This window comes from Bradyrhizobium sp. ISRA464, from assembly GCF_029910095.1.
Classification (GTDB): domain Bacteria; phylum Pseudomonadota; class Alphaproteobacteria; order Rhizobiales; family Xanthobacteraceae; genus Bradyrhizobium.
On the sequence record NZ_CP094526.1, the window covers coordinates 7,757,551 to 7,813,516 of the forward strand.

Here is a 55,966-nt window from a genome sequence, read left to right on the forward strand (position 1 = left end):
GCCTGATGGGGCAGACGCTCGGCTTCATTTCCTTCGGCCGGGTCGCGCGCGCGGTGGCCAAACGCGCCGCCCCGTTCGGCTTGCGGATGATGGCCTACGACCCGTTCATCCAGGAAACGCTGATGTATGACCACGGCGTGATACCGGCGACGCTGTCGGAGGTATTGTCACAATCGGATTTCGTCTCGATGCACGCCCCGGCGCGGCCCGAGGTGCACCACATGCTGACCGAGAAGCATTTCCGCCAGATGAAAAAATCGGCAATCTTCATCAACACCGGGCGCGGCGCCACCGTCGACGAGGAGTCGCTGATCAAGGCGTTGCAGGAGGGCTGGATCGCTCATGCCGCGCTCGACGTGCTGGAAAAGGAGCCGCCGTCACCCAACAACCCGATGCTCGGGATGGACAATGTTACCTTGACCGCCCATGTCGCCTCGGCCTCGGCACGTTTTGACGAGGCGCGCAAGCGCCGGGTGGGCTACGAATTGTCACTAGTGCTGCAAGGCATGTGGCCGGTAAGCTGCGTCAATCCGTCGGTGCTGCAGAACACCGCGCTGCGCCGCTGGCAGCCTGTCAGCATGGATCGCGGTCCGAACAGCTAGGCGGCGTCGAAGCGCCGTCGCGCGACCAGCCATCCCGCATTCGAATGTGGGATGGTGCGGCCTCGCGCGAGGACGCACCGGGACGAACAAGAACCTTCACTGGCGGCCAACGCCGGGAAGGAAAACAAAAGAACAAGGAGAGAAACGACATGAAGACCGAGATTACGCGCCGCGACGCCTTGGCGCTGGGGGTTTCCGCGGCGGCACTGGTCGCGACCGGCGCGTCGGCGCAAGATGCGTCGAAAGTAAAGGCTGCTGACGCGGCGGCGCCGTCGCTGCCGATCGAGAAGGGCGCGTCCTTGCGGATGCTGCGGCCGGTGCGCTTCGTCCAAGCCGACGAAGACGTGTTCCGTGCCAACGCCAAGAAGTTCACCGACAAGACCGGCGTCGAGGTCAAGGTCGACTTCGTCGGCTGGGAGGACATCAACCAGCAGACCGCCGTGACATCGAATTCCGGCGCCGGCCCCGACATGATCATCGGCTTCGGCGACGCGCCGCACATCTATATCGACAAGCTGGTCGAGCTGACCGACGTCGCCGACTATCTCGACAAGCGTTATGGCGGCTGGCTGGCGCTGGCGCGGCGCTACGGCATGCGTTCCAAGTCCAAGAGCTGGATCGGGCTGCCGTTTGGCGCCTCGGGCGGTCCCCTCGTCTACCGCAAGTCGCTGGTCAATGCCGCCGGCTTCGACAAGGTGCCGGAGGACCATGCCGGCTTCCTCGAGCTCTGCAAGAAGCTGAAGGCGGCAGGCAAGCCCGCGGGCTTCGCGCTCGGCAACGCGGTCGGCGACGGCAACGGCTTCGCCAACTGGCTGTTGTGGTCGCACAACGCCGCGCTGCTGAATGAGGAAGGCAACATCATCATCAACAGCAAGGAGACCGTGGCCGCGCTGAAATATCTGAAGGAGCTCTATCCGACCTTCATTGCCGGCACGCCGTCGTGGAACGACGTTTCCAACAACCGCGCCTACTCATCGCAAGAGATCGGCCTGACCGCAAACGGCGTCTCGCTGTATTTCTCGCTGAAGAACGATCCCGCGACCAAGGCGATCGCCGACGACACCCAGCATCAGTTCCTGATCAAGGGGCTGGCCCCGACCTCGCCGATGTCGGGCCTGACCCTGAATGCGATGGTGTTCAAGCACAGCAAGTATCCCAACGCGGCGAAGGCATTCCTGCAGTTTATGCTCGAGCACGAACAGTACGAGCCGTGGCTCAACGCCAACTCCGGCTACTGGTCGCAGCCGCTGGCGGCCTACGCCGACGCCGCGGTGTGGTCGAGCGACCCCAAGGTCGCGATCTTCAAGGACACGATGAAGAGCCCCTATTACAACGGTTACAAGGGGCCGATTTCGACCGCCACCGGCGCCGTCAACGCCGACTACGTGCTGGTGCAGATGTGCGCATCGGTCGCAACCGACGCGGCGACGCCGGAGGCCGCGGCGGCGGAAGCCGAGCGGCGCGCCAAGCGGTATTTCCGCCGCTGAGCTGACGCACATCTGGATCAACCGTCATTGCGGGCAAAGCGAAGCAATCCATAGCGCCGTAAAGGAGGAATGGATTGCTTCGTCGCTTCGCTCCTCGCAATGACGACAGCGGACGAGCATTCAATGTCTGTAACGACTCTGCCATCGCGAGGAATGGCGCTGCGCCAGCCGAACTGGCTCATGCGTCTGTTCGATTACAAGCCGTTCCTGGTCGTGGTGTGCCTCACGCCCGCGATCGGCCTGCTCGCGGTGTTCCTGACCTACCCGCTGGGCCTCGGCATCTGGCTCGCCTTCACCGACACCACGATCGGCCGCAGCGGCGTCTATGTGGGGCTGGAGAACTTCCAGTACCTGCTCAGCGATCCCCTGTGGTGGAGCGCGGTGTTCTACAGCATCTTCTACACCGCGGTCGCGACCTTCGGAAAGTTCGCGCTCGGCTTCTGGCTGGCGCTGCTGCTCAACAACCATTTCCCGTTCAAGAGCCTGATCCGCGCCATTGTGCTGCTGCCGTGGATCGTGCCGACCGTGCTGTCGGCGCTGGCCTTCTGGTGGATCTACGATCCGCAGTTCTCGATCATCTCCTATCTGCTGGTCGACGTGCTGCATTGGCGCACCACGAATGTCGACTTTCTCGGCTCGCCCTGGCCGGCGCGCTTCTCGCTAATCGTGGCCAATATCTGGCGCGGCATCCCGTTCGTCGCGATCTCGCTGCTGGCGGGATTGCAGACCATCTCGCCTTCGCTTTACGAAGCCGCGATGCTCGACGGCGCCACCGCCTGGCAGCGCTTCCGCTACATCACCTTCCCGATGATGATGCCGATCCTGGCGATCGTGATGACGTTCTCGATCATCTTCACCTTCACCGATTTCCAGCTCGTCTACGCCATCACCCGCGGCGGCCCGGTCAATTCGACCCACCTGCTCGCGACGCTGGCGTTCCAGCGCGGCATCGCCGGCGGCGAGCTCGGCGAGGGCGCGGCGATCGCGGTCTCGATGATCCCGTTCCTCGTGTTCGCGACGCTGTTCAGCTACTTCGGCCTCGCACGCCGCAAATGGCAGCAGGGAGAAGCCAATGACTGACGTAGCAGCCCAATCGAGCAACGTCGGCAGCGCCACGCCCGATACGATGGCGTGGGATTCCCGCGCGCGCCGCGTGGTGATGATCTACCTGCCGCTCGCCTGTTTCATCGTGATCCTGCTGTTCCCGTTCTACTGGATGGCGATCACCTCGTTCAAACCGAACGCGGAGCTCTTGAACTACAAGGAGCACAACCCGTTCTGGATCACTTCGCCGACGCTCGCGCATATCAAGCACCTGCTGTTCGAGACCGACTATCCGCGCTGGCTAAAGACGACGATGCTGGTCGCGATCGGTTCGACCTTCCTGTCGCTGTTCGCCTCGACCCTGGCGGCCTATGCGATCGAGCGGCTGCGTTTCCGCGGCAGCCCCTATGTCGGCCTCGGCATCTACCTCGCCTATCTGGTGCCGCCGTCGATCCTGTTCATTCCGCTCGCCACCGTGATCGTGCAGTTCGGCCTGTTCGATTCACCGATGGCGCTGATCCTGGTCTATCCGACCTTCCTGGTTCCGTTCTGCACCTGGCTCCTGATCGGCTATTTCAAGTCGATCCCTTACGAGCTCGAGGAGTGCGCGCTGGTCGACGGCGCGACGCGGCTGCAGATCTTGCGCCGGATCACGCTGCCGCTCGCGGTGCCCGGCCTGATCTCGGCCGGTATCTTCTCCTTCACGCTGTCCTGGAACGAGTTCATCTATGCGCTCGCCTTCATCCAGAGCGGCGCCAACAAGACGGTGCCGGTCGCGATCGTCACCGAGCTCATCACCGGCGACGTCTACCAGTGGGGCGCGCTGATGGCAGGCTCGCTGCTCGGCTCGCTGCCGGTGGCGCTGTTCTACTCGCTGTTCGTCGACTACTACGTGTCGTCTCTGACCGGCGCGGTGAAGGAATAGGCCTCTCCGGACGCGCTGCATCGACTCGCCCCACTCCATCCCCGTCATGCCCGCGCAACGGCTTTGCCGTTGTCGCTGGAGGAGCGCGGAACGCGCGTCTCGAAGCATGCGCGGCCCGGGACTGCCGGCCATGTAGGCCTTGAGGTCGGCAAGCTCGGTCGAGAGCATCGACGCCTCCGTCACGCTGCGGCGCCCTTGTTGCGCTCGGTAATCAGCACCTCGAACCCCTCGAACTTGGGATGGCCGAGATAGAGGCTGCCGCCGGTCTCGTTGCCGGCGCGGGAATGGGCGCGGCGGAACGCCTCCGACCTGGTCCAGGCCTCGAACGCCGCCTTGTCGGCCCACACCGTATGGGTCGCGTAGAGTGTGTGGTCCTCGGCCTCAGGGCCCTTCACCAGATGAAACTCGATGAAGCCCGGCAGATCGCCGAGATAGGATTCCCGCGTATTCCAGACCGTTTCGAACGCTTCCTCCGAGCCCTTCTTCACCTGAAACCGGTTCATTGCGATGAACATGAAAGAGTCTCCTGTTTGGGGCCGATGCCTTGTTGCGATCCTGCCCGTTGATCTCGTTGATAACATGGACGAGCCAAGGCCGCGCTGGGGGCACCAGCGCGGCCGAGTTCCTGAGGAGCGCGCAGCGCGTCTCGAAGGATGCACGGCCCCGATGTGGCCGCGCGGAAACAGCGGGGCCGTCGCCCTTCGAGACGGCCGCTGAGTTTATCGTCGGGCCGCGCTTCGCGCGGACCCGTTGGCGGCCTCCTCAGGGTGCGTGGCGGGTGACCGCCGCTTACGGCTTCTTCGTCCGATAATCCCCGAACGTCGTGTCGCGCTGGTCGAGCTGGGCTTTCACGCTGCCGCCGTCGCGGCGGAATGAGGACATGTACGCCTTGCTCGCTTCCGTCGTGAAGGCCAGCGCCTGGATCTCGGTGCCGGCGCGCATCGCGGCGCGGGCGCCCATGATCTCCATCGCGCGGTGCACTGAGCGCTTGTTGAGCTGCTGCAGCTCGATCGGCACCTTCGCGGCACGCTCGGCGAAATCGAGTGTCTTCGCCTCCAGCTCGGCAAGCGGAAACGAGCGCGTCGCAAAGCCCCATTCGGCCGCCTCGCGACCGGACATCGCGTCGCCGGTCAGCATCAACTCCATGGCGCGGCGCATGCCGACCAGCCAGGGTTGATACTGCATGTCGGGCGGGCTCATCAGCCGCACCGGCGGATAGCCGATCTGGGCATCGTCGGCGACGTAGACGACATCGCAGGCGGTGGCGAGCTCGGTGCCGCCGGCGAGGCAATAGCCGTGCACCTGCGCGATCACGGGTTTTGCGAGGTCCCAGATCGAGAACCAGCCCTCGACCACGTGGCGCGACCATTGGCCGGGACCGGATGCCGAATGATAGGGCTGGTCGACACGATTGTCGGCCGACAGGTCGTAGCCTGCGGAGAAGCAGGGCCCTGCGCCGCGCACGATCGAGATGGAAATATCCGGATCGTGGTCGGCCTGTTCCAGCACCTCGAAGATCTCGCTGCGCAGTTGGTTGTTCAGTGCGTTGCGCTTCTCCGGGCGGTTCAGCGTGATGCGCCGGACGCGCGGGCGCGGATCGTCGACGATGATGTGCTGGTAGCTCATGGTTCCTCCCGATCTCCGGCTTTATTGCCTTTGGCAATTTCATGCCCGAGATCGGGAAGGATGTCATCGGCGTCTGGCGCAGGTCACCCCTGGCGTTTTCAAGCGAAGTGGAGTCCGGCTCGCGTGAAGAAAACGCGGCAAAGTAACTGGGCTGGAGCCCGACAAGGGCTCTAGCCCGCCGGCACCATCACGACGCCCTTGTGCTTCGGCCAGCGCAGCCGCCAGGCGAAGTTGACGTCTCTGATCTCACCGGGCTTGGCCTCGAACGCCCATTCCAGCACGCCGCGCTTGTCGCGCAGATTGGTGGTGGTCGCGGGCGTGCTCGAAGGCAACATCTCGACCACGATCTCGTCGGTCTCGCTGACCGGCAATTGATCGACGACCGCGACCTTGATCGGGAAATCGTGGCTGTTGCGCACCGTGGTCTTGAACGCGCGCTCGTCGGTCTTCGACGTCGTCACGATCAGCCCGGCGGAGCCCTCGTTGCGTTTCACCACCGTGCGCTCGATCTTGACCTTGTCGTCGGCGCCGAAGCCGAGCCGTACCGTCTCGTCCTTCGCCGTCGCCGCCATCCGGCCGTGGCCGACGAAGATGCCGTCGCGGTAGATCGACACCCGCCCCGGCAGCAGCGGCGCGTCGTCCCCCTGCACGAAGCTCGCCTCCAGGAAGGCCGTGGGATCGATCACCGGGGCGGCGCGGATCGCGAGGTCCGGCGCGATCGTCGCTGTCGAGATGCGCAGGCTTTTCGCCCCCTCATTGGCGGCGACGCTGACGCGCCCGGGAATCCTGAAGGTGGCCTGGAAGGCGCCGACCTCGGCGGTCGCCTCTCGCTCCTCGGCGTGCTTGCGAAGCGAAGCCTCGCCCTGCTCGGCCTCCGGTGCCGGCGCGAGCGCCGAACGCTGCATGCTATCTAATGCCTTGGCTGCCGCCATCGGCCGCGGCGGCTGCGGATATTGCACGATCAGCGAATTGAGGTCGGGCGCATTGCCGCCGCGCGCGACGCGGACGGTGGAGACGCCGAGCGCGACGTTCGACCAGTCCTCGCCGGTCGATTGCGTGATCTCGGCGCGGCGCACCAGCTCCATGGCCGGCTTGCGATCCTTCGCGCCGGTGTCGAGGCGGGCGTCATAGAGCGGGGTCCAGCGGGCGTTGGGCACCGAATAGGTCACGCGCAGCGTCGCCTTGGTCGCGGCCGTGGAGGCAACGTCGATCCGCACCTCGCGCTTGCTCGGCGGCTTGGCGGCGCGGTCGGCCTCGAGCCGCGCGATCTCGCGGTCGATATCGCGCTGCTTGCGCCTGGCGTCACGGATCGCGCTGTCCGCGGTTGCGACCTCGTCCGCGACGGCGGCGAATGCGGCGCGCCATTCGCTCACCGGTCGTGCCTCGCCCTTCTCGCCGAGACCTGCCGGCGAGGCCTCGGCAAAGCGGGTAGCGAACTTGCGCCGCGCCTCGGCTGCCGCAATGCTTCCCTGCAGATCGGCGCGTTCGTCCTTCAACGCTTCGATGCGCTTGTCGATCTCCGGCAGGTTTGCCGGCTCGACCTTACGCGGCTCTCGCGTGTCGACCGCGCCGATCGAAAGCTTTGCGCCCGCCTCACCTTCCACCCGCAGCGAGGACGGATCGAGCAACAACGGGAAATCCTTCGCGACCAGGGTATTGTCACCCGCAGGCAGGTCCAGCGTGATGACGCGGGTGACGCTCGCACCGTCGGGATAGACGGTGACGGCGTCGACATTCGACGTCGCGTCGAGATCGGCCGCGTGCAGCGGCCCGGCGACCAGGGCAGTGACCAGCACCAGGCTGGTGGTCACGAGGCAGTTCGCAATCAATCGCATGATATCCCTCCGAGAAACATCGCGTCGCGCGCAAGACAAGAAGGTGCGCTCAAATCAAGAGAGCACCGTTGCTCGTGGTGAGACGCGGCGAAGAAGGGACTGGTTCGATTGAGGTTTCGGTGCGGCACGATAGCGGCGCCGTGACGGCTGCCACGTGGCGCGGCGGTATCGGCACGATAGGCCGTACCCCTCCACCGTCGCTCCACGTGTGCGGAGGGATGGATTGCTTCGCGGAGCCTGTCATCGGGCGCGCATTCGCGCGACCCGTTGGCTCGCAATGACGATGAGGAGAGAGTCCAGCACAAAAAAGCACGGCGCCCTGGGGCGCCGTGCTGCCGGTCTTCCTGGCAATCAGCCCAGACCTCAGCTGTAGATCTCGAACAGGCCGGCGCCGCCCTGGCCGCCGCCGATGCACATGGTCACGACGCCCCACTTGGCCTTGCGGCGACGGCCTTCCTGCAGCAGGTGGCCGGTGAGACGCGCGCCGGTCATACCGAAGGGATGGCCGATCGCGATCGAGCCACCATTAACGTTGTACTTGTCCGGATCGATGCCGAGCTTGTCGCGCGAGTAGAGGCACTGGCTGGCGAAGGCCTCGTTGAGCTCCCAGAGATCGATGTCGTCGATCTTCAGGCCGTGGCGCTTCAACAACTTCGGCACGGCGTAGATCGGGCCGATGCCCATCTCGTCGGGCTCGCAGCCGGCCGAAGCCCAGGCGACGAAACGGCCCATCGGGTTGAGGCCGCGCTTTTCTGCATCCTTGGCTTCCATCAGCACCACCGCGGCGGCGCCGTCGGAGAGCTGACTGGCATTGCCGGCGGTGATGTACTTGCCCGGGCCCTTCACCGGCTCGAGTTTTGCCAGGCCTTCCAGCGTGGTGTCGGGACGGTTGCACTCGTCGCGATCCACGACGTAGTCGACGATCGACTCGGCCTTGGTCACCTTGTCGACCACCTTCATCCTGGTCTTCATCGGGACGATCTCGTCCTTGAACTTGTTGGCCTGCTGCGCGGCCGCCATGCGGCGCTGCGACTCCAGCGAATATTCATCCTGGTATTCACGGCTGACCTTGTAACGCTCGGCGACGATGTCGGCGGTGTCGATCATCGCCATGAAGATGTCGGGCGCGGTCTTGAGCAGATCCGGATCGATCGATTCCTTCGGCGAGCCGCCGCCGGGAATCGAGATGCTCTCGACGCCGCCGGCGACGATGCAGTCCGAGCCGTCGGAGCGGATCGAGTTGGCGGCCATCGCGATGGTCTGCAGGCCCGACGAACAGAAGCGGTTCACCGAGACGCCGGCGGTCGACTTCGGCAAGCCGGCGAGCAGCGCCGCCTGGCGGCCGATGTTCGGCGCGCCATGCGCGCAATTACCGAGATAGCAGTCCTCGACATACTCCTTGTCGACGCCGGCGCGATCGACGGCGTGCTTGATCGCGTGCGCGGCGAGCGACATCGGCGGGGTGATGTTGAATCCGCCACGGCCGGACTTCGCCAGGCCGGTGCGCGCATAGGAAACGATTACGGCTTCACGCATAGTTTTCTCCCTTCGAGATGACCGTCATTGTGGCGCGTCGTGGCCCGTTCGTACACATATTTTGACCGTTGCGACAGAAATACCAGAGGCCGCGCGAACACAAACGCCGCCTCCGGGGCCGGAGACGGCGTTCTGTTCCGCAGATCGGAATATTGCTGTGCTGGTCCGAAGTCTCCGTTCGTCATGCCCGGGCTTGGCGCGGGCATAAAAGAGAGACCCTTAGAAGCTGAGCACCTTGGCCTGCTTCACCTGCGGCAGAGCATGTACCTTGGCGAGCACCTCCGCCGGCACCGCGCCGTCGATCTCGACCAGCGCGATGGCGTCGCCGCCCTGCTTGACGCGGCCGAGATGGAAGGTCGCGATGTTGATCTTGGCATCGCCAAGCAGGCTCGCGAAGGCGCCGATGAAGCCCGGCTTGTCCTCGTTGGTCACGTAGATCATCGACTTGCCAAACTCGGCGTCGACGCGAATGCCCTTGATGTCGACCAGGCGCGGCTTGCCATCATGATAGACAGTGCCCGAGACCGAACGTTCCTGCCGCTCCGTCGTCACCGTCACGGTAATCAGGCTCTCGTAGTCGCTCTGGGCCGCACGCGTCACCTCGTCCACCACCATGCCGCGCTCCTTGGCGACGATAGGTGCCGAGACGACGTTGACCTCGCCCAGCATCGGCCGCAGCAGGCCGGACAGCACCGCCGAGGTGATCGCCTTGATCTTCATCTCGGCGACATGGCCCTCATAGGTGATCTGGGTCTTGAGGATGCCGCTCTCGGTGAGCTGGCCGGCGAACGAGCCGAGCTTCTCGGCGAGCTCGATGAACGGCCTCAACTTCGGCGCCTCTTCCGCCGTAATCGAGGGGAAGTTGACGGCGTTCGAGATTGCGCCCGTCAGCAGATAATCCGACATCTGCTCTGCGACCTGCAGCGCGACGTTCTCCTGCGCTTCGGTGGTGGAGGCACCGAGATGCGGGGTGCAGATCACGTTGGGGTGGCCGAACAGCACGTTGGTGGTCGCCGGCTCCTCGACGAACACGTCGAAGGCGGCGCCCGCGACATGCTTGGAGTTGAGCGCATCGACCAGCGCCTGCTCGTCGACCAGGCCGCCGCGCGCGCAGTTGATGATGCGGACGCCCTTCTTCATCTTGGCGATCGCGGCCGCGTCGATGATGTTGCGCGTCTTGTCGGTCAGCGGCGTGTGCAGGGTGATGAAATCGGCGCGCTTCAACAGATCGTCGAGCTCGACCTTCTCGACGCCGATATCCTTGGCGCGCTCCGGCGACAGGAACGGGTCGAATGCGACCACCTTCATGCGCAGGCCGAGCGCGCGGTCGGCGACGATCGAGCCGATATTGCCGCAGCCGACCACGCCCAGCGTCTTGGCGGTGATCTCGACGCCCATGAAGCGGTTCTTCTCCCACTTGCCGGCCTGGGTCGAGGCGTCGGCCTGCGGGATTTCGCGCGCCAGCGCCAGCATCAGCGTGATGGCGTGCTCGGCGGTCGTGATCGAATTGCCGAACGGCGTGTTCATCACGATGATGCCCTTGGCGGTCGCCGCCGGAATCTCGACATTGTCGACGCCGATGCCGGCGCGGCCGATCACCTTCAGCCTCTTCGCCTTCTCGATGATCTTGGCGGTCGCCTTGGTGGCCGAGCGGATCGCAAGGCCGTCATAATTGCCGATGATCTCGGCAAGCTTCTCCTTGTCCTTGCCGAGGTTGGGCTGGAAATCGACGTCGACGCCGCGATCCTTGAAGATCTGCACGGCGGCGGGAGACAGCGCGTCGGAAATGAGAACTTTGGGTTTGGACATTTGAATTGTTCCTTTGCCCTGCAACGGGCGGGTCTCTTGGACCGATGTGGTGAAGTCTCTGATCACTTCTCCCTCTCCCCGTCCTTACGGGGAGAGGGTTGGGGTGAGGGGCAACCACCGGCGAGGAACAAGCCGAAAGGGCCCCTCACCCGGATTTCACCGGACGATGCGACACATCGCCGGGAGCAATCCGACCTCTCCCCGTAAGAACGGGGAGAGGTGACAAGAGAAAGCTCAAGCAGCCTTGGGCAACGCGGCCTTAGTCTCGGCGAAGGCCCAGTCGATCCACTGCGTGAGCAGCTCGACGTCCTTGGCTTCAACGGTGGCGCCGCACCAGATCCGCAGGCCCGCCGGCGCGTCGCGATAATACGCGAAGTCGAACCCGGCGTTCTCCTTCTCCACCAGCGCGACCAGCTTCTTGCAGAAGTCGGCTTGCGCCTCGGCGGGAAGCGAGGTGATCGCGGGATCAGTGAACTTCAGGCACACCGAGGTGTTGGAGCGGATCGCGGGATCCTTCGCCAGGAAATCGATCCACGGCGTCTTCGCCTTCCAGTCGGCGAGCACCTTGGTGTTGGCGTCGGCGCGCGCGATCAGCGCCTTCAGGCCGCCGATCGACTTCGCCCAGTTCAGCGCGTCGAGATAATCCTCGACGCAGAGCATCGACGGCGTGTTGATGGTCTCGCCCTCGAAGATGCCCTGGTTGAGCTTGCCGCCCTTGGTCAGGCGGAAGATCTTGGGCAGCGGCCAGGCCGGCTTGTAGGTCTCGAGCCGCTCGACCGCGCGCGGCGAGAGGATCAGCATGCCGTGCGCCGCCTCGCCGCCGAGCGCCTTCTGCCAGGAGAAGGTCACGACATCGAGCTTGGCGAAATCGAGCGGCTGCGCGAAGGCGGCCGAGGTCGCGTCGCAGATGGTGAGGCCTTCGCGGGTCGCGCTGATCCAGTTGGCATCAGGCACGCGCACGCCCGAGGTGGTGCCGTTCCAGGTGAAGACGACGTCGGACTTCGGATCGACCTTGGAGAGATCGGGGATGTCGCCGTAAGCCGCATTCAGCTTGGTGACGTCCTTCAGCTTCAATTCCTTGACGATGTCGCTGACCCAGCCCTCGCCGAAGGATTCCCAGGCGAGCGTGGTGACGGGCCGCGCACCGAGCAGCGACCACAGCGCCATCTCGACCGCACCGGTGTCGGATGCCGGCACGATGCCGATCTTGTAATCGGCAGGCACTTCAAGCACTTCGCGCGTCAGTTCGATCGCGAGCTTGAGCCGCGCCTTACCGATCTTCGCGCGATGCGAGCGGCCGAGGGCGGCGTCCTTGAGATTGTCGGGGTTCCAGCCGGGGCGCTTGGCACAGGGGCCGGAGGAGAAATGCGGCACATGGGGCCGCGAAGCGGGCTTCGCTGCAGTCATAATCTACCCTTCCAGATAGCTGCCTCTCGGTGGGGAGAGGTTTCCCGCCGCCGGAGATAGTGGAAAGGTCCCAAAACGTCAAGAAACTTCAGACGGTCCGGACGAAAGACCGGAATCACGGCTGATTGATGGGGCCTCGTCGACCCTCGGCGCCGTCTCCGTCCGACCCGTGAAACCACGGGGATCGGCAGCTTCCTGGCCGAATAGCAGAGCGAGAACGAACGCAGGCACGAACCAGCGGGCATAACGCCGCTCTGGATGACGGAATATATTGTGTGTGCTCGCACCACTATCCCGGGTCATTGCGAGGAGCGATAGCGACGAAGCAATCCATCGCTCAGCATACGCAGAACCATGGATTGCTTCGCTTCGCTCGCAATGACGAGGCTGTATGCTTTCGCATCGGCATCTCAAAAGCGAATCGTCATGCCGACATGGCTGCGTGCGAATCCAAGCCGCTCGTAGAAGCGTTGCGCATCGACGCGCGTGTGATGCGTCAAAAGCTCGACGAGCATGCAGCCTTTCGCGCGCGCTTCCGCGACCGCCCACTGCACAAGCTGCTCGCCGATGCCGCGGCTGCGGCAATGCTTTGCAACGCGCACGTCCTCGAGCAGGCCGCGCGAGCCGCCCTGCGAGCTGACGCCCGGCAGAACAGCCAATTGCAGGCAGCCGACGACGGTCCCGTCGCCGTCGACGGCGACGACGAGCTGCAAATTGGGATCACGATCGACCCGCTCGAACGCCTGGTAGTAGCTTTGCGGTAGCGGATCCTCGATCCGCTCGCGCGCGCTGCCGAGCGGATCGTCCGCCAGCATGCCGACGATGGCGGCGAGATCCTCGCGGCGGGCACGGCGGATGGTGACTGATGATGGTGCGGTCATTGTCGTTCGTTCCGTTTCAACTCAGCGCGCCGGCGGCAGGCCGAGCACGTGCTCGGCGTCCGCGATCCAGCGGTTGATCACCGCATAGCGGTCGAGATCAAGGCCGCCTTCATGCGCAACGCGCGTGTAGGCGAGCAGCGAGACGTCGGCCAGCGAGAACGCGTCGCCGACGAGAAATCGGGTACCGCCGAGATGCCGCTCCAAGTGATCGAGCGCCACATAGCCGCGCTTCACCAGGTTCGGATCGAGGTCCGCGACAGCCTTGCCGAGATACACGATATGAAAGCGACAGACGGCCACATAGGGCTCGTGAGTGTTCTGCTCCCAGAACATCCACGCATCCATCTGCGCCGCGCGATAGGCATCTGCGGGGATCAGATCGCTGCCGCGCGCGAGATAACGGATGATCGCGTTGGACTGGGCCAGCGTGCGGCCGTCGTCCAGCTCCACCGTGGGCACCTGCCCCCAACCGTTCAGCTTGAGGAATTCCTCCGTCCGGCTGCCGCCCTTCATGGTATCGATCTCGATCCATGTGTAAGGCAGCGCCAGTTTGTCGCACACCCATTTCACCTTCAGGCAATTGCCCGAATTGGCGTCGCCGTAGATTTTCATCTGGTTGCGCTCCCTCGGCCCGATCCGCGGCGGCAAACACGACCCGTTTGTCGGAAAATCAGGCCCGAACAACAAGCAAGCGCGACGAGGATTCATCGCGCTTCAAGGAGAGATATCGGAACAGCGACACCGATCGCTGTCAAGCCGCGCCGGCGCGCCTCAGAACTTGTAGCCGACGCCGACGCGCACCGTGTTGATGTTGGTGTCGACGGTGGACGTGATGCGGGCGTATTCCCACTCCGCGCGCATGAAGAGACCGGCCATCAGGTTCACGTCAACGCCAAGGCCGCCGCTGTAGCCGTACACCAGGTGATTGTGCAGCACATCCGATGCGCTCAGGGTCGCGAGCGATGTGAACGACCCCGCCGTTCCCGTGGTGCTGACGGCGTCGAAGACGGTGACAGAACGCGAGATGTTGGCGTTGCCCAGCGCGACGCCGCCGAACATGTAGGGCAGGAAGCAACCCCAGGCATAGCCGGCACGGGCGCGGAAGGTGGCAAGGTCCGTGATCGCGATTGCGGCCGACGAATCGACGCGCACGTCATGGAACATACTGTCCGACAACTTCGTGCCGCTGACCAGTTCCTTGGTCGCGGTCGAAGTGCCGCCGAAATTGTTGGCGTGCATGTAGCTCATCTCGGCTCCGACGACGACATCATCGAATTGCCAGTTGTAGCCGACGAAGCCGCCATAGGCCGGCGAGCGCTGCGATTGCTTGCCAAGCCCGAGATTCCAGTTCGCGACATCCATCTGCTGGATGACATTGTGATCAAGCAGCGCGGAGAGCATGTTGGCGTTCGTGCCGCTGAAATTCTCGTCGGACGATCCATAGCCGGCCTGTCCGCCGATATAGAAGCCCTCCCAATTGGTGGTCGGGCGGGCCACGTCCTCAGTGAAGCCGCCGCGCAGAATGGGCATGTCCGCGGCGCGCGCGCCGGTCACCGCCCCGAACATCATCGCTGCCAGCAACAACCTACGCATCGCAACGCTCCATCAAAACGCACCGAATTACGCGCTGATCATCGCCTGTTAACCTTAACCAATCGTTGTCGCTGGCCACTTTCGACATGCTCGCGTTGCAGAGCTTGCGACACGCGCGACAAAGAAAAACGGCGCGGGATGATCCCGCGCCGTCTGCAATCGTTAACCGGTCAGGACCGGAAATTAACCCTTGGTGACCAGCGGGGGCGGCGGAGGCGGCACGTCGCAGCAGGTCCAGCGCACGCCAAGCCGCACGTCCTGCGAGGTCAGGTCGCGGAACTGGAAGGACGACGGACCGGCATTGCTGCCGTCGAACGAGCGGCCAAAGCCCTGCACCGCCGTGCCCATGTCCAGATAGCGGTAGGCGAGCTCGACCGTGAAGTTGTTGGTGACCTTGTAGGCGACACCGGCGTGCACCGCCCAGGCGAAGTTGGTGCGCGAAGCGCCATCGGCGAAAAACGACGCGCCGGTGACGATGTTCTGCGGGCCGGTCACGGTCGTGAAGAGATTGCCGCTGTCCTGGAAGCCGGAGGTCTGGATGTGCGCGGCACCAACGCCGACACCGACGAACGGCGTCAGGCACCACCACGTGCCGAGATCGGCATACAAGTTGACCAACCCGACCCAGCTCGTAAAGCCGCCGCCGTAGACGTCCGAGATCGGCCCGAAGCCGGGAATCGTCGCGAAATCCGTGCCGCTGAAGGTCGTCTTCGAGCGATATTCACCGGTGATGTCGGCACGAAGCCAGTTGTTGAACTGATAGCCGACGCCGAGCCCGAACGACATGCCGCCCGAGAACTGATGACCGAGCTTGTTCAGCGTGGATCCCGGCGGCAGGGTGTCATAGCTGTTGACGTGCAGATTGCCGTTGACGTTGGTCATGCCGATGTCGCCGCGCAGATACCAGCCGCCGAAGTCCTGGACCGGCGGCGGAGCATACGCCATCGGGGGCGGCGGCATGATGGGCATGTCGGCGGCGAAAGCCGCCGAGGACAGCAGGCATGCCGCGCCCGCGGCAATCAAAGACTTAACGCTACGCATTGGCTTCGTCCTTTTGGCCAGTGAGGCGAACACGCAAAGCCCCACGTCTGAAACTCACGGTCCGGACGATGCCAGCAAATGTTTAAGCGGCACTTAACCCTAATTTTTAAGGTTGATGATCCCTCACCGATTTTCGCGCAGTGACGCGGTTGCCGTTGCAAGTGATGCATTCGCAGCACAGCAAGACGGCGATTCCGCCACAAGTCCTAACGATGCGTTGACGAATGGGCGTTGCTGCGGCGCACGAAACGCGTGCCTGTTAGCGAATGCTTAACTCTGCGCGCAAGCGCATTCGCGCCGCTGCGGCGGTCCTCAGTGCGCGACCTTGGGCATCTTCGGCAGGAACACCGCGAGCAGACCGATCGCCGGCAGGAACGCACAGAGCTGATAGACGAAGGCGATCGAGGTGTGATCGGCGAGCTTGCCGAGCACCGCTGCGCCGAGGCCGCCTATGCCGAAGGCGACGCCGAAGAACACGCCGGATATCATGCCGAAACGATGCGGCATCAGCTCCTGCGCGAACACGATGATCGCCGATGTCGCCGACGAGATGATCAGGCCGATCAGCACCGTCAGCACGGCACTCGCGAACAGGCCGGCATAGGGCAGCGCCAGCGTGAACGGCAGCGCGCCGAGGATCGAGAACCAGATCACATATTTGCGGCCGAAGCGGTCGCCGAGCGGTCCGCCCATAAAGGCGCCCACGGCGTTCGCGGCCAGGAACACAAAGAGATAGAGCTGCGCGGCCTGGGTCGAGACGCCGAACCTGTCGATCAGATAGAAGATGTAATAGCTCGACAGGCTTGAGACATAGAGCTGCTTGGAGAATAGCAGCGCAACCAGCACGCCGAGCGCGACCATCACGCGCCGCTGGTCCGGGTGATCGGGATGGCGCTCGATCACGGCGGCCTTCTTGCCCGCGATCTGCGGCTTGTACCAGGCGCCGATGCGCCAGAGGATCACGATGGCGAGGAATGCGATCAAGGAGAACCAGGCGATCGAGGGCTGGCCGAACGGCACGACGATCAAGGCGGCAAGCACCGGTCCCATCGCGGTGCCGAAGCTGCCGCCGAGTTGGAACACGGATTGCGCAAAACCGTAACGACCGCCCGAGGCCAGCCGCGCGATGCGTGACGATTCCGGATGGAACACCGCAGAGCCGAGACCGACCAGCGACGCGGCGATCAGGATGATCCCGTAAGTATGTGCGACGCTGAGCATCAAGAGGCCGAAGAAGGTGAAACCCATGCCGACCGCGAGCGAGAACGGCTGCGCCTTCTTGTCGGTGAAATGCCCGACCACCGGCTGCAGCAGCGAGGCGGTGAACTGGAACGCCAGCGTGATCATGCCGATCTGCGCGAAGTCGAGCGCGTAATTGTCCTTCAGGATCGGATAGACCGAGGCGATCAGCGACTGCATCGTGTCGTTGAGGAAGTGCGAGAAGCTGATGCCGGCGAGCACGATATAGGCAGGCCCCGCGGCAGCCGCTTTCGCTGCCAGCGCCGGCGGCAGCTCGGGCACCGGCACCGGCTCGCCCAGTGCCTCTTCACTCACGACCGGCTTGTTCAATGGAACAGTCCCGAAAGCGGATTCGCAAAAAATACCTCCGTGTCATATGACGCGGAGGTGACAGCGACCACTTCCATTAGCCGATAGCAGCGATGCGCTGTGCGGACCGGCGACGGACGCCTGCTCCCTCTCCGGCTTGCGGGGGAGGGTTGGGGTGGGGGTACCACCGCGAGTCGTATCGTGGAGAGAGCCCCCCACCCGCATCGCATCGATGATGCGATGCGACCTAAGAGCGAGCTTCGCTCGTCTCGACCCCGCAAGCAAGCGGGAGAGATGAAGAAGAGAGGGGCGAATTTTCGAGCTTAAGCCGCTGCGGCGTGGCCGAGCGCGCTGACGATATTGTCGACGACCTCTTCCACCAGGATACGGTCGTCGCCCTCGCCCATCACCCGGATCACCGGTTCGGTGCCGGAGGGGCGGATCAAAAGCCGGCCGTGGCCGTTGAGGCGGTTTTCGCCGTCGGTGATTGCGGACTTGACCTCGGCGTCGTCGAGCGGCTTGCCGCTGCGGTAACGCACGTTCTTCAGGATCTGTGGCAATGGATCGAAACGCCGGCAGACCTCCGACACCGGGCGGCGGAGCTTCTGCACCACGGCAAGCACCTGCAGCGCGGCCACGAAGCCGTCGCCGGTCGTCGAGTAGTCGGACATGATGATATGGCCCGACGGTTCGCCACCGAGATTGTAGCCGCCGGCCAGCATCTGCTCGAGCACGTAGCGGTCGCCGACCGGCGTACGGATCATGTGCATGCCGTTGTCTTGAAGGAAGCGCTCGAGCCCGAGATTGGACATCACGGTGGTGACGATGCCCGGCTTGGCAAGCCGTCCCTCTTCCTTCCAGCTCTGCGCGATCACCGCGAGCAGCTGGTCGCCGTCGACGATGTGGCCGCGCTCGTCGACCAGAATGACGCGATCGGCATCACCGTCGAGCGCGATGCCGATGTCGGCGCGCATCTCGCGCACCTTCTTGGACAGCGCCTCCGGCGAGGTCGAGCCGCATTCCTTGTTGATGTTGAAGCCGTCGGGTTCGACGCCGATCGGAACGACGTCGGCGCCGAGCTCCCACAGCGCTTCCGGAACCACCCGGTAGGCGGCGCCGTTGGCGCAATCGATCACCACGCGCAGGCCTTCGAGGCTGAGGTCGCGCGGCAGCGTGCGCTTGGCAAACTCGATGTAGCGGTCATGGACGCCGTCGATGCGGCGGGCGCGGCCGAGGCTGGCGCTCTGCGCGAGGCGGCGGTCGAGCGACTCGCCGAGCAGTTGCTCGATCTGCTTCTCGACGTCGTCGGACAGCTTGAAGCCTTGCGGGCCGAACAGCTTGATGCCGTTGTCCTCGAACAGATTGTGCGACGCCGAAATCATGACGCCGAGATCGGCCCGCATCGACTTGGTCAGCATCGCGACCGCGGGGGTCGGGATCGGGCCGAGCAGCAGCACGTCCATGCCGACCGAGGTGAAGCCCGCGACCATGGCGTATTCGATCATATAGCCGGACAGCCGTGTGTCCTTGCCGATCACGACGCGATGGCGATGATCGCCTCGCTGAAACACCAGACCTGCGGCCTGCCCCACTTTGAGCGCGAGCTCCGGCGTGATCAGTCCATTGGCGCGGCCCCGAATCCCGTCGGTCCCGAAATATTTGCGGCTCATGTCACCCCCAAGGTGGGCTTCTCGAACCCACCAGCCGAGAAAGCCCCAATGCCCGCCATCTTAGCGTGCACCGGCCTTATAATCTGTCAGCCGCTAAAATGACTTCAAAAAATATGATGAATCATTACCGGCCTCGAATCACGCAATTCGAAGCTAAGCCGTTGTGAAATAAAGGATTACTCCTTTGGTACGCCGCCGGCCAGGCGACCGCCCTATCAGCCCTCGTCCTTGCGCAGGACGTGGCGGTCCTCCTTGCTGGGCGCCGGTTGGGTCACGTTGACGGGGTCGGAACCCGGGAACGTCTCCTCCAGCCCCTCCTCCAGGGCATCGTCCAGACGGCGCTTTTCAGCGGTCTCATTCGCTTTCGGCTTGGAGCCTGATGGCGTCATCGCGCTCTCCCATCGGTCCTCGATTTGGCAGGCCCTCCAACCGTGCTAGATGACGGCAATACCGTACACCTGCAAGACTTGCGACACAGAAGAAGGGCCGGGAACGTCCATGAAGCACATTACCTGCATCGAAGATTTGCGTCAGCTGCACAAGCGCCGGGTGCCGAAAGCGTTTTTCGATTATGCGGACCGCGGCTCCTACACCGAGGACACGCTGCGCGCCAATTCTGCCGACCTGCAGCAGATCAAGTTCCGCCAGCGCATCCTGGTCGACGTCTCCAAGCGCAATTTGTCGACCACGATCCTCGGCGAGCCCTCGGCGATGCCGCTGATCCTGGCGCCGGTCGGGCTGCTCGGCATGCAGCATGGCGACGGTGAGATATACGCCTGCCGCGCGGCGCAGGCGGCGGGCATTCCCTTCACCCAGAGCACGATGTCGATCTGCTCGATCGAGGACATCGCGGCCGCCGTCGACAAGCCGTTCTGGTTCCAGCTCTACGTCATGAAGGACCGTGGTTTCATCAAATCGCTGATCGAGCGCGCAATCGCGGCGAAGTGCTCGGCGCTGGTCTTGACGGTCGACCTGCAGGTGATCGGTCAGCGCCATCAGGACATCAAGAACGGCATGACGGTGCCGCCGGAATGGTCGCTGTCGAAGCTGGTCGATTTCGCAACCAAGCCGACCTGGGTGTCGGGCGTGCTGCGCGGCAAGCGCCGCACGTTCGGCAACATCGCCGGGCACGTCAAGGGCACCGAGGACCTCACCAAGCTGTCGGAATGGACCGCCTCCCAGTTCGACACCTCGCTGAACTGGAAGGACATCGACTGGATCCGCAGCATCTGGCCGGGCAAGCTGATCCTGAAGGGCATCCTCGACGTCGAGGATGCCGAGCTCGCCGCCAAGACCGGTGCGCAGGCGATCGTGGTCTCCAATCACGGCGGCCGTCAGCTCGACGGCGCGCCATCCTCGATCGAGGTGCTGCCCGAGATCGCCGATGCGGTCGGCTCGAAGATCGAGATCATGTTCGACGGCGGCATCCGCACCGGCATGGACATAATGCGCGCGCTCGCGCTCGGCGCGAAATCCTGCATGATCGGCCGCGCCTATGCCTATGGCCTCGGCGCCGGCGGGCAGGAGGGCGTCGCCAAGGCGATCGATATCCTGGCGAAAGAGCTCACCACCACGATGGGGCTGTGCGGCGTCAACACGATCGACGAGATCGACGACCACGTATTGGCGGTGTGAGGCGACCGCCGTAGCCCGGATGGAACGCAGCGCAATCCGGGACAGTCTCTACCTGGAAAGATTCCCGGATTTCACCTGGAAAGATTCCCGGATTTCGCAGAGCCTGTTATCGGGCGCGCATTCGCGCGACCCGTTGGCTCCATCCGGGCTACCGAAGAGCATCACATCGGCGGGGTGAGCCCATCGCGGCCGACGCTGACGCGGTCGGTCTCGATCGCGCCATCCGGCTGTTGCTTCATGGAGGCGATGACCTTGGCACCGCTCTTCAGATCCGACTTGTCGCCCGGAACATAGGTCACGACCGGCGTGTCGGGCGGTACCACGACCTTCTTCTCACCGTCCTTGTATTTCACCAGCAGCGTATGACCATCATTGCCGACGACAGATTGGGCGACGGTCGCGTTTGTCATGCTGCTGTTGGGCTTGAGATCATACGGCCGCGAGCCTTCGCCGGTGCCGCGCATGTTCTCAGGGAACACATGCACCTCGACCGCCTTCTGCACGCCGTTGGATCCGGGCACCGTGGTGGCGCCGATGAAGGAACCGACCTTGACATCCGCCAGCGCAATCTTGGTGAGGCCGAGCACGACGATGTTGTTCGTCATGTGCAGCTTGACGTCTTCACCATTGCGTGACTTCACCGCGAGCGTATCGCCGTTGACGCCCTCGACGGTTCCACGAACCCGCGTCGGCGTGGGCGGCTGCTGCGCGATCGCATAGAGCGTGGACGCCGTCACCATCGCTAGCGCAACGAACGGACGGATGAATTGGGTAGGACGGAACGGCATGGTGTGGTCTCCAGACGGGTCATAACCTGACCCAACACCGGACCCCGGCCTTGCGACGCTATTGCACGCCTCAAGTCTTTGTGAGATCGGCCTCGACCAGCGCACGCAGTTCCGGCGTGACTTGCGGACGCTGCCCGAACCACAACTCAAAACCACGCACCGCCTGGTGCAGGAGCATGCCGAGTCCATCGGCGGTGTTCAGCCCACGCGCCTTGGCCGCCGCAAGCAGCGGCGTCACCAGCGGCACATAGACGAGATCGGCAACGACGGCCGATTGCGGCAACCGGCCGACATCGATCTCGAGTGCGGGCTGGCCGTGCATGCCGAGCGATGTCGTGTTCACCAGCAGGCCCGCGCGCGGCAGCAACTCGTTGACCGCGTCCCATGTCGCGGGAACAACGTTGCCGCCAAGCTGGTCGGCCAGCGCGCGGGCGCGGTCGATCGTACGGTTGACGAGATGAACGCGCGCGATGCCGCGCTCGATCAGGCCGAACACCACCGCGCGCGCCGCGCCGCCGGCGCCGAGCACCAGCGCGTCCTCGGCCTTGTCCCAGCCGGGCGCGCAGGCGTCGAGATTGTTGATGAAGCCTTCGACATCGGTGTTGGTCGAACGCAATTCGCCGTCGGCAAACCACAGCGTGTTGGCGGCGCCGATGGCGCGGGCGCGGTCGTCCGGCGTCGACAACGCCAGCGCGCGCTCCTTGTGCGGGATGGTGACATTGGCGCCGACGAAGCCGCGCAGCGACAAACGAAACAGGAAATCCTTGAGATCCTCCGGAGGCACCGCCTCGATCACGTAGCCGCCCTCGATGCCGAGCGTGCGCAGCCAGTAATGATGGATCAGCGGCGAGCGGGAATGCGCCGCCGGCCATCCGATCAGGCATGCGGCGCGGGTTTTGGAGAACGATGTCATACCCGTGACATCGGCCAAGCCGCAGTCGCTGTCAATCCGTCCGCTTCGCGGTTTGGGCAGCCAACATGCCGAGCGCGAACGCGGTGCCCGCAGCAAACCAGATCGCTGCGAGATTGATCCAGCGATAGGCGAGTGCGCCGAGCAGCGTACCCGCGACCAGCGCCGCCCACAACAGGAGGTTCGGCAGCCAGGCCCAGCCTGCGCCGCCGGTCAGCGCCGCGGCGATCAACTGGCCAGCCCTAACCAGCGCCCCGGTGACGTAAGTGAGGCCGAGCCCGCCACCGCCGTCGAGCTGAAATATGGAGTTCTCCAGCCCCATCGCCACCACGACCGCCGCAACCGCGATGTTCGGCACGCCGAATTCGTTGGCCGCAGCCGCAACCGTGAGCAGCACCGCCTCGGCGAGCAGGATCAGGGGCTGGCGATGCGCAACACGGCCGAGCACGATCAGGCTGCCGGCCGCGGCTCCCGCGACGAACAGGACGATCAGCACGACGGCCTCCAGAGCGTGGTCCCATTGTGCCTCGGAAAGGCTCACGCCAAGCCGCGTCGAGTTGCCGCTCATGAAGGAGACGAACAGGCCGCCGAGATGCAGGTAGCCGATGCCGTCGACATAGCCCGCGAGCCCACTCAGCGCGCACGCCAGCACCAGGTTGCGGCGGGATTCAAGCATGAATGTCTTGCGCCCTCGTCAATGGGTGCAAGCTATATCACGACGAATCCGAGTTGCCGCCTCAGGCAAGGTCCATCTCTCCCCGACGGGGAGAGGCGAGAAAGCGACCCGTCAGCGCTCACGCCGCGTCGCGATGCGCGGCGATGATCTGGTCGGCGGCGCGGCCCGTCACTTCGGCCATGCGGTCGAACTGGCGGGTGAAGCTGCCGGCGCCGGCGGTGGCCGAGCGCAGCTCCACGATGAGGTCGCCGATCTCGGCTTCCGGCATCGTGGCGCGGACGCAGTCCCATCCGGTCCAGCCGTCGCGGGTGTCGAAGCCGAGGATCTGCCCGCGACGCGCCGACAGAATCGCGTTGATCTTGGCGGTCGCGTCGGTCGGACAGACGATCTCGACCATATGGATCGGCTCGAGCAGCACCGGCTGGCACTGTGGCAGCGCCTCGCTGATGCCGACCCGAGCCGCGGTGCGGAACGCGAGATCGGAGGAATCGACGCTGTGATAGGAGCCATCGGTCAGCGTGACATCGATGTCGATCACCGGGAAGCCGAGCGGGCCGCGCGCCAGGGCGTCGACGACGCCCTCTTCCACCGCAGGAATGTAGTTGCGCGGCACCGCGCCACCGACCACCTTCTCGTGGAACTCGAAGCCGGTGCCGCGGGGCTTCGGCTTGATATCGAGCACGACGTCGCCGAACTGACCATGGCCACCGGACTGCTTCTTGTGCCGGCCGCGCTGGGTGATCGGCTTGCGGATGGTTTCCTGGTAGCCGATCGCCGGCGGATGCGATTTGACGTTGACGCCGAAGCGGTCCTTCAATCGCTCCTGCGCGACGCGCAGATGCATCTCGCCCTGCCCCCACAGCACGGTGTCATGGGTGCGCGGATTCTGGATCATCGTCAGCGATGGATCCTCCTCGTTCAGCCGCAACAGCGCCTGGCCGAGCTTGACGTCGTCCTTACGGTCGGTCGCGGCGATCGAGATCGACAGCACCGCCGCGGCCGGCTCGACCTTGGCCAGCGAGGCAGGCGCAGTCTTGCCGCTCGAGACCGTGTCGCCGGTCTTGATCGCATCGAGCTTGCCGAGCGCGACAGTGTCGCCGGCCTCGGCCGACGAACGCTTGCTGTCGTGCCCGCCTGAAACCGCGAGGATGCCGGAGACGCGTCCGCTCTCGCCGGACGACGATTGCAGTGTCGCGCCGTCGTCGAGGCGGCCCGCAAGCACGCGCACCAGCGACAGCTTGCCGCCGTGCTGCAGATGCATGGTCTTGAACACATAGGCCAGCGCATCCTTCGCATCAGACACGCCGAGGCGCTTCGCGGTCTCGGCAATGCCGGGCGCTTCATGGCGCAGCGCCTTCATCAGCCGCAGCACGCCGTTCTCGCGGATCGCCGAGCCGAGCAGCACCGGACAGATCTGCCCTTCGCGCAATTCGCGCGCCAGGTCGTCGAACACTGCATCGCGCGGCGGCTGGATATCTTCCAGCAACTGCTCCATCAGCGCGTCGTCGTGGTCGGCGAGCTTCTCCAGCATCGAGAAGCGCGCTTCCTTCTCGCGATCGAGATCGCCACCCTTGAGGGCCATGACCTCCGACGGCTTGTGCTCGCGATAGACGAAGGCGCGCTCGAGCGCGAGATCGACGAAACCTTCGATCAAATCGCCGTTCCAGATCGGGATCTGGCGCAGCACCAGCGGCACGCGCGAGGCCGGCTGCAGCATCGCGAGCGTCTCGCGGATGCGCTCGTTGGCGCGATCGATCTTGTTCAGAAACAGGAAACGGGGAATACAGAGCTCCTCGAGCTCGCGGAGAATGATTTGCAGCTGCGGCAGCTTCTTCTCATCGGCCTCGCAAACCACGACCGCAGCATCAATCGCCGGCAGCGCGGCACGCATGTCGTGCGCGAATTCGACCGAACCGGGACAATCGATAAAGGTGTAAGTGTCGCCCATGAAGGTGGTGGTGGCGGCGGTCAAGCTCACGCCCATCTTGTGCTGGCGCGCCTCAGGGCTGGCATCGCCGACGGAGGTTCCGGCATCGACGCTGCCGGCAGTCTTGACGGCGCCCGTACGCGCCAGGATCGCTTCCAGAAGTGTGGTTTTACCGCTTTGGAAAGGGCCCACCAATGCAATGCACCGTGGACCTCGGGGACTTCTGACGTCTTGTCCCATTGCCGCCTCCTCGTGTTGGAGCTCGGCCCGTGATTGGGTCGGCAACCATTCATGCTCTGCCTGCGTCAGGCGTTTGGCAAGCGGGAAAACGTCGCTGCGATGCGGCGTCTTGCAACCTTGGCGCGACGAAGCGTCAAGCAGTTAATGTTCGGACGTTCGCGCCGTATGCTTCAGTTCCATCGCCGCTGCCGGCGCGATGTCGCGCCAACGCGTCGCAATCGTGAGAAGGTGCGAGAGCGGCTCGCGCCTGGGTTAGCGTCCCGGGCGCAGCTCCAGGCTCTCCAGCCCCGCGGCGAGGTTGACGCCGACCTGGCCCTGCACACTCAGCGGCTGCAAGGCGATCGTGTTGTCGGAGCCACCGACCAGCACGTTGCCGCCGACGCCGACACCAAGCGTCGCGCTGCCCTGCGCGCCGGCATAGTCGCCGGAGAGAGCGCCCGGCCCGAGCCGCGCCACCGGCGCGTAGACGCCCCAGGCCAGCGCCGACTCCTGCGTGATGCCGAGATCGATGCCGACCTTGCGGATGGTCGCAATGTAGCGATCCTCCGGCAAGCCGTCGGCCCGCAGCACGCAACCGAGATTGGTCACTGAGCCGACGATGAATCCGATGCTTGCGCCGCCGCGGCATTCCAGGACGCCGACCTGCACGCGCTGGATCGGCTGCTGCGCGTTGGCGCCGGCGATCGAGGCCGCAAGTGTGACAATGGCAGCACCGGCGAGAAGGATGAAGCGGCGCATTGGCGAGTCTCCGGCTGAAGGCGTGATGCGAGCAGAGAACTGAACAGGGGCGCCGTGCTCCCCGGGCGCCCGCGCTCCCTATGCCATAACACGCGACACCGTGCCAGAATTAGAGATATTCAACTCCGGATTGTTACAGCGTGTGGCAACGTTGCTGTCAGTGCGATGTTCCCCGCGATCGGCAAGAGACAGGAAGCAAGAGACAAAAAAACAAAAAAAAGAGGCCCGCTTCGCGGGCCTCTTGGACTTCACCGGCTTAGTGGTGCTGGTGATGCCGGCGGTGATAGTGCCGGCGCGGACCGCCCGCGCGGACCGGCTCGAGGTCGAGCGCGGCGATGCCGGCCGCGACGTTGAAGCCGGCCTGACCCTGCAGGCTGATCGGCTGCAGCGCGTAGGAATTCGCCGGACCGCCGACGAGGAAGTTACCGCCCGCACCCAGGCCGACCGACGCGTTGACGCCGACGCCGCCGTAGCTGCCGGCGAGCGCACCGCGCGGGACACGGGTGCTCGGCGCGCTCACCGCCCAGGCGAGCTGCGTCTGCGCGGTGACGCCGAGATCGAGGCCGACGCGGCGCACGGTCGCAACATAGGCCTCCGGCCGGCGGCCTTCGGTCTGGAACACGCATTCGAGCTGGGTGACCGAGCCGACGACGAAGCCGACATTCTGCCCGCCCTGGCATTCGAGGACGCCGGCCTGAACAACCGGGGGCGCCGCGTTGGCGGCGGCGATCGGCGCCAGCAGCGCGAGCGTGGCGATGGTTAGTGTCGAAAGTCGCATTGGTCTGTCTCCGCAGGTGAACTGAATTGCGCGGCGGACAGAAAGGAAGGGTCGTGTCCAAAACAAGGCAGACCGCAAAGGTGCCGTAAAAACTTCCGGCGTGTGACTATTAGGACGTGCGCGCTCGCGCCGCAGATGAGCAGGATGTGATTTGACACGCCAGTTATGGATGATGTCGTGCTCGACTGCGATGCGCGCGAAAACGCTCCCGCACCATATGCGGGAGCGTTTCTCGTTCGGAAGCGATTTACCTGAGATTGCCGCAGAAGCGCTGGATGCGCTTGCAGGCGTCCTCGAGATCCGAGGTCTTGGTGGCGTAGGAGATGCGGAATGCAGGTCCCAGCCCGAACGCGGATCCCTGCACCACGGCAACGCCCTCGCCCTCGAGCAGCTCGGTGACGAACGTCTCGTCATTGTCGATCACCTTGCCCGACGGCGCCTTCTTGCCGATCGTGCCGGCGCAGGACGGATAGACGTAGAATGCGCCTTCCGGGCGCGGGCATTCGATCCCGCTCGCCTGGTTCAGCATCGACACCACGAGGTCGCGGCGCTCCTTGAACACCTTGTTGTTCGCCGGGATGAAGTCCTGCGGACCGTTCAGCGCCTCGACGGAAGCCCACTGCGAGATCGACGACGGGTTCGAGGTCGACTGCGACTGGATCGTCGCCATCGCCTTGATCAGCGGAGCCGGACCGCCGGCATAGCCGATGCGCCAGCCGGTCATGCAATAGGCCTTCGACACGCCGTTCACGGTCAGCGTGCGCTCATAGAGCGCCGGCTCGACCTGCGCCGCCGTGGTGAAGACGAAGTCGTCATAGACCAGATGCTCATACATGTCGTCGGTCATCACCCAGACATGCGGATGCTTGACCAGCACGTCGGTGATCGCCTTCAGCTCGGCGCGCGTATAGGCCGCACCGGTCGGGTTCGACGGCGAGCACAGGATGACCCACTTGGTCTTCGGCGTGATCGCCTTCTCGAGATCCTCGGGCTTGAGCTTGAAGCCGCTCGCGGCCGTGCACACGACGGGTACCGACTCGCCGCCGGCGAGTGCCACCATTTCGGGATAGCTGACCCAGTACGGCGCCGGGATGATCACCTCGTCGCCCGGATTGATTGTCGCCATCAGCGCGTTGTAGAGCACCTGCTTGCCGCCGGTGCCGACGATGACCTGGTTCGGCTTGTAGGTCAGGCCGTTCTCGCGCTGGAATTTGTTGACGATGGCTTCCTTCAGCTCCGGAATGCCGCCGACATCGGTGTACTTGGTCTTGCCGGCCTCGATCGCGCGGATCGCCGCCAGCTTGATGTTGGCGGGCGTGTCGAAGTCCGGCTCGCCGGCGCCGAGGCCGATGACGTTGCGGCCCGCGGCTTTCAGCGCGCGTGCTTTGTCCGTGACCGCGATCGTCGCGGACGGCTTCACACGGTCAAGCGCAGCGGACAGGAAGGCCATTGTCATCTCCTGGCAAACGTCGTGAGCCGTTGGCCACGACTTGATTTGGATGGGATCGCCGCACCCTAGGCCTGTCGCCGCTGCGTCGCAAGAAGCTTGGCGGCAAAGCGTGAAAACTTTCGCGCATGGCTTGAGGCGCGCGCAACATTCCGAAAGTTCCGGCCTCAAATCGCTCATATCCGGCAAGGGCTGCGCTGGCCGGGCAGGTTTGCCGGCGAGACTTCCGGCCACGTGCGCCGCGCACGAATTGCTCCGAGGACAATGCACCGCGCAGCGCCGCCACTCGCCTGCCGGACGATCCAGGCGCATGCCATCTCCGGCCAGGGTGCCGGCGGCTCCGGCGCGCGTTAAGGTTGACTGCCACGACGCGTCCGACTCGCGCGTCGACAGCCGGCATACGAGCATCGCGCATGCGTGATCCGAGTTGTCCTGCCGTGTCGATGGACTCGTTCTGCGCGCGTGCAGTGCGGTAGACGTTTCGACTTTTTCCACGATCCGGGGCTTGCGACGCCCCCCCATCGGCATCATTGTTTAGGCGCGTTGCGGTGTGACAGGCCGCGCGCGCCAAGCCGCGCAGTCTTCGAACCTTTCCGTCTTTCCGAGCAAGTGAACCCCGACGCAATGTACAAGCTCTATTCGATGCAGCGCTCCGGCAACAGCTACAAGGTTCGCTTGGCGCTTGCCGTGCTGAACACGCCGTACGAAGCGATCGAGATCGACATCCTGCGCGGCGAGAGTCGCACCCCGGAATTCCTGGCCAAGAACCCGAGCGGCCAGGTGCCGCTGCTCGAAGCGGCCGAGGGCCGCTACCTCGCCGAGTCCAACGCCATCCTATGGTACGTCGCCGCCGGCACGCCGCTGTCGCCGGAATCGCGGATCGAGCGCGCCGAGGCGCTGCAGTGGATGTTCTTCGAGCAGCACGCGCTGGAGCCGAACATCGGCGCCGCCTATTTCTGGCTGTCGCTGGTCAGGGGTGGACGGGACCTGCAGACGCACGCGCTCGAGGACTGGATGGAGCGCGGCTATGCGGCGCTGCAGGTGATGGAAAATCACCTGAAGAACCACGCCTATTTCGCCGCCGAGCAGCTCACGGTCGCCGATATCGCGCTCTACGGCTACACCCATGTCGCCGACCGCTGCGACTTCGACCTGGCAACCTTCCCGTCCATCCGGGCCTGGCTCCGGCGGGTCGAACAGACCCCCGGCTTCGTCTCGATGGATTGGCAGCCCGGAACCGAGACCGAGCCGCCGGCCCGCCTCGTGGCCGGCCTCTGAACAGCGGGGATAGCGGGAAACTGCCCAAATAGCGGGCAAAACCGCCTCCTCGGCCCTGTTTTTGCCGTTTTCTCGGCCGTTGCCGCCGCAATATTGCCGGCGACGACCATCAGATTCGTTTGGACGTCGCGGGTGATTCGCCCGCGTCTTGAAGGATTTAGACCATGATACGGTCGTCCGGCACGGCAGGCTTCCAGAGCTGCCCTGCCCCTGTGGCATCTTCCCGGCTGACGAATGCGATCGCCGCGTCGCTCGCGATTTGCGCGCTGACGCTTTGCCTGGTCGTCACGATCACGGTGCTGTCGAGCAACGTCACCATGGCGATGCCGATCCCGTCATAGCTCACATCCTCGCAGGTAGGCACCTTTCCGCGCCAGGGCGCGGTGGAGACAACGCGGCTCGAACGATGAAGACACCTGTCGGACTTGTGACCGTGACGCTGACGGTGGCGATCCTGCTGGCCGCATCGCTCTTGATCGTGACCGGCACGCGCGGCGAAGGCCGTGCGCATCCGATGCGCATCATGACGCCTACGCCCAACCCTGCCGCCCGATAAGCCCCCGCGTGCTCAGTTCCATTTGTGGAAGATGAAGAACGCGCCGACGGCGATGAAGGCAAAGCCCAGCACGTGATTCCAGCCCAGGGGCTCCTTCAGGTACAGCACCGAGAAGCAGGCAAACACGACCAGCGTGATCACCTCCTGCATAGTTTTGAGCTGCGCCGCCGAGTAGACCGCGCTGCCCCAGCGATTGGCCGGCACCGCCAGCCAGTATTCGAAGAAGGCGATGCCCCAGCTCACGAGGACGACGATAGGGAGTGGATGCTTGAACTTGAGATGACCGTACCAGGCAAAGGTCATGAAGACGTTCGAGGCGAACAGCATCAGGATCGGCAGCAGCGAAGGCGAAATGGCGGGCATCGATGTCCTTTTGAAATTCCGGCAGGTTGTAACCCGGATGTGGGTTCCACGCGGATCTGCATATCATTTGATTTGAAAGCATTGAAAGCTCGAGCGACCGGGGCGAGTAGGCCTTAACGCTGCCGACGGAAATGCCGGCGACGTTGCGGACCTGTCGTCAAACGCCGGCCCTATTGTTTGTTCGACAGCAACGAGAGCGAGCATGCGGTTCGACTGGCGTGCAATTTCAGGTCCGGTTCTGACGGCGGCCACCGCGCTGGCCGCGTTCCTGATCGATCGTCTCGTCGTCCCGGTGCCCAACCCGGCACCGCTGTTCGTCTGCATCGTGGCGCTTGCAAGCTCGGTCAGCGGCATCACCTGTGGGCTGATCAGCGCCGCGATCGCGGTCGCCGGCTCCGCGCTGTTCTTCCTCGACCATCGCGCAATGCCCGGCTATGACGCCTCCGACGTCGCACGGATGCTGATGCTGGCGGCCACAGCCGCCGGCACTGCCGTGATCACGGGATTGCTGCGGCGGAAATGGATCGACGCCTTCGCCGCCGAACAGGAGCATCACGCCACCGCGGGGCGGCTCGCGGCCGCGCTCGACCAGGTCGATATCGGCATCGTGCTGCTCGACTCCGACACCCGCGCCGAATTCATCAACCGCGCCTTTCGCGACTACTTCGCACTGTCAGACGCGCAGGCCGACTCCAAGCCGCCCTTCATTGCGCTGATGTACCACGGCCGCGACACCGGCGCGTGGCAGATGCCCGAAGATGAACTGGGAGCGTTCATAGCCGAGCGCACCGAGAAGATGCGTGCGGGCGATTCCACGCCGATCAACATCAAGCTTGCCGGCGGCGAGGTGCTGCGCTTCAGCTGCACGGCGCTGCCCGACGGCGGCCGCATGCTGAGCTACACGCCGGTGACCGATCTGGTGCGACACACCGACGACCCCGCCGAGGCCGAGTACTATCGCTCGCTGCGCGCCGGCAGCGAACATCATCTGGCGCGGCTGCTGCGCGCCGCCGAGTGAGGCCTCGCGCGCCTTGCACGGCATTTGATCCCGCGCGATCCCGACGATAGAACGTGACAAGCCGCTGGCGCGCATCGCTCAAACGCAGGGTCACTCATGTCCGACGACGTCACCATCCGCTTCGTCACCCGGGATGACTACGCCCAGTGGCTTCCTTTGTGGGACGGTTACAACGCGTTCTACGGACGCTCGGGGCCGACGGCGCTTGCGCCCGAGATCACCGCGGTGACGTGGCAGCGCTTCTTCGACGCCTACGAGCCGGTGCACGCGCTGGTCGCCGACCAGGGCGGCAAGCTGCTCGGGCTCACGCACTATCTGTTTCACCGCTCGACCACGGCGATCGAGCCGACCTGCTATCTGCAGGATCTCTTCACCAGCGAGGCCGCGCGCGGCAAGGGCGTCGGCCGCGCCCTGATCAACGGCGTCTACACGCAGGCGAAGCTCGCGGGCTCGCCGCGGGTCTACTGGCAGACCCATGAGACCAACCACGCCGCGATGCAACTCTACGACAAGGTTGCGGAGAAGCCGGGCTTCGTCATCTACCGCAAGATCTTCTGAGCGCGCCTTCCGGGGCGTGGTGGAAAAGACAGGGTGTCACCGGCGCGTTACAATGCGCGGTTAGGCTTCGCCCTGCGTAAGATCAGGCCCCCCGTCTCGGATCTTCGCCCCGAGCGGTCCCCGTCAGTCGCCGCGTCTGACCGGGACCGCTTTTTTTGCGCCATTGCCATGCGCCATCAGCGGTGGGCCCGCACCTTGCCGGCCCCAGGCGTGCGCGTCACAATTCGCCGCATCTCGCGCCCATCCTACAGGACTGTCTCATGGAAATTCGCAATCTCGGCGGCTCCGGCCTGCGCGTCTCGGCGGTCGGCATCGGCTGCAACAATTTCGGCCAGCGCACCGATCTGGAAACCTCGCGCAAGGTGATCCACAAGGCGATCGATCTCGGCATCACCCTGTTCGACACCGCCGACATCTATGCCGGCCAGGGCGGCTCGGAGACCGTGCTCGGCACCGTGCTGGGCGACCGCCGCAAGGACATCGTGCTCGCCACCAAATACGCCAAGCCGATGGCGGCCGACGGCACCAAACAGGGCGCCTCGCGCCGCTACATCATGTCGGCGGTGGAGGCTAGCCTGACGCGGCTGAAGACCGACTACATCGATCTCTACCAGCAGCACGATTACGATGCGCTGACGCCGATCGACGAAACGCTGCGCGCGCTCGACGATCTCGTCCGCCAGGGCAAGATGCGCTACATCGGCAACTCCAACTTCCCGGCCTGGCGCATCGCGGAAGCCGAGTACGTGGCGCGCGCGATGAACGTCAACCGCTTCGTCTCGTGCCAGGACGAATACAGCCTGCTGGTGCGCGGCATCGAGAAGGACCTGTTGCCGGCGGCGCAGGAATACAATCTCGGCCTGCTGCCGTTCTTCCCGCTCGCCAGCGGCCTCCTGACCGGCAAGTACCGGCGCGGGGCCGCGGCGCCCGCCGACACTCGCTTCGCCAAGGCGCCGGCCTTGAAGGATCGCTATGTGACGCCGCGCAACGAGGATATCGTCGAAAAGCTGCAGGCGTTTGCGAAGGAGCGCGGCCACACCATGCTCGAGCTCGCCTTCTCCTGGCTCGCCGCGCGTCCGCAGGTCTCAAGCGTCATCGCCGGCGCCACCCGCCCCGAGCAAGTCGAACAGAACGTCAAGGCGATCAGCTGGAAGCTGAGTGCGGAAGAGATGGCTGAGGTCGACAGGATAACGAAGGGGTAGTTACTTGCGTCGTCCCGGCCTTCGCCGGGACGACAGCGTGGTTAGGGTTCGGGCTTACACCACCAGCCCCTTCATCGGCTTCACCGGCGCGCTGTCCGGAAACACCGTCTCGGCCAGCGCCCGCTCGCCGATGCCGAGCTGGTCGTGCAGCACGCCCTTGATCACCGCGCGCAGGTCGGTGGTCGGGGCGAGGTCGCGGGCCTGGTAGAGATTGGCTACCTTGAGGCCGGGCCAGTCCGTGATCATGCGGCCGCCCTTCACGGCGCCGCCGGCGAGCAGCGCGATGGTGCCGGTGCCGTGGTCGGTGCCCTCGGTGCCGTTGATGCGCGCAGTGCGGCCAAACTCGGTGGCGACCACGATCACGGTGTCGCGCCAGCGATCGCCGAGGCCGCTCTCGAACTCCGCCAGCGCGCCGTCGAGGCCGCCGAGCAATTGCGCGAGACGGCCGACCGGACCGCCCTCATTGGCATGCGTATCCCAGCCGTCGAAGGCGAGCGCGCCGATGCGCGGGCCGTCATCGGCCGCCATCAGCTTGGCCGCGCCGCGCGCCACCAGCCGCATCGCGCCGATGCCGTTCATGCCGGGCTTCGGCTTCATGTCAGTGCCCTGCGCCTGCTTCTCGAGCTGCAGGCCCTGCGTCAGCGCGCTCGCCAGCCCGGGATCGCGGTGCTGATAGAGATCGACGAGCCGCATCGCGGTGTCGTCGGCGGCCTGCGGCAGCGCGACCGGCGCCCAGCCGACGGTCGGCGCGGCGCCGCGTAGCACCAGCGGCGTGGTCGGGCCGACCGCGAGTGCGCTCGTCACCCGCTCGCCCTTCGGCAGCGCCTCCAGCGCGCGGTTGAGCCAGCCGGACTGCACGCGGCCCGGCCCGGGGAAGCCGCTCTCGAGCACGTCCTGCCCATCGAAATGCGAGCGGTCGCGATAGGAGGTCGCAACCGCATGGACCACTGCGGCCTGCCTGGCGCGATACATCCGCGCGAATTCCGGCATCGCCGGATGCAGGCCGAAGAACGGATCGAGCATCACCGCCGCGTTCGGCCCGTCGGCCTTCAGCGCGATCGCACCATGCAGGCCGGCGTAATCGGGATCACCGACCGGAGCGACGGTGGCGAGCCCATCGAGCGCGCCGCGCAGGATCACGACGACCAGCCGCGGGTCGCGGCCATCGGCCGCGCGCGCGAATTTCGGCAAGTAAGCCCAGGCGGCAAAGGAGGCGCCGCCGAGCAGCAGCGTGCGGCGCGATGTCGCCTGCATCATCAGGCTCTCACAGCACTCCATCGTCATCTCCTCTGGAATTCCGGCGACATCAGCAGCAGCGCCAGCGCCTGCTGGCGCGATTCCGCGCGCTCGACCGTGCGCCGCGTCTCCGCCGACGCGGCATCAGCGGCGACGAGCTCGAGCAGGTCGCGCGGGTCGAGCCGGTCGCCGAGCGTGGCGCCGAGCTGCGCGGAGATATCGAGCCGCAGCTTGAGCCCCTCCGGCGCAGCCCAGGCCGCGCTGGTATCGGGAAAGCCGTTCGGGCCGGCAGGCGTCCACAGCGGCTGGCCGAGCACGTTGAGGCCGTTGAGATAGCGGCCGGGATCATCGGGGGTGCGCGCCAGCAGACGGCCGGTCGCGATCAGGAAATCGTAAGGGCTGCGCATCTTGGTCAGCGGGGCCTGCCAGGCCTCATCGGATTGCACGAGCGCGGTGGCGAGCGCCTTGAGGTCGCCACCGGTCTTCGTGAAGACGTCCTGCAACCGCGTAACCAGCGCCGGCGGCGGATCGTCGGCAACGAAATGGCGGGCAAGCTTGGTGGCGATGAACCTCGCCGTCGACGGGTGCCGCGCGATATCTGATAGCACCGCCTCGCCCTGCGCGATGCCCTTCTGCGCATAGGTCTTGCCGAGCACAAGCTGCGGGCCCGGCTCGTGCGCATTGGCATTGAACACGAAGCTGCCGGGCGCGCCGAGTTGGCCCTTGCGGCCGGCAAAGGTCCACCCCGTGATCACCCGCGCAAACGACGTCACGTCGTCCTGCGTATAGCCGCCGCCGACGCCGAGCGTGTGCAGCTCCATGATCTCGCGCGCCAGGTTCTCGTTCAGGCCGCGGTGGCGGTTGATGCCGGCGCGGGAGTCCGGGCCCAACGATTGCTGGTTATCGAGGAAGAACAGCATCGCCGGATGCTGCTCGACCGCCTGCAGCATGTCGGCGAAACGGCCGAGCACATGCGGGCGGATCGCCTCGCGCTCGAACGAGCCCGCCCACATCCGCGCCAGCGCGCCCTTGTTGGCCGAGATGCAGAAATGATTGGACCAGAACACCACGAGCCGCTCGACAAAGCCGCAATCGGCAACCACGCCGCGCTGCAGCCGCGCCAGAGCCTCGGCGCGGAACGTCTTCTGGATGATGTTGAGCGGCTTTGCCGGCGGCTTCTGTGGATTGGCCGCGGGCGGCATCTCAGCCGGCGCCATCGCGGCATTGGCATTGTCGGCCGTCCGCGCCGGCGCCTGCATCGTCGGATCCTTCGCCGCGATGTCCTTGGCGGCGCTGGGCAGCGACAGATTGTGCCGCTGCGGCCGCGTTGCATCCGACGGCGGCGGCGTCTCGGTTGCAGCGGACTTCGCGGCCTTCGCCGACTCGCGCGCCTTGCGGATCTCGAACTGATAGTCGAATACCTGCTTGCCGAGCTCGGGCGTCGAGAGCAGCCCGGGGACTTCGAGCAATGCGCCGTTCGGGCGCGCCAGTTCCGCCATCACGAAACCGCGCGGATCGGACGCTGCGTTGATGAAGTCGCCGGATGCGCCGCCGCGCGCGCCAAACCCGAAACGATTGAGGGCAACCAGGGCGGCTTGCGAATCACGGGCCATCTGAATTCCCTTGGCGGCATATCCCGGCTATATCTGCGCGGGATCATAGCGCGGCTCGAGATGAACCCGAGATTAATTCGTTGATTAAATCGCGGTTAGGAATGCGCCTCTCGTCATGACGGACCGGTCTGAAAATTCCTCCCCGCGCCGCCTCGCCTGCGCGAAATGCGGCACCGAATTCTCCTGCGCGCTCGGAGGGCCGTGCTGGTGTTCCGACGAGAGCTTTCGCCTGCCGATGCCGACCGAGGGCGGCGACTGCCTGTGCCCCGCATGCTTGCGGCAACTTGCGGAACAACACGCGAGCGTGAGTGCGACGTGAACGAGCGATGGACCGTCGACGCCGTCCTGCTCGACATGGACGGCACCCTGCTCGATACCGAGAAGGTCTATTTCGACAGCCTGGTCGCCGCACTGAAGGGCTGCGGCTACGACGACGGCGTCGTCGCGCTCTGCCATTCCATGGTCGGCCTGCCCGGACCGGCCTGCGAGGCGTTGCTGGTCGACCGCTATGGCGCGGACGTTCCGCTCGCCGAGATTAATCTCGCCTTCCTCGACCATCGCGACGCGATGATGCGATCGGGCCTGCCGCTCAAGCCCGGCACGCTGCCGCTGCTGGACGCGCTCGCCGCCGCCGATCGCCCGATGGCGATCGTCACCTCGTCGTCGCGGCGCTCGGCCGAGCGCAACCTCACCCTCGCCGGCATCCGCGAGCGTTTCGACACGCTCCTGACGCTCGACGACGTCACGCACGGCAAGCCGGACCCGGAGCTCTATCTGAAGGCGGCCGCCCAGCTCGGCGTGGCGCCGCAGGCCTGCGTCGCGGTGGAAGATTCCATCCACGGCGTCGCGGCGGCGCACGCCGCCGGCGCCATCACGCTGATGGTCCCCGACATGGCGCCGCCGACCGAGGAGACGCGCGCGAAATGCGCGGCGGTGTTGCCGGACCTCAACGCGGTGCTCGCGATGCTGCGCGCGCGTGGTGGCCTCAGCGCTCTATCGTAACCGTCATTGCGAGCGACAGCGAAGCAATCCATCCGTCCGCGTATGCGGCCGTGGATTGCTTCGTCGCGTTGCTCCTCGCAATGACGTACAATGCATCTCGCGACGCTAACGCTTGCCTCGTCGTCCCGCCAGCGCCGTCTCGACCAGGGACCGCGCCGCCTCGCCGGCGGTCTCCATGTAGCTCGCGTCGCGATGCAGCAGCACGACGGCGAACGAGCCATCCAGCAGCAACAGCATCTGCCGCGCGAGCCGAAGCGGATCGGCAATGCCCTCCGCCGCGAAGGTCGCGCGCAGCCAGTCCTCGAACTTCTTCTTGTGCGCCGCGCCGATCCTGATCGCGGGATGGCCGGGCATGTTGGCGAGTTCGGCCGAGGTGCGCAGGAAGCCGCAGCCCTTCCACTTCGGATGCCGCGCCGAGCGCGCGAGATTGCGGAAGATCGCCTCGACCTTCACGGGCAAGCGGCCTTCAGCTTCCGCGAACCATTTCCGGAACAGCGCGAGGTTGGGCTGGTCACGCGCGGCGAGATAGGCGGCGACGAGATCGTCCTTGCTTCTGAAGTGATAATACAGCGTGCGCTTGGTGAGGCCAGCCCTGGCCGCCACCTCGTCGACACTCACGCGCCGGATGCCTTCATTGTAGAACAGCGCGCTTGCCGCCTGGATGATGCGCTCGCGGGTGGGCTCGGAGGGTCTGGGCATGCGACTATGTATACTAACCAGTGAATATACACAAATCGCGGCGCCCCCTACAGTCGCCTCCAGCACATACGCCAATGCCGGAGACCGCATCATGTCCACCCCCATCCTGCTCGACATCGTCGACGGGATCGCCCTCATCACGCTGAACCGCCCCGAGCGACTGAACGCGCTGAGCTACCAGCTGATCGACCATTTGATGGCCGCGCTCGACCGCATCGAGGGCGATGCGGCGGTGCGTGCCGTGATCCTGACCGGCGCGGGCGAGCGCGCCTTCTCCGCCGGCGCCGACATCCACGAATTCTCTGAGAGCGTGAAGCAGGGCTCCGCGATCGCGGTGCGCGATTTCGTTCGCCGCGGCCAGGCGATGACCGCACGACTCGAGGCGTTCCGCAAGCCCGTGATTGCCGCGGTTAACGGGCTTGCCTTCGGCGGCGGCTGCGAGATCACCGAAGCCGTGCATCTCGCTATAGCGAGCGATCGCGCGCTGTTCGCAAAGCCAGAGATCAAGCTGGGCATGCCGCCGACCTTCGGCGGCACGCAGCGGCTGCCGCGGCTGGCGGGGCGCAAGCGCGGGCTCGAGTTGCTGCTGACCGGCGATCCGTTCTCGCCGGAGCATGCGCGCGAGATCGGACTCGTCAACAGCGTCGTGCCGCACGATCAGTTGCTGAACGCCGCCCGCGAGCTGGCCGGCCGCATCGTCAGGCATTCGCCAGGTGCCGTCAGCAGCGTCATCACCGCGGCGACGCGCGGGCTCAACATGCCGATTGCCGAGGGTCTGCTGGTCGAAAGCGAGCAGTTCGCCGCGCTGGTGCCGAGCCGCGACCTCGCAGAAGGCTTGGTGGCGTGGAAAGAGCGGCGGGCGGCAAAGTATGTCGGGGCGTGAGCTGGCTGTACCAACCCGTCATGCCCGGGCTTGACCCGGGCATCCACGACGTTCTGCGCCCACGGATGTGGATGGCCGGGTCAAGCCCGGCCATGACGAGCGGAAAGACGCTGCGTTACCGCACCACCGCCGCGGTCTGTCCGAACAACAGCTTGCGCTCCTCCTCGGTGCGGATCGCGGGCTGGCCGAAATTCGGGTTGACCTCCTTCGCCTTGGCATAGGCGCGCTCGGTCGCAGGACGCTTGCCGATGGTCTCCAGCCAGCGCTTCAGATGCGGGAAATCGTCGATGTTCTGGCCCTGGTTCTTGTAGGGCACGACCCAGGGATAGCTCGCCATGTCGGCGATCGAATACTCGCCGGCGATGAATTCGCGGTCGGCAAGGCGCTTGTTGAGCACGCCGTAGAGCCGGTTGGTCTCGTTGACGTAACGGTCGATCGCGTAAGGCAGCTTCTCGACCGCGTAGTTGCGGAAGTGGTGGTTCTGGCCGGCCATCGGCCCGAGCCCGCCCATTTGCCAGAACGTCCACTGGATCGCGTCGTAGCGGCCGTAGAGATCGCTGGGCAGGAACTGGCCGGTCTTCTCGGCGAGATAGAGCAGGATCGCGCCGGATTCGAAGATCGAAATCGGTTTGCCGCCGCCCTTCGGCGCATGATCGAGGATGGCGGGGATGCGGTTGTTCGGCGCGATCGCCAGGAACTCCGGCTTGAACTGATCACCCTTGCCGATGTTGACCGGGAAGATCCTGTACTCAAGCCCGGTCTCCTCAAGGAACATCGTGATCTTGTGGCCGTTCGGCGTGGTCCAGTAGTGAAGGTCGATCATGGATACGATCCTGCGTGGGGCGCGCGTACATGCGTCGCGAAAGAAGATGCGATTGCATGAATTTGGGCGCAAAGCCGCAGGCGAGTCAATGGCGCGCGCATTGCATCGCGCGCGAATGTGATCTGCAGGGCGCGCAATCTCCAAGGCCGCGGCTCACGGAGCCGGCGATGACTTGGTAGTCATCGAACAATTCCCGATGCGCGATCGGTCCATCTCTCCCCCTCTTGTGGGAGAGGTGACGGATTTTTCGCCGCTACACTATCAATGGATGCGGCCGTGCTCGCGCAGGAATCGCTCGCCGCTTTCGGTCACGGTCACCCGCATGCCCTCGATCGAGGGGCGGCGCGCGACGTAGCCGCGGTCGACCGCGTCCTCCCAGATCGTCAATCGCGGGCATGAGGTCCGCCAGGTTTCGATCACCTCGGCATAGGGCCGCGGCTTTCGCGCGATCCACTCCACGAAATCGAGCACCAGGGCATCCGTCGTCTCCGCCATCGTACGTCTCCTGTCTGCGGCAAGCATACCGCGCCGCGCAGGCCTGATCATCTTCTCCGTTTCGGCGCTGAGTCAGTATGCCATCGTTCTCCCGCGCTTGGATCATCGGCGCAAACTGAGTTATCTTGCTCTTGCATCAGCTTTCCTGAGGGTCATGCATGCGGCGGCTTCTCTTTCTCAACGGCATCAAGGCGTTCGAGGCCGCGGCGCGCACCGGCAGCTTCGCGGCCGCAGGCCATGAGCTCAATGTCTCGGCCGCCGCGATCAGCCGGATGGTGCATCTGCTGGAAGAGCGGCTCGGTGTCGCGCTGTTCGAGCGCAAGGCGAACCGGCTCGTCACCACACAGGCGGGCCGGGCCTACCAGAGCGGGCTGACGCCGATCTTCGACGCGCTGGCGAGCCTGACCGCGCAGGTCACCGCGTCCGCGAGCACGCGCGTGCTGACCGTCGGGGTCGGACCGACCTTCGCGATGAAGTGGATGATCCCGCACCTCGCCGACTTCCGCAAACAGGAGCCGGACATCGAGGTGCGGATCACCACCGGCGGCATGCAGGTGCCGTTCGCCGACGACTGGAGCTGCGGCATCCAGCTCGGCGGCGGCGAATGGCCGGGCCTCGTCGCCGAGCCGCTGTTTGCCGCCGACCTCTTGCCGGTATGCACGGCGCGGCTCGCCAACGGACTGAAGCGCCCGGCCGATCTCAAGGGCCCGAGCCTGATCCGCGTCGCGCATTCGCCGGATGACTGGCCATCATGGCTGAAGGCCGCCGGCGTGCCGCGGCTCACCGCGCGCGGGCCGGAATTCCAGTTCTATGGCCAGGCGCTGCAGGCCGCGGTCGACGGGCTCGGGATTGCGATGGGCATCCGGCCCTATATCGACGACGACCTCGCCGCGGGCCGGCTGGTGGCGCCGTTTGCGCGCAGCGTGCCGAAGGGCATGCGCTGGTATCTCGTTTACCGCGGCTTCCACGCCGAGCAGCGCGACTTCGCCGCGTTCCGCCGCTGGATCATCCGCGCCGCAGCCGAGCCTGCGGCACGGCGCACCGGCGCGCGCAGCGCCGGTTGACGCGTTCGACGCGCCGGCTTGGCGCAAGCCATAGCTCCACTGCTGCCCCGCACAAAAAAACGCCGCTTGTGAACTCGTTCACATCTGGCGGTGCGCCCATGTGCTTCGATCGATGCAGAAGAATCCCGGAGGTCGCACGTGATTTACGGCGGTTTTCAGATCAAGTCGTTCGAGGTGGGGACAGGGCAATGGCACGCCAGGATTCAACGGGTCGATCAAAAGCCGGTCGTCATCGATGGAATCTCGTTTCCGGCGCTCGACATCGGCTTTGCGTGGTCCGATCAGGATGCAGCGATAGCCGACGCCAAGAAGCATATCGACCGGTTCCAGTGGCGATCAGGCGCGACAGTGCCGTCCTGACCGGCAACGCCGTGGTCGCCCTCGTCCCGCAGCCCGTGCCCGAACCGGAACGGCCGCCGCAGGTGAGAACGAGCTGCCCGGACTGCGCGGCGGAGCTCGAACTGCTGCGCGTCATTCCCGGCCGCGCCGCCGAATACTGGACCATGCGCTGCGCCGGCTGCGGCGCGATCCATATGGACATTGTCGACGGGCCCCGGGCGTAACGCCTGGGACACCGTCTACTGACATCTGCTGACAGCAGAACCGCGTTTAAGTCCTCTCGTCCTTTACCCTTTTCTCGCTGCCGGACTCGTCCCATATTCCGGCCATGGCGAAGACACCAAGCACTCCGAAAAAGCCCGGCAAATCCCCCAGATCCAAAGCGCACCGGCCTGAGGTCCAACCGATCGGACCCGCGCTCGCCGAATTGCTCAATCCCGCGATCAATCGCGGTGACGCCGGCATGGGCTCCGGCACCGGATTGCAGCCGCCGCCGGACAATTCCTGGGACCGCCGCTCCGGCGGCGAGGCCGCCGCGCACCGCGCGCGGGCGTCGACGCGTGGGACGAGCGAACAGGTCGCGAGGCGCGACGCCGCCGGCCTCGAGGAGGCGCCGCAGGCCAATTACGGCACCTCGGCCACCGTCCCGACTCTCGATCCGGAGCTGGCGCGGCAGCTCGGCCTGCCGACCGCCGAGGACGACGAGGAGGCACTGGCGCGGCCCCCGCGCAGCAAGATGGAAGCGCTCGGCGTCAAGGCGACCGCCGACGCGCTGGAGAATTTGATCCGCGACGGACGCCCCGAATTCCGCAGGGAAGACGGCTCCATGCGGGTGTGGACGCCGCATCGGCCGCCGCGCCCGGAGAAATCCGAAGGCGGCGTGCGCTTCGAGATCAAGTCGTCCTACGAGCCCAAGGGCGACCAGCCGACCGCGATCGCCGAGCTGGTCGAAGGCATCAACCGCAACGACCGGACGCAGGTGCTGCTCGGCGTCACCGGCTCGGGCAAGACCTACACCATGGCCAAGGTGATCGAGGCCACGCAGCGCCCGGCGCTGATCCTGGCGCCGAACAAGACGCTGGCCGCGCAGCTCTACGGCGAGTTCAAGAACTTCTTCCCCGACAACGCGGTCGAGTACTTCGTCTCCTATTACGACTACTACCAGCCCGAGGCCTATGTGCCGCGGACCGACACCTATATCGAGAAGGATTCCTCGATCAACGAGCAGATCGACCGCATGCGCCACTCCGCGACGCGCGCGCTGCTCGAGCGCGACGACGTCATCATCGTGGCTTCGGTGTCGTGCATCTACGGTATCGGCTCGGTCGAGACCTACACCGCGATGACCTTCGCGCTGAAGAAGGGCGAGCGGATCGACCAGCGGCAGCTGATCGCCGACCTCGTGGCTCTTCAGTACAAACGCACCCAGGCCGAATTCACCCGCGGCACCTTCCGCGTCCGCGGCGACGTCATCGACATCTTCCCGGCGCACTATGAGGATCGCGCCTGGCGCGTGAACCTGTTCGGCGACGTCGTGGAGAATATCGAGGAGTTCGACCCGCTCACCGGCCACAAGCAGGACGAGCTCGAATTCATCAAGGTCTACGCCAATTCGCACTATGTGACGCCGCGCCCGACGCTGGTGCAGGCGATCAAGTCGATCAAATCAGAGCTGAAGCAGCGCCTCGACCAGCTCAACGACCAGGGCCGCCTGCTGGAGGCGCAGCGGCTGGAGCAGCGCACCACCTTCGATCTCGAAATGATGGAGGCGACCGGAAGCTGCGCCGGCATCGAGAACTATTCGCGCTATCTCACCGGGCGCCGTCCCGGCGAGCCGCCGCCGACGCTGTTCGAATATGTGCCCGACAACGCGCTGGTGTTCGCCGACGAGAGCCACGTCACCGTGCCGCAGATCGGCGGCATGTTCCGCGGCGACTTCCGCCGCAAGGCGACGCTCGCCGAATACGGCTTCCGCCTGCCCTCCTGCATGGACAACCGCCCGCTCCGCTTCGAGGAATGGGACATGATGCGGCCGCAGACGATTGCGGTGTCGGCGACGCCGAGCGGCTGGGAGCTGAACGAGAGTGGTGGCGTGTTCGTCGAGCAGGTGATCCGCCCGACCGGACTTATTGATCCTCCCGTCGACATTCGCCCTGCCCGCACCCAGGTCGACGACCTCGTCGGCGAGGTGCGCGCCACCGCAGCCGCCGGCTATCGCTCGCTGATCACGGTGCTGACCAAGCGCATGGCGGAAGACCTCACGGAATATCTGCATGAGCAGGGCATCCGCGTCCGCTACATGCACTCTGATATCGACACCATCGAGCGCATCGAGATCATCCGCGACCTGCGCCTCGGCGCGTTCGACGCGCTGGTCGGCATCAACCTGCTGCGCGAGGGCCTCGACATTCCCGAATGCGCGCTGGTCGCGATCCTCGACGCCGACAAGGAAGGCTTCCTGCGCAGCGAGACCTCGCTGATCCAGACCATCGGCCGCGCCGCGCGCAATGTCGACGGCAAGGTGATCCTCTATGCCGACAGCATGACCGGCTCGATGGAGCGTGCGATGGCCGAGACCACGCGCCGTCGCGAGAAGCAGGTCGAGTACAACAAGGCCAACGGCATCACGCCGGAGAGCGTGAAGAAGTCGATCGGCGACATCCTCAACTCCGTCTACGAGCGCGACCACGTGCTGGTCGAGATCGGCGACGGCGGCGTCGCCGACGACGTGATCTCGATCGGGCACAATTTCGAGGCCGTGCTCAACGACCTCGAAACACGGATGCGCGAGGCCGCGGCGGACCTGAACTTCGAGGAAGCCGCCCGCCTGCGCGACGAGGTCAAGCGGCTGCGCGCCACCGAAATGGCCGTGGTCGACGATCCCACCGCCAAGCAGAAGGCCGTGCAGAACCGCGCCGGCGCCTATGCCGGCACGCGGAAGTACGGCGATGCGGCGAACCTCCCCGTCAGCGCGCTGAAGAACAAGTCCGCGCAGACCTCGCTCAAGGCGAGCCGCGGCGGCAAGAGCGGTTCGCGGATCCACAAGCCCGATCTCGACGAGATGCACGGCCCGGAGTCGCTGCCCTTCCGCGCGAGTGGCGTGCTGCCGACCAAGCCGTTCGGCACGACCAGCCGGATCATCCAGCCGACTGACTCCCGCCAGTCCGGCCCCGAATTCGGCCCCTCGCCGCGCTCCAGCGGCGGCGCGCCGGGCAAGCGGGGTGGATGGAAGAAGCGGTAGTCTAACAATCTGAAATTGGGCGCTGGCCTCCGCCTGTACTTTTAGTACCCCCGAGCGACCACCGCGCAAGAAGGCGGGATGCTGTCTTGCCGCTGCGCATTCGCCAAGACTATGGTGGAAGGCCGGCCTTTCGCAGCCCGTCAACCAGGTGCTCCAAGTCTTCGGCGCGTTTGAGAATGGATACCTGCTTCTGGGTGCCGCTGATGCTGTATCTTGGATTCAGGCGTAGAACCTCGCTTGCCTCTGCGCGAGCATCTTCCATTCGTCCCAGCTGAGCGTACGTCGCGGCCAGGAAGGCGTGGCCATACTGGTGATTGGGCGCGCGGCCAATCGCTTCAGTCAACCAATGTTGGGCATCGTGGTACTCTTTGAGGTGGTAGTGAGCTACGCCGGCCATCAACGGCGCAAAATGCGGATGGAATGGATCAAGGCGCATTTGCAACTTGGCGATGGCAATAGCTCTGGCCGGCTCTCCCACCGAGTAAAATATTTGCGCAAGGCGGTAATCCGCGAAATTGGGGTTTAGCGCAAGCGCTCTTTCGGCAGCGGCAGTCGCTGCGTCGAAGTCACGCTTCCGGATGATGTTATAGCCCAATTCGGCATAGGCTTCGGGCAGGCTCGGATTGAGCGCAATTGCCGTGCGCGCCAATTTGATGGCCAGGTCAAGGATAGTCGGGCTCAAATATTCATCGTTCAGGGGATTGAGCCAAGCCACCCGGTGAGTGCTGGCCAGCATTGCATAGCAACGGGCATATTTCCGATCGATGGCCAGCGAATCCGCAAGATGCCCTCGTGTCCTCAATAATTCCGGCATTTGCCACGAGGACTGGAACGATATCCAGGCCGCAGCCGCGCGCATGTAGTGATCGTAGGCCTGCCAAGTCGCGGGCGGCTTGAGCAAGGCGCGTTCGGCTTCCGCCATGTTCACATGCGCGACCAGAATTGCGGCGATCGTCCGCGCAACGTCGTCTTGGATCGCAAATACATCCTTTAACTTCTGATCATAACGCTCGGCCCAGCGGTGGACGCCGCTTGCAGCATCAATCAGCTGCGCCGTGATCCGAACTCGGTCATTGCCCCGACGAACGCTGCCCTCCAAAACATAGCGAACGCCGAGTTCTCGACCCACCTGACGCAAATCAACCGCTCTGCCCTTGTATCGAAAACTCGAATTGCGGGCGATCACGAACAAGTCGGAGAAGCGGGACAACTCGGTAATAATGTCTTCCGAAATTCCATCCGCAAAGTACTCCTGCTCCGGGTCGCGACTCATATTCTCAAAAGCCAGGACAGCGACCGATGGCTTGTCGGGAAGCGCAAGCGCCGGCCGCGCCACAGCGTTGCCGAACGACACGCGATAGACCCGCACCGGCCGCGCAATGTTCTTCAGTTGATGCTCGCCACTATCTTCGAATTCGACGTCAAGCTTATCCTGCGTATCTTCTCGTACGCGTTGCGACACACAGATGCCGCCCGGCTCGCAAAGCGCCTCGAGCCGAGCCGCAACATTCACCCCGTCCCCGAAGATATCGCCGTCTTCTATAATGATGTCGCCGGCATTGATGCCAATGCGGAACTCGATCCGTTTCTCAATTCGCACATCGGTGTTTCGGGTGATCATGCCACGCTGTATCGCAACGGCGCATCGCATCGCGCTGACCACGCTGGCAAACTCCACCAATATTCCGTCGCCGGCGCTTCTGATGAGCCGCCCGCCGTGCTTTTCGATCTCGGGATGGAGGAGCGCGGACAGATGTTCGTTCAGCCGGGCGTGCGTACCTTCCTCATCAGCACCCATTAGGCGGCTGTAGCCAGCCACATCGGCCACGAAAATAGCACTCAGTCGCCGTTCCACACGGTCTGCGGCCATAAAAGCTCGCCCTGATCCGATCTTTAATCAAAGTCTATTGTCAGAAGCAGGAGGTTGTCTATCGGGCTCCGAACACTGCTGTCCTTCAGGCCGTGCCAGCCCGCGTACGAGATCGGCGAGATCGACCTCGGTATCGAATTCTGCCTGTTTTGATGGCGAACCGCGTGCGATTCGCGGACGGATGGGCGCCCGCAGCGCGCCGGAGAGCACGAAGCCGGTCAGATGACGTCTTTCAGAGGTTGCGCCCTTGAAGGGCGCGTCGTCCAGTTGTCTTTGAAAATCGCGATGCTCGTCGAAAAAGGGATCAGCGCATGACGAGACTCACGCCGCTATTTCTCGCCGCGCTTGTGATGCTCTCCAGTCCCGCACTGCCGAATGATGGGCAGATTACATTGGTTGTGGGATTTGCGGCAGGGGGAACCTCTTCAACCGCAGCCAGAATCGTTGCTGAAGCAGCAGAGCAGATTACGCGAACCTCGACGATCGTGGAAAATCGACCTGGTGCGGGAGGGGCGATAGCGGCGGATTGGGTACTTCGGCAAAAGGGGACTCAGACACTCTTGTTCATGTCCTCCACGTCGTCGCTCAGAACGTCTCCTCAAAGCGAGCTCGTGCCCATCGGAATTTTGGGGACCTTCTCGTACGTTGCTGTCACGAGAAAAAACGCTGCCGCGCATCTTGCTGAATACATGAAGGAAGCCTCGCAAGATTACCCGGTGGGCGCCAATACTTAAGGTGCTCGGAATTCAACCCTGACCCTGCCGTCCGGAGCAGCGTCGATTTTGCGTGCCCTTTGGTCAGGCGCTCCGCCGTCTTTTCCGCATTTGGCAAGCCCATGTTTGGGGGCTGCCTCGAGCTCCGATCACGGAGCCCCTGCACGGAGACCAGATTGCAGCCTTGTCGGGCGCTGGCGGCCCGGGCACTAACGGCGCTTTGATACTTTCTGGACCGTCTTGAGCGCTTGGTTGACGCCCTTCAGCGATTCATTGACACCCTCCAGCTGCGCTTGCAGAGCATCCCTGCGCTTCTGTAGGTCCTTCAGCAGTGCTTTCCTTTGCGCCGCGGTCAATTCCTCGAAGTCGATGAGATCCACTGCAAATCTACACATCGCCGCCTCCAAGTGGCAAAACTAGATTTGATCAATCCCTTGTCCACTACGCGGCTGAATTGTCGGCAATTTCCGGTGTATAATCAAGCTGGATGATACTCGGATCGCACGAATCTTGGGCGACCTTGCGCATGGCAGGACACCGGCACAAAGCGTTGCATTTTTTTCAACGGCTTGGTGCGACTGACCTGATCGTTTCAAGGATCAATCAATCGACCAAGCTGCGCGTTGGGGTTTGCGGCCGCATTGGCCAAGATTGCCGTGTAATCGGCAATCCAATTCTGGACGGTGTTTGGCTCGAACAAGTCGTCCTTACGCCCGCATATGCCGGTAATCCCCAACGGGGTGTCCTTGAGGGTTATCGAAAGCCAAGCGCGATCGATCGGCATGACAGACCGTTCTTCCTGGTAGCCGAACGGCCGAACCGCCAGACCGGGCAGCTGGAGCGCTCGGCGGAACGCAACTTGGAGAACAAAATAAACCTGAACGAGTGATGCCGGGCACAAGCCGGTTTCTTCAGCTAGTCGGCTGGCAATGATATCGAAGGGAAGCTCTTGTCTGGCGTAAGCCTCCAAGACGGCCTTGCGCACGCGATTAAGCGCTTCGCCAAAGGTCAGATCAGCATCAAGTTGGGTGCGGATGACCGTTGTGTTCGCGAACGGACCGATCACGCGTTCTGTCCTGAGTTGAGGCCGGTTGGCCATCAAAGTCGCTACGCAAATGTCGTTGCGTTCGCTCCGGAGCAACAGCAGGGTCTTGAAACCGGCGAGCAAGCTCATGAACAGAGTTACGCCCCGGTCGCGGCTCATGGCACTCAGCTGCGTCACCAGATTGTTCGATATTTGAAATGGTTCCTGGAGAACGCGCGAGGTCAATTCGCCTCCAACGCTGCTTTTCGGGGCTGCAAATGGCGGTGAGGCTTTGTCGAGGCACCGCTTCCAGTAAGCGAACTGTCTGTTTGCTTCCTCGGTGCTGGACCACAAACGCTGCCAGCGAGCGAAGTCGGAAAACTGAAAGGATGGTTCGGGCAGCTGCGCCTTCGCACCGGCAAGCGAAGCGGCATAGATCTCCAAAAGCTCCTCCATGAAGATCACCATCGACCAGCCATCAATGATGATATCGTGCATGACCAGAAGCAAAACGTGGTCCCTGGCATCGAGCCGGAAGATATAGGCCCGGAACAGTGGCGCATTGTTCATGTCGATCGGCGCCAAGGAGCCCCGCTCGGCTTCCAACTTCGCCTTTACCAGCAGAAGTTCCTTGGCCCGGGCATCTCCGGCATGCGCCGGAGCTGCATAATCCTTCACGGTCAGGATTGAGCTGACATCGACGTCCGGCACGACGCGAGCGAGAGGAACCTCACCCTGCCAGATGAACACCGTGCGCAGCATGTCGTGCCGACGCACGACCTCGGCAAGGCTCTGCTTGAGCACGGGAATGTTTAGTCGGCCCTGCAATCGATAAGCGAACGGCAGGTTGAACTGAGGTAATCCGGGTAGTTTTCGCTCGATGCGTAGCATGCGCTCCTGCACGATGGACACCGGCTGTGGGCCATCTCCGTCAGTGCGCGAGATCTCCATGGGCGGATCGTGCGGGCGCGCTAACGAGCCGGCGCCCTCTTTTGATGAGCCAAGGCGAAGCGCAAGAGCCGCAACGGTCGGCGAATTGAAGATATCCTCGAATGACAGCGTGATGCCGAAGCGCTCTTCCACACGCAAAATCATCTGTGTCATGGCAAGTGAATCCACCCCGAGCGCGAAGACATCCTGGTCAACGCTGATCTGATCGATGTCCAGGATGTCCTCCCAGATACCGGCCAGTTGACGCTCCAATTCCGAGCTGGGCGCAACTCCCTTGCCGCCGTCCTGGATTGGTCGAGTCTTTGAGAAGCGGGCGGCAAGTTCATTGCGCTTGATCTTCCCGCCGGCGCCTTTCGGGATCTCCGGCACAATCAGGATGAGGCCAGGGACCTTAAACCCTGCCAGGCGTCCTCGGGCAAAGTCTCGGAGACTTTGTGCGTTGACCTTTGCGTCCTGACGCAGCACGACAGCGGCGGCGACGTCCGCGCCTAGTCGCTCATGGAGGGCAGGGAAAACAGCGGCTTCGATCACATCCGGGTGGCTCAGCAAGGCACCCTCTACCTCGGCGGGGGCAACCTTCTGCCCGCCCTTATGGATGATCTCCTTGATGCGACCGACGATGAAGAGATACCGGTCGGCGTCCAGGTATCCGAGGTCGCCGGTCCGGAACCAGCCGTCCTGAAATGCGGACGTGGTAGCGGCGGCGTCATTGTCGTACCCCCTGGTTATGGTGGGACCTCGTAGCGCGATCTCGCCACGTTTGCCGGATGGCAAGCGACGACCTCCCCTGTCCAGTATCGCGATCTCGGGGCCAGCCGGCCGACCGACTGAACCGCGCTTTCGCCGCTGCAAGGGATTTGCAGCGATCTGGGTGGCGGCCTCCGTCATGCCGTAGGTGTCGATAACGGGAACACCAAACAACGCTTCCAGTCCGTCGAGCACTTCCGACGACAGAGACGTCGAAGCCGAACGAACGAGCCGCAAGGAGGACCGCTGCGCAGCCTGCCTGTAGGGATCCGCCGCCGCCAATAGCGCGCGATGGATTGCCGGTACCGCCGTGTACCAGGTTGGTCGAAACTCGGTCAGCCAGCCGAAGAACGCTGTTGCATCGAAGCCGGGCGGACAGACCGCACTGGAGCCTGCCGCAAGCGCGGCCAGAAGTCCCGAGATCAAGCCATGCCCATGAAAGAGAGGCAGCACGCTCAGCAATCGGTCGCGAGCCTCAAGCTCCAAGGCGGCGCCAACGTTGTTGGCCGACAGACAGACGCTCGCATGGGTCAGAGGGACCGTTTTTGGCCGCGACGTACTGCCAGATGTCATCAGGATGAACGCGTCGTCAGCGCCGGACGCAAACTCGTCATCAATCAGGAATTGCGGCGCCCGATCGACAATTCTGAACGCGCCGGCCCCCTCGTTGGGCCGCATCGACACATCGATCACGGGCACGCCCTGGATGCGGGCGGCGCGCCGGCTGGCCGAGTTCAAGTCAGCGTGCGTCAGTAGCGCCGCTAGGTGCAATTCGCCGAAATAACGCTGGTATTCATCACAGGTAAAACCCGGATTGAGAGGCACACAAACCGCGCCGGCTGCAACCGTGATCGCCACTACTGCAGCCTCTGGTCCGTCCGGCAACACCACCGCGACCCTGTCAGTTCGGCGCACGCCGATGTTCCGCAACCCGAAAACCACTTCGTTTGCCTGCGTCCACAGCGCGCCATACGTCATCGGGAGGCGTGCGGGGGCCAGAATGGCGTGGCGCTCCGGCGCATTTTCCGCATGGTCGGCGAGGAGATCCCGAACGCACGGAAAGGGGCGTGTGCCGGCGCTCTTGCGTGCGATACCGTTCTGCAATTCCTTGATAATATTCGACAACGCCGCCCCCTCTACGTCAATGTCGCTCCGTATCCTGCGCTGTTGAAGTCATTTCCCAGAACCATCAAACACATCGAAGGGCGAGAATACGCGGATAACGTCGTCGGGCAATCGACCGCAGGCGCCTCGGCTGCGCTCAGGCCAGTTACCCGTTCTGACAGCATCTTAGGAAGCTCAACGCTTATAGCCCGCACTGAGTCACCCATGACGTGAGGCAGGTCACGCCCGGCGCGGGATCGCACCGCGAACGCGGGGTGCGACAAATCAACCCGACGGGCAAAATTTCGCTTCGCGTTTGACCCAACTCAGATGTTCAATCTGCCCGTCTCACCCGATCGAGGGGCGCTTCGCGATCGTCACGGGTGTTGCGGTGAGATGCGGTGGACGCGGAATGCGCAACTGACGAGTGCGTATGAGGCGGACGGTGAAGTCGTGCAGGCCTGACGCCCTAGTGGCAGGTGTCTCATCGGCCAGAGGCCAAGCCTCTCGCGGATGACGGTGACAACAAAGCCCAGTCTCACCGGGGAGAGCACGTATAAGCCGTAACCCATCGCGCAGGGAAGGCCGGGCTGTTTCCGGTTTCACCTGTGGTCCTACCCCCGTGCTTTCCATTTGCACGGGACCCATGGGTGCGATCGGCACCCGGTCTTCCCTGCGCCCTCTGCTCAATAGGGGGCGAAACGAAGAGCAAAACTCGGACGAATCATGTCGCGAGAATGCGGACTCACATCCTCTCGGTTGTCATGGCCCACGCAGGCGGGCCATCCAGTACGTCGCGGCCTCTCCCTGCAAGCACTGGCGTCTCTGGAATACTGGATCACCCGCATGCGCGGGTGATGACGACGAACAAGCTGTTTGACATGTGAATCGGAAGCTGACCCGTCATGCTGAGGAGGCCGCATCGCGGCCGTCTCGAAGCACGACGGCCACCAGCCGGGCCGCGGTTGCTGTCCCTAGCCTGACCGCTTGTTGCTGGTGTTCTGGGTCAGATTGCCGTGCGCGCCCTGCTCGCGGATATTGTGCTTCTCGTCGTCGCGATGGCCCTTGGTGGTGTCGAGGGGAACGCTGGGTGCGCTGCCGGGGCCCTTGTGGCTCTGATTGTCGTCGGGGACGGGCTGGACGTTTCTTGTCTTTGCTTTCGTCATCATTGTCTCCGTTACGCATGGAGACAACGCCGCCCGCGCGGGCGGCGTTCCGGAAACCTCAGGTCACAACTTGTCTTGCTGCGTCACAACTTATCCTGTTGCCTGTTCTGCGGCGTCGGCTGGGCCTGCTGCTGCTGGCGCGTCTGCATCTTGGCGTGGTGGCGACCATAGAGGCAGCCGGCCGCAGCGCCGAGCATGCCATGATGGCCGGCATAGTGGCCGGCGACGCCGCCGACGATCGCGCCCTTGATGCAGCCCTTGGCGTCGGCGGGAGGCGCAATGGCAAGCGCACCGATGGCAATGGCGGAAGCGAGGAAGACGGATTTCATATGATGTGGCTCCGGTGAAATCTGCCGAATCAACGGCCGAGCCGCCCCGCCGGTTCCCGTCCCTCCTTTGCAGAAAACCGCTGCGCATCCGTCCGGATCATGCTCTAACTGCCGCCGTATTGCGGACGGCCTTTTCAGGATCATGCCCAGTTCACCCAATCCCGTAGTCGCGCTGGTACTCTGCGCCGCGGCCTTGTTCATTGCAAATCCGGCTCGGGCGCAGAACAGCGATCGCGCGCTGCTCGCGACCTTCTGTGCCGCAGCCAGCATCAAGGGATCGACCTGCGTGCGCGCGAGGTCGTATCCGAACGCTGCCGGCCGGGCGTGCGACGTGAAGCTGACAAAAGAGCGTTACGCCGGACGCTTCCTCGCTGCCGGCAACGCGCTGCTCGTCGTCGATTATGAGAGCGAGTGCGAACCGCACGCCGCCGATTTCGGCGGCGTCGCCTTGTTCGCGCAGAATGGTCAGGCGTACCGCTTCGTCCGCTTCCTGCCGGGCGCGCAGGGCCACGACTGCATCGTCCTGCCGCGGGACGAGCAGCGGGACGCGCTGGTCTGCGCGCTCGGCCATATGGGCCAGGGCATCCTCGAAAGCGCGGTGGCGCGGATGGAGTTCACCAGCAAGGCCGGCAAGGGCATCGCGATCTCGCCCGACTTCCTGGTCAGGGCCGAAGATACGGTGAGCGCCTATGGCTCCAACGTCGTGACCTGCAACGAAGGCCCGAAATATTTCGGCCTCTCCAATCTGGCCGCGGGCCCGCGGCGGAATTCGGTGGCCGTCGACGTCGACTACGCCGACGACGAAACGATCCGCACCGCCTGCGGCGAAGGCTTTCCGAAGCCGAAGGAATTGTACCACGACCTCGAAGCCGGCGAGGCCTTTGTGCCGCCGGGCTACGAAAAGAAGAAGCGGTTCACGATCGACCTCGTGACACGCAAGGCCGCGCCGGCGGATTAAGCGGCCATCAAGCGCCCGGCGCGACGGCGAGCCGGCCTCGCCGGCCGGCCCCGGAGGAGAGCAGGGCCTTGACCGGCGTCAGGACCGGCTCGCCGCCGGCAGCGTGCGACCTATTTGGTGACGACGTCGGCGATCTTGTTGTCGGACGGATTCACGATCAGCACCTTGTCCTGCGTCATCGCGTAGCGATAGGGCCGCACCTCCGGCACATCGCGGCGGGCCCGGCGCGGCAACGGATAGGTGCTGACACTGGACGGCACGACGGCGCCGACCGTGGCGTTGAAGCCCGACGGCGCGGTCTGGTTCGAAGCGTGGCGGCTGACATCCTTCCAGATCGACTTCTGCTGGGTGTCGGAAAGCGACAGCGTGTCGCTCGCGGCCGGCGCCTTGCCGGCGTGGTTCGACATCTGATTGGCGGCTGCGGCGGTCACACCCGACAAAGCCAGCATTGCGGCGGCGAGCGGGATGGTGCTTTTCATGAGGGTCTCCTGGTCACGGATCCGTCGCCCATGTCGGCCCAACCGGGCACGCGCGGGGAGGTTTCATTAATTCGCGGACACCTGCGCGCCTGCTTCACATGTTCAGGACGCCCGGACATGGCGAGTCAGCGTGCGCGCCGATCCGGTCATGGACATCGTTGCGCCTCTGTCGCGGCCGGATTGCGCCACACGAAGCGTTCGCGTGCATCGCGCGCATCAATACATGCCTTGGTTGCTGAACCCAAATCCCCTCTCACACGTCAAACATTCGGTTGATTGTGGAACAGTTCGGTCCACAATGAGGAAAAGGACGGTCGGAGCAAGACCGGCGGAGTCGACCATGGGCGAGGATCTGAACCGGCAGCGCGTACTGAACTTCCTCGATGTCTACTATGCCGGCGGCATCGAGGGTGCGCTCGACCACTGCAGCGACGACATCGCGTTCCTCGCCAATGCGCCGATCGACATCCTGCCGCATATGGGCCAGCACCGCGGCAAGGCCGCGCTGCGCCAGATGTGGACCACGATCCACAACCGCTATTCCGACATGCGCTACGAGGCGCCGATCGTGGTGGCCGCGGGCGACAAGGTCGCGGCCCAGCTCCGCGTCTTCTTCCGCAAGCGCGACAACGCACGCGTGGTGCAGTTCGACGCCGCGGCCTTCTACACCCTGCGCGACGGCAAGATCACCGAGATCCGCGAGATCATCGACACTTTCGACCTGGTCCAGCAGGTGCTGGAGCGCGACATCGCGGCGACTTGACCGGCCGCACCGAACTCTAGCGCGTGATGAGATTAGGTTGAGCTGGAGCGGCAACGGAGGCTCACCTCTCCCTTGGGAGAGGTCGGCGTGTAGCGCCGGGTGATGCTGCGCTATTCGCTCACCGCGCTCGACTCTAACAAGCCGATTTCGCTGCGGATCGCGCATTTCGCCCGGTTCAGGACCGGCCGACTGACCAGCTTCCGCGTGCTGGTCGACAGCTTCGACCTCGTCGAGCAGACCGTGGGTTATCCGATCCATCTGCCGCGTATCGCGGTCTGACCCGGTTTCGCGATTTCACGCGTTCGTCATGTCCGGGCCGTCGTTCCGGCATCCGCGGCCGGTTTTTTTGCCAGCCCCGAGCGGGCCGCGGGTTGCCGCGCCGACTTGCGCGACTACATGCTTGGCGCGCCGGCCCGGGCATGGCGGCAGCCTGTCCACATAACCCCGGTTGCCACAATTTCGTACCACGGGAATCGCATCTTGCGGCTCTGGAATTCGCGGGCTGGGAATGACCACCACATCACGATTTGGCTGGGCGAGGCTGCCACTGTTGGCGGCCGGCTTCAGCGTGGCCATGGCACTTTCGGCCGCGGCGCAGACGCCTCCTACCAAGGATGACGCCCCGACCGAAGAAGCCAAGCCGGCGGCCGACGCCAATGACGCCGACATCCTGAAAGATATCGACGAGAGCAAGCTCGACTGGAGCCAGCTCAACACCGATCCCACCACCCTGCCCACGCTGGTGCCGAAGGGCGCGGCCAAGCCGAGCAGCACCGCCAGCAACAATCCGTCCTGGTCGTCCAACCTCAATGCCAACGGCACGTCGGGGGTGTCGGTCAAGCAGTCGATCTCACCGTTCCTCGACACCCAGGTGGGTGCCGACATGACGGTGGCGCGGCAGGGCACGCTGACGACGTCGGAGGAGCTGTCGGAACGGGTCGCCAATGGCGGCAACCTGCCGGAGTCCGGAGGCTCTGCCTGGGCCTCGATATCAGCGCCTGGCGTGGCCTCGATCTGGGACAAGACCTCGGTGGAAGCCCGCGTCGATCCCGGCGCCGATCAAAGCAAGATCGGCACCTCGCTGAGCAAATCGGTGCCGCTGTCGGATCAATATTCACTGACGCTGCAGAGCGGCTACAACATCATCCAGCAGGGCGTGGTGCCGATGCCCGGCATCGCCGGCCACGCGTGGCAGAGCTACGACACCGACCAGTCGGCGAAGCTGTCCGTCAACGACACCGGCACCAGCATCACGGCAGGACAGACCCTGTCGACCTCCGACGACAGGTGGCTGCGCCGGGTCGGCGCCGAACAGAAGCTGTTCGACGGCGTCACTGTCTCGGGCTCGG

The 55,966-nt window shown here is 64.5% G+C and carries 55 protein-coding genes and 1 pseudogene (2 of these 56 running past the window's edge); 22 read left to right on the top strand and 34 right to left on the bottom strand.

The genetic code is table 11. The features are described from left to right. From MTX19_RS35890 to MTX19_RS35905, 4 genes are all read left to right on the top strand, one after another. A protein-coding gene (locus tag MTX19_RS35890; RefSeq protein ID WP_280981421.1) for a C-terminal binding protein crosses the window boundary here: on the top strand, positions 1-602 show its 3' portion. 442 nt of this gene lie to the left of the window's left edge; 602 of the gene's 1,044 nt are visible here — the last part of the coding sequence; its start codon lies beyond the left edge, outside the window; its stop codon occupies positions 600-602. 149 nt (positions 603-751) lie between these two features. Then, entirely contained in the window at positions 752-2,089 is a 1,338-nt protein-coding gene (locus MTX19_RS35895; protein ID WP_280981422.1) for an extracellular solute-binding protein, read from the top strand. Positions 2,090-2,212: 123 nt separating this feature from the next. Next, the gene (locus MTX19_RS35900; protein ID WP_280981423.1) at positions 2,213-3,169 is read left to right on the top strand and encodes a sugar ABC transporter permease; all 957 of its coding nucleotides are present in this window, start codon (positions 2,213-2,215) and stop codon (positions 3,167-3,169) included. Next, a complete protein-coding gene (locus tag MTX19_RS35905) occupies positions 3,162-4,058 on the top strand; it encodes a carbohydrate ABC transporter permease (RefSeq protein WP_280981424.1) in 897 nt (298 codons plus the stop codon). The genes MTX19_RS35900 and MTX19_RS35905 overlap by 8 nt, the downstream gene beginning before the upstream one ends. A 179-nt stretch (positions 4,059-4,237) precedes the next feature. On the opposite strand, the gene MTX19_RS35910 is transcribed toward MTX19_RS35905, so the two are convergent. The 13 genes from MTX19_RS35910 to MTX19_RS35970 all read right to left on the bottom strand — a co-directional run bounded on the left by MTX19_RS35910 (position 4,238) and on the right by MTX19_RS35970 (position 19,393). Continuing rightward, entirely contained in the window at positions 4,238-4,573 is a 336-nt protein-coding gene (locus MTX19_RS35910; RefSeq protein ID WP_280981425.1) for an antibiotic biosynthesis monooxygenase, read from the bottom strand. A gap of 274 nt (positions 4,574-4,847) precedes the next feature. Continuing rightward, positions 4,848-5,684, bottom strand: coding sequence for an enoyl-CoA hydratase-related protein (locus MTX19_RS35915; RefSeq protein WP_280981426.1), 837 nt, complete (start codon positions 5,682-5,684; stop codon positions 4,848-4,850). 170 nt (positions 5,685-5,854) lie between these two features. Continuing rightward, entirely contained in the window at positions 5,855-7,519 is a 1,665-nt protein-coding gene (locus MTX19_RS35920; RefSeq protein WP_280985720.1) for a mucoidy inhibitor MuiA family protein, read from the bottom strand. Positions 7,520-7,882: 363 nt separating this feature from the next. After that, positions 7,883-9,055 (bottom strand): acetyl-CoA C-acyltransferase, encoded by a 1,173-nt coding sequence (locus tag MTX19_RS35925; RefSeq protein WP_280981427.1) that lies wholly within the window; start codon positions 9,053-9,055, stop codon positions 7,883-7,885. 219 nt (positions 9,056-9,274) lie between these two features. After that, positions 9,275-10,864 carry a phosphoglycerate dehydrogenase gene (gene serA / locus MTX19_RS35930; protein ID WP_280981428.1) on the bottom strand — a complete coding sequence of 530 codons (1,590 nt, stop codon included), beginning with the start codon at positions 10,862-10,864 and terminating at the stop codon, positions 9,275-9,277. 234 nt (positions 10,865-11,098) lie between these two features. Next, positions 11,099-12,271, bottom strand: coding sequence for a phosphoserine transaminase (locus tag MTX19_RS35935; RefSeq protein WP_280981429.1), 1,173 nt, complete (start codon positions 12,269-12,271; stop codon positions 11,099-11,101). A gap of 410 nt (positions 12,272-12,681) precedes the next feature. Then, on the bottom strand, positions 12,682-13,152 hold the full coding sequence (locus MTX19_RS35940) for a GNAT family N-acetyltransferase (RefSeq protein WP_280981430.1): 471 nt from the start codon (positions 13,150-13,152) through the stop codon (positions 12,682-12,684). Between the two features lie 21 nt (positions 13,153-13,173). Next, the gene (locus tag MTX19_RS35945) at positions 13,174-13,764 is read right to left on the bottom strand and encodes a glutathione S-transferase family protein (RefSeq protein WP_280981431.1); all 591 of its coding nucleotides are present in this window, start codon (positions 13,762-13,764) and stop codon (positions 13,174-13,176) included. Between the two features lie 159 nt (positions 13,765-13,923). Next, positions 13,924-14,745, bottom strand: coding sequence for an outer membrane beta-barrel protein (locus tag MTX19_RS35950; RefSeq protein ID WP_280981432.1), 822 nt, complete (start codon positions 14,743-14,745; stop codon positions 13,924-13,926). A 183-nt stretch (positions 14,746-14,928) separates the two neighbouring features. Continuing rightward, the gene (locus MTX19_RS35955; protein ID WP_280981433.1) at positions 14,929-15,786 is read right to left on the bottom strand and encodes an outer membrane beta-barrel protein; all 858 of its coding nucleotides are present in this window, start codon (positions 15,784-15,786) and stop codon (positions 14,929-14,931) included. 312 nt (positions 15,787-16,098) lie between these two features. Next, positions 16,099-17,355, bottom strand: coding sequence for an MFS transporter (locus MTX19_RS35960; RefSeq protein WP_280981434.1), 1,257 nt, complete (start codon positions 17,353-17,355; stop codon positions 16,099-16,101). Between the two features lie 302 nt (positions 17,356-17,657). Beyond that, the gene (gene glmM, locus MTX19_RS35965; protein WP_280975537.1) at positions 17,658-19,004 is read right to left on the bottom strand and encodes a phosphoglucosamine mutase; all 1,347 of its coding nucleotides are present in this window, start codon (positions 19,002-19,004) and stop codon (positions 17,658-17,660) included. 215 nt (positions 19,005-19,219) lie between these two features. Continuing rightward, a complete protein-coding gene (locus MTX19_RS35970; protein ID WP_280975536.1) occupies positions 19,220-19,393 on the bottom strand; it encodes a hypothetical protein in 174 nt (57 codons plus the stop codon). 109 nt (positions 19,394-19,502) lie between these two features. Here MTX19_RS35970 and MTX19_RS35975 point away from each other — a divergent pair, with 109 nt between their 5' ends. Next, positions 19,503-20,639, top strand: coding sequence for an alpha-hydroxy acid oxidase (locus MTX19_RS35975; RefSeq protein WP_280981435.1), 1,137 nt, complete (start codon positions 19,503-19,505; stop codon positions 20,637-20,639). 161 nt (positions 20,640-20,800) lie between these two features. On the opposite strand, the gene MTX19_RS35980 is transcribed toward MTX19_RS35975, so the two are convergent. From MTX19_RS35980 to MTX19_RS36010, 7 genes are all read right to left on the bottom strand, one after another. After that, positions 20,801-21,379 carry a hypothetical protein gene (locus tag MTX19_RS35980; RefSeq protein WP_280984991.1) on the bottom strand — a complete coding sequence of 193 codons (579 nt, stop codon included), beginning with the start codon at positions 21,377-21,379 and terminating at the stop codon, positions 20,801-20,803. Positions 21,380-21,497: 118 nt separating this feature from the next. Continuing rightward, positions 21,498-22,340 (bottom strand): shikimate dehydrogenase, encoded by an 843-nt coding sequence (locus MTX19_RS35985; protein WP_280981436.1) that lies wholly within the window; start codon positions 22,338-22,340, stop codon positions 21,498-21,500. Positions 22,341-22,371: 31 nt separating this feature from the next. Then, positions 22,372-23,013, bottom strand: coding sequence for a YoaK family protein (locus MTX19_RS35990; protein WP_280981437.1), 642 nt, complete (start codon positions 23,011-23,013; stop codon positions 22,372-22,374). 118 nt (positions 23,014-23,131) lie between these two features. Continuing rightward, entirely contained in the window at positions 23,132-25,180 is a 2,049-nt protein-coding gene (locus MTX19_RS35995; RefSeq protein ID WP_280981438.1) for an elongation factor G, read from the bottom strand. A 252-nt stretch (positions 25,181-25,432) separates the two neighbouring features. Then, on the bottom strand, positions 25,433-25,918 hold the full coding sequence (locus MTX19_RS36000; protein ID WP_280981439.1) for a DUF992 domain-containing protein: 486 nt from the start codon (positions 25,916-25,918) through the stop codon (positions 25,433-25,435). A 256-nt stretch (positions 25,919-26,174) separates the two neighbouring features. Then, entirely contained in the window at positions 26,175-26,696 is a 522-nt protein-coding gene (locus tag MTX19_RS36005) for a DUF992 domain-containing protein (RefSeq protein WP_280981440.1), read from the bottom strand. A 247-nt stretch (positions 26,697-26,943) separates the two neighbouring features. Further along, on the bottom strand, positions 26,944-28,146 hold the full coding sequence (locus tag MTX19_RS36010; RefSeq protein WP_280981441.1) for a pyridoxal phosphate-dependent aminotransferase: 1,203 nt from the start codon (positions 28,144-28,146) through the stop codon (positions 26,944-26,946). Positions 28,147-28,767: 621 nt separating this feature from the next. On the opposite strand from MTX19_RS36010, the gene MTX19_RS36015 reads away from it, so the two are divergent. Next, positions 28,768-29,421, top strand: coding sequence for a glutathione S-transferase family protein (locus MTX19_RS36015; protein WP_280984992.1), 654 nt, complete (start codon positions 28,768-28,770; stop codon positions 29,419-29,421). A 157-nt stretch (positions 29,422-29,578) separates the two neighbouring features. Here the strand turns inward: MTX19_RS36015 and MTX19_RS36020 are convergent, their stop codons facing one another. After that, on the bottom strand, positions 29,579-29,785 hold the full coding sequence (locus MTX19_RS36020) for a hypothetical protein (RefSeq protein WP_280975527.1): 207 nt from the start codon (positions 29,783-29,785) through the stop codon (positions 29,579-29,581). Positions 29,786-29,827: 42 nt separating this feature from the next. Here MTX19_RS36020 and MTX19_RS36025 point away from each other — a divergent pair, with 42 nt between their 5' ends. Beyond that, the gene (locus MTX19_RS36025; RefSeq protein ID WP_280975526.1) at positions 29,828-29,977 is read left to right on the top strand and encodes a hypothetical protein; all 150 of its coding nucleotides are present in this window, start codon (positions 29,828-29,830) and stop codon (positions 29,975-29,977) included. Positions 29,978-29,989: 12 nt separating this feature from the next. Here the strand turns inward: MTX19_RS36025 and MTX19_RS36030 are convergent, their stop codons facing one another. Continuing rightward, positions 29,990-30,340, bottom strand: coding sequence for a DMT family protein (locus MTX19_RS36030; protein ID WP_280975525.1), 351 nt, complete (start codon positions 30,338-30,340; stop codon positions 29,990-29,992). 202 nt (positions 30,341-30,542) lie between these two features. Here MTX19_RS36030 and MTX19_RS36035 point away from each other — a divergent pair, with 202 nt between their 5' ends. The 3 genes from MTX19_RS36035 (at position 30,543) to MTX19_RS36045 (ending at position 33,118) form a co-directional block, all read left to right on the top strand. After that, a complete protein-coding gene (locus tag MTX19_RS36035) occupies positions 30,543-31,358 on the top strand; it encodes a PAS-domain containing protein (RefSeq protein WP_280981442.1) in 816 nt (271 codons plus the stop codon). 96 nt (positions 31,359-31,454) lie between these two features. After that, positions 31,455-31,916, top strand: a complete 462-nt coding sequence (locus tag MTX19_RS36040; RefSeq protein WP_280981443.1) for a GNAT family N-acetyltransferase — start codon at positions 31,455-31,457, stop codon at positions 31,914-31,916. Positions 31,917-32,176: 260 nt separating this feature from the next. Then, positions 32,177-33,118 carry an aldo/keto reductase gene (locus tag MTX19_RS36045; protein ID WP_280981444.1) on the top strand — a complete coding sequence of 314 codons (942 nt, stop codon included), beginning with the start codon at positions 32,177-32,179 and terminating at the stop codon, positions 33,116-33,118. Positions 33,119-33,172: 54 nt separating this feature from the next. Here the strand turns inward: MTX19_RS36045 and MTX19_RS36050 are convergent, their stop codons facing one another. Beyond that, positions 33,173-34,402: a DUF1501 domain-containing protein gene (locus MTX19_RS36050; protein WP_280981445.1), complete on the bottom strand. Its 1,230-nt coding sequence runs from the start codon at positions 34,400-34,402 to the stop codon at positions 33,173-33,175. Next, positions 34,399-35,967, bottom strand: a complete 1,569-nt coding sequence (locus tag MTX19_RS36055) for a DUF1800 family protein (protein ID WP_280981446.1) — start codon at positions 35,965-35,967, stop codon at positions 34,399-34,401. The genes MTX19_RS36050 and MTX19_RS36055 overlap by 4 nt, the downstream gene beginning before the upstream one ends. Positions 35,968-36,082: 115 nt before the next feature. On the opposite strand from MTX19_RS36055, the gene MTX19_RS36060 reads away from it, so the two are divergent. Next, positions 36,083-36,286 (top strand): cysteine-rich CWC family protein, encoded by a 204-nt coding sequence (locus MTX19_RS36060; protein WP_280981447.1) that lies wholly within the window; start codon positions 36,083-36,085, stop codon positions 36,284-36,286. Then, the gene (locus MTX19_RS36065) at positions 36,283-36,969 is read left to right on the top strand and encodes an HAD family phosphatase (RefSeq protein ID WP_280981448.1); all 687 of its coding nucleotides are present in this window, start codon (positions 36,283-36,285) and stop codon (positions 36,967-36,969) included. Before MTX19_RS36060 ends, MTX19_RS36065 begins: the two co-directional genes overlap by 4 nt. Positions 36,970-37,074: 105 nt before the next feature. Here the strand turns inward: MTX19_RS36065 and MTX19_RS36070 are convergent, their stop codons facing one another. Continuing rightward, the gene (locus MTX19_RS36070; protein WP_280981449.1) at positions 37,075-37,668 is read right to left on the bottom strand and encodes a TetR/AcrR family transcriptional regulator; all 594 of its coding nucleotides are present in this window, start codon (positions 37,666-37,668) and stop codon (positions 37,075-37,077) included. A 91-nt stretch (positions 37,669-37,759) separates the two neighbouring features. On the opposite strand from MTX19_RS36070, the gene MTX19_RS36075 reads away from it, so the two are divergent. Continuing rightward, positions 37,760-38,551 (top strand): crotonase/enoyl-CoA hydratase family protein, encoded by a 792-nt coding sequence (locus tag MTX19_RS36075; RefSeq protein WP_280981450.1) that lies wholly within the window; start codon positions 37,760-37,762, stop codon positions 38,549-38,551. Between the two features lie 115 nt (positions 38,552-38,666). Here MTX19_RS36075 and MTX19_RS36080 read toward each other — a convergent pair whose 3' ends face one another. Next, entirely contained in the window at positions 38,667-39,374 is a 708-nt protein-coding gene (locus MTX19_RS36080) for a glutathione binding-like protein (protein ID WP_280981451.1), read from the bottom strand. A gap of 261 nt (positions 39,375-39,635) precedes the next feature. After that, positions 39,636-39,869: a hypothetical protein gene (locus MTX19_RS36085; RefSeq protein ID WP_280981452.1), complete on the bottom strand. Its 234-nt coding sequence runs from the start codon at positions 39,867-39,869 to the stop codon at positions 39,636-39,638. Between the two features lie 158 nt (positions 39,870-40,027). On the opposite strand from MTX19_RS36085, the gene MTX19_RS36090 reads away from it, so the two are divergent. The 4 genes from MTX19_RS36090 (at position 40,028) to uvrB (ending at position 44,513) form a co-directional block, all read left to right on the top strand. Beyond that, positions 40,028-40,933 carry a LysR substrate-binding domain-containing protein gene (locus MTX19_RS36090; protein ID WP_280985721.1) on the top strand — a complete coding sequence of 302 codons (906 nt, stop codon included), beginning with the start codon at positions 40,028-40,030 and terminating at the stop codon, positions 40,931-40,933. A 138-nt stretch (positions 40,934-41,071) separates the two neighbouring features. Then, complete coding sequence (locus MTX19_RS36095; protein ID WP_280981453.1) at positions 41,072-41,293, top strand: hypothetical protein; 222 nt, start codon at positions 41,072-41,074, stop codon at positions 41,291-41,293. Further along, a complete protein-coding gene (locus tag MTX19_RS36100) occupies positions 41,263-41,496 on the top strand; it encodes a hypothetical protein (RefSeq protein ID WP_280985018.1) in 234 nt (77 codons plus the stop codon). Before MTX19_RS36095 ends, MTX19_RS36100 begins: the two co-directional genes overlap by 31 nt. Before the next feature lie 104 nt (positions 41,497-41,600). Beyond that, positions 41,601-44,513 carry an excinuclease ABC subunit UvrB gene (gene uvrB, locus MTX19_RS36105; protein WP_280985722.1) on the top strand — a complete coding sequence of 971 codons (2,913 nt, stop codon included), beginning with the start codon at positions 41,601-41,603 and terminating at the stop codon, positions 44,511-44,513. 109 nt (positions 44,514-44,622) lie between these two features. Here the strand turns inward: uvrB and MTX19_RS36110 are convergent, their stop codons facing one another. Continuing rightward, positions 44,623-46,383 carry an adenylate/guanylate cyclase domain-containing protein gene (locus MTX19_RS36110; protein ID WP_280981454.1) on the bottom strand — a complete coding sequence of 587 codons (1,761 nt, stop codon included), beginning with the start codon at positions 46,381-46,383 and terminating at the stop codon, positions 44,623-44,625. A gap of 311 nt (positions 46,384-46,694) precedes the next feature. Between MTX19_RS36110 and MTX19_RS36115 the strand changes: the two genes are divergently transcribed. Further along, entirely contained in the window at positions 46,695-47,117 is a 423-nt protein-coding gene (locus tag MTX19_RS36115) for a tripartite tricarboxylate transporter substrate-binding protein (protein ID WP_280981455.1), read from the top strand. 188 nt (positions 47,118-47,305) lie between these two features. Here the strand turns inward: MTX19_RS36115 and MTX19_RS36120 are convergent, their stop codons facing one another. From MTX19_RS36120 to MTX19_RS36135, 4 genes are all read right to left on the bottom strand, one after another. Then, positions 47,306-47,476, bottom strand: a complete 171-nt coding sequence (locus MTX19_RS36120; protein ID WP_193395257.1) for a hypothetical protein — start codon at positions 47,474-47,476, stop codon at positions 47,306-47,308. Between the two features lie 212 nt (positions 47,477-47,688). Continuing rightward, positions 47,689-50,943 carry an AMP-binding protein gene (locus MTX19_RS36125; protein WP_280981456.1) on the bottom strand — a complete coding sequence of 1,085 codons (3,255 nt, stop codon included), beginning with the start codon at positions 50,941-50,943 and terminating at the stop codon, positions 47,689-47,691. A gap of 953 nt (positions 50,944-51,896) precedes the next feature. Continuing rightward, entirely contained in the window at positions 51,897-52,088 is a 192-nt protein-coding gene (locus tag MTX19_RS36130) for a hypothetical protein (protein ID WP_280981457.1), read from the bottom strand. 83 nt (positions 52,089-52,171) lie between these two features. Continuing rightward, positions 52,172-52,417 carry a hypothetical protein gene (locus tag MTX19_RS36135; protein ID WP_280981458.1) on the bottom strand — a complete coding sequence of 82 codons (246 nt, stop codon included), beginning with the start codon at positions 52,415-52,417 and terminating at the stop codon, positions 52,172-52,174. Positions 52,418-52,559: 142 nt separating this feature from the next. Between MTX19_RS36135 and MTX19_RS36140 the strand changes: the two genes are divergently transcribed. Continuing rightward, on the top strand, positions 52,560-53,375 hold the full coding sequence (locus MTX19_RS36140) for a hypothetical protein (RefSeq protein WP_280981459.1): 816 nt from the start codon (positions 52,560-52,562) through the stop codon (positions 53,373-53,375). Between the two features lie 110 nt (positions 53,376-53,485). Here MTX19_RS36140 and MTX19_RS36145 read toward each other — a convergent pair whose 3' ends face one another. Further along, positions 53,486-53,854 carry a DUF1236 domain-containing protein gene (locus MTX19_RS36145; RefSeq protein WP_280981460.1) on the bottom strand — a complete coding sequence of 123 codons (369 nt, stop codon included), beginning with the start codon at positions 53,852-53,854 and terminating at the stop codon, positions 53,486-53,488. A 340-nt stretch (positions 53,855-54,194) separates the two neighbouring features. Between MTX19_RS36145 and MTX19_RS36150 the strand changes: the two genes are divergently transcribed. Beyond that, positions 54,195-54,617, top strand: coding sequence for a nuclear transport factor 2 family protein (locus tag MTX19_RS36150; protein WP_280981461.1), 423 nt, complete (start codon positions 54,195-54,197; stop codon positions 54,615-54,617). A 102-nt stretch (positions 54,618-54,719) separates the two neighbouring features. Then, a pseudogene (locus MTX19_RS36155) lies at positions 54,720-54,896 on the top strand (ketosteroid isomerase); the annotation flags it as partial. Between the two features lie 15 nt (positions 54,897-54,911). On the opposite strand, the gene MTX19_RS36160 reads toward MTX19_RS36155, so the two are convergent. Further along, positions 54,912-55,193 carry a hypothetical protein gene (locus MTX19_RS36160; protein WP_280985019.1) on the bottom strand — a complete coding sequence of 94 codons (282 nt, stop codon included), beginning with the start codon at positions 55,191-55,193 and terminating at the stop codon, positions 54,912-54,914. Between MTX19_RS36160 and MTX19_RS36165 the strand changes: the two genes are divergently transcribed. Beyond that, positions 55,126-55,966, top strand: partial view of a hypothetical protein gene (locus MTX19_RS36165; RefSeq protein WP_280981462.1) — the 5' portion only. 65 nt of this gene lie beyond the right edge of the window; only the first 841 of its 906 coding nucleotides appear in the window; the start codon lies at positions 55,126-55,128; its stop codon lies beyond the right edge, outside the window. The genes MTX19_RS36160 and MTX19_RS36165 overlap by 68 nt on opposite strands.

Coding starts and splice junctions, on each gene's coding strand:
- MTX19_RS35895 (WP_280981422.1), top strand. CDS start 752: ATGAAGACCGAGATTACGCGCCGCGACGCCTTGGCGCTGGGGGTTTCC.
- MTX19_RS35905 (WP_280981424.1), top strand. CDS start 3,162: ATGACTGACGTAGCAGCCCAATCGAGCAACGTCGGCAGCGCCACGCCC.
- MTX19_RS36015 (WP_280984992.1), top strand. CDS start 28,768: ATGTACAAGCTCTATTCGATGCAGCGCTCCGGCAACAGCTACAAGGTT.
- MTX19_RS36160 (WP_280985019.1), bottom strand. CDS start 55,193: ATGGCCACGCTGAAGCCGGCCGCCAACAGTGGCAGCCTCGCCCAGCCA.
- MTX19_RS36000 (WP_280981439.1), bottom strand. CDS start 25,918: ATGCGCCGCTTCATCCTTCTCGCCGGTGCTGCCATTGTCACACTTGCG.
- uvrB (WP_280985722.1), top strand. CDS start 41,601: ATGGCGAAGACACCAAGCACTCCGAAAAAGCCCGGCAAATCCCCCAGA.
- glmM (WP_280975537.1), bottom strand. CDS start 19,004: ATGAGCCGCAAATATTTCGGGACCGACGGGATTCGGGGCCGCGCCAAT.
- MTX19_RS35995 (WP_280981438.1), bottom strand. CDS start 25,180: ATGGGACAAGACGTCAGAAGTCCCCGAGGTCCACGGTGCATTGCATTG.
- MTX19_RS36150 (WP_280981461.1), top strand. CDS start 54,195: ATGGGCGAGGATCTGAACCGGCAGCGCGTACTGAACTTCCTCGATGTC.
- MTX19_RS35955 (WP_280981433.1), bottom strand. CDS start 15,786: ATGCGTAGCGTTAAGTCTTTGATTGCCGCGGGCGCGGCATGCCTGCTG.
- MTX19_RS36055 (WP_280981446.1), bottom strand. CDS start 35,967: ATGGCCCGTGATTCGCAAGCCGCCCTGGTTGCCCTCAATCGTTTCGGG.
- MTX19_RS35950 (WP_280981432.1), bottom strand. CDS start 14,745: ATGCGTAGGTTGTTGCTGGCAGCGATGATGTTCGGGGCGGTGACCGGC.
- MTX19_RS36050 (WP_280981445.1), bottom strand. CDS start 34,402: ATGACGATGGAGTGCTGTGAGAGCCTGATGATGCAGGCGACATCGCGC.
- MTX19_RS36030 (WP_280975525.1), bottom strand. CDS start 30,340: ATGCCCGCCATTTCGCCTTCGCTGCTGCCGATCCTGATGCTGTTCGCC.
- MTX19_RS36130 (WP_280981457.1), bottom strand. CDS start 52,088: ATGACGAAAGCAAAGACAAGAAACGTCCAGCCCGTCCCCGACGACAAT.
- MTX19_RS35980 (WP_280984991.1), bottom strand. CDS start 21,379: ATGGTGACGGCGTCCACGCTCTATGCGATCGCGCAGCAGCCGCCCACG.
- MTX19_RS35985 (WP_280981436.1), bottom strand. CDS start 22,340: ATGACATCGTTCTCCAAAACCCGCGCCGCATGCCTGATCGGATGGCCG.
- MTX19_RS36110 (WP_280981454.1), bottom strand. CDS start 46,383: ATGGCCGCAGACCGTGTGGAACGGCGACTGAGTGCTATTTTCGTGGCC.
- MTX19_RS35910 (WP_280981425.1), bottom strand. CDS start 4,573: ATGTTCATCGCAATGAACCGGTTTCAGGTGAAGAAGGGCTCGGAGGAA.
- MTX19_RS35915 (WP_280981426.1), bottom strand. CDS start 5,684: ATGAGCTACCAGCACATCATCGTCGACGATCCGCGCCCGCGCGTCCGG.
- MTX19_RS36045 (WP_280981444.1), top strand. CDS start 32,177: ATGGAAATTCGCAATCTCGGCGGCTCCGGCCTGCGCGTCTCGGCGGTC.
- MTX19_RS36135 (WP_280981458.1), bottom strand. CDS start 52,417: ATGAAATCCGTCTTCCTCGCTTCCGCCATTGCCATCGGTGCGCTTGCC.
- MTX19_RS36145 (WP_280981460.1), bottom strand. CDS start 53,854: ATGAAAAGCACCATCCCGCTCGCCGCCGCAATGCTGGCTTTGTCGGGT.
- MTX19_RS36140 (WP_280981459.1), top strand. CDS start 52,560: ATGCCCAGTTCACCCAATCCCGTAGTCGCGCTGGTACTCTGCGCCGCG.
- MTX19_RS36075 (WP_280981450.1), top strand. CDS start 37,760: ATGTCCACCCCCATCCTGCTCGACATCGTCGACGGGATCGCCCTCATC.
- MTX19_RS36060 (WP_280981447.1), top strand. CDS start 36,083: ATGACGGACCGGTCTGAAAATTCCTCCCCGCGCCGCCTCGCCTGCGCG.
- MTX19_RS35990 (WP_280981437.1), bottom strand. CDS start 23,013: ATGCTTGAATCCCGCCGCAACCTGGTGCTGGCGTGCGCGCTGAGTGGG.
- MTX19_RS35925 (WP_280981427.1), bottom strand. CDS start 9,055: ATGCGTGAAGCCGTAATCGTTTCCTATGCGCGCACCGGCCTGGCGAAG.
- MTX19_RS36025 (WP_280975526.1), top strand. CDS start 29,828: ATGAAGACACCTGTCGGACTTGTGACCGTGACGCTGACGGTGGCGATC.
- MTX19_RS35945 (WP_280981431.1), bottom strand. CDS start 13,764: ATGAAAATCTACGGCGACGCCAATTCGGGCAATTGCCTGAAGGTGAAA.
- MTX19_RS35920 (WP_280985720.1), bottom strand. CDS start 7,519: ATGCGATTGATTGCGAACTGCCTCGTGACCACCAGCCTGGTGCTGGTC.
- MTX19_RS36080 (WP_280981451.1), bottom strand. CDS start 39,374: ATGATCGACCTTCACTACTGGACCACGCCGAACGGCCACAAGATCACG.
- MTX19_RS35975 (WP_280981435.1), top strand. CDS start 19,503: ATGAAGCACATTACCTGCATCGAAGATTTGCGTCAGCTGCACAAGCGC.
- serA (WP_280981428.1), bottom strand. CDS start 10,864: ATGTCCAAACCCAAAGTTCTCATTTCCGACGCGCTGTCTCCCGCCGCC.
- MTX19_RS35935 (WP_280981429.1), bottom strand. CDS start 12,271: ATGACTGCAGCGAAGCCCGCTTCGCGGCCCCATGTGCCGCATTTCTCC.
- MTX19_RS35970 (WP_280975536.1), bottom strand. CDS start 19,393: ATGACGCCATCAGGCTCCAAGCCGAAAGCGAATGAGACCGCTGAAAAG.
- MTX19_RS36040 (WP_280981443.1), top strand. CDS start 31,455: ATGTCCGACGACGTCACCATCCGCTTCGTCACCCGGGATGACTACGCC.
- MTX19_RS35940 (WP_280981430.1), bottom strand. CDS start 13,152: ATGACCGCACCATCATCAGTCACCATCCGCCGTGCCCGCCGCGAGGAT.
- MTX19_RS36115 (WP_280981455.1), top strand. CDS start 46,695: ATGACGAGACTCACGCCGCTATTTCTCGCCGCGCTTGTGATGCTCTCC.
- MTX19_RS35900 (WP_280981423.1), top strand. CDS start 2,213: ATGTCTGTAACGACTCTGCCATCGCGAGGAATGGCGCTGCGCCAGCCG.
- MTX19_RS36090 (WP_280985721.1), top strand. CDS start 40,028: ATGCGGCGGCTTCTCTTTCTCAACGGCATCAAGGCGTTCGAGGCCGCG.
- MTX19_RS36085 (WP_280981452.1), bottom strand. CDS start 39,869: ATGGCGGAGACGACGGATGCCCTGGTGCTCGATTTCGTGGAGTGGATC.
- MTX19_RS36035 (WP_280981442.1), top strand. CDS start 30,543: ATGCGGTTCGACTGGCGTGCAATTTCAGGTCCGGTTCTGACGGCGGCC.
- MTX19_RS36070 (WP_280981449.1), bottom strand. CDS start 37,668: ATGCCCAGACCCTCCGAGCCCACCCGCGAGCGCATCATCCAGGCGGCA.
- MTX19_RS36010 (WP_280981441.1), bottom strand. CDS start 28,146: ATGGCCTTCCTGTCCGCTGCGCTTGACCGTGTGAAGCCGTCCGCGACG.
- MTX19_RS36005 (WP_280981440.1), bottom strand. CDS start 26,696: ATGCGACTTTCGACACTAACCATCGCCACGCTCGCGCTGCTGGCGCCG.